At 62.4% G+C, this 57025-nt stretch carries 52 protein-coding genes (2 of these 52 running past the window's edge); 13 read left to right on the top strand and 39 right to left on the bottom strand.

What is annotated here, in order from left to right; translation table 11 throughout:
* Positions 1–1357, bottom strand: partial view of an AsmA family protein gene (locus NCR98_RS06185; protein WP_250464543.1) — the 5' portion only. 1016 nt of this gene lie to the left of the window's left edge; the window shows 1357 of its 2373 coding nt (coding positions 1–1357); it begins with the start codon at positions 1355–1357; its stop codon lies beyond the left edge, outside the window.
* A gap of 150 nt (positions 1358–1507) precedes the next feature.
* Here NCR98_RS06185 and NCR98_RS06180 point away from each other — a divergent pair, with 150 nt between their 5' ends.
* Positions 1508–2215 carry an ABC transporter ATP-binding protein gene (locus NCR98_RS06180; protein WP_250525758.1) on the top strand — a complete coding sequence of 236 codons (708 nt, stop codon included), beginning with the start codon at positions 1508–1510 and terminating at the stop codon, positions 2213–2215.
* Positions 2212–3027 carry an ABC transporter permease gene (locus NCR98_RS06175; RefSeq protein WP_244827799.1) on the top strand — a complete coding sequence of 272 codons (816 nt, stop codon included), beginning with the start codon at positions 2212–2214 and terminating at the stop codon, positions 3025–3027. The genes NCR98_RS06180 and NCR98_RS06175 overlap by 4 nt, the downstream gene beginning before the upstream one ends.
* A gap of 17 nt (positions 3028–3044) precedes the next feature.
* Here NCR98_RS06175 and NCR98_RS06170 read toward each other — a convergent pair whose 3' ends face one another.
* From NCR98_RS06170 to NCR98_RS06120, 11 genes are all read right to left on the bottom strand, one after another.
* A complete protein-coding gene (locus NCR98_RS06170; protein WP_250525757.1) occupies positions 3045–3518 on the bottom strand; it encodes a VOC family protein in 474 nt (157 codons plus the stop codon).
* 22 nt (positions 3519–3540) lie between these two features.
* A complete protein-coding gene (locus tag NCR98_RS06165; RefSeq protein ID WP_244827797.1) occupies positions 3541–4008 on the bottom strand; it encodes a VOC family protein in 468 nt (155 codons plus the stop codon).
* A gap of 119 nt (positions 4009–4127) precedes the next feature.
* Positions 4128–6065: a hybrid sensor histidine kinase/response regulator gene (locus NCR98_RS06160; protein ID WP_244827796.1), complete on the bottom strand. Its 1938-nt coding sequence runs from the start codon at positions 6063–6065 to the stop codon at positions 4128–4130.
* Positions 6066–6151: 86 nt separating this feature from the next.
* Entirely contained in the window at positions 6152–6616 is a 465-nt protein-coding gene (locus tag NCR98_RS06155) for a response regulator (protein WP_244827795.1), read from the bottom strand.
* Between the two features lie 22 nt (positions 6617–6638).
* Positions 6639–9005 carry an ATP-binding protein gene (locus NCR98_RS06150; RefSeq protein WP_250525756.1) on the bottom strand — a complete coding sequence of 789 codons (2367 nt, stop codon included), beginning with the start codon at positions 9003–9005 and terminating at the stop codon, positions 6639–6641.
* Positions 9002–9631, bottom strand: coding sequence for a biliverdin-producing heme oxygenase (locus NCR98_RS06145; RefSeq protein WP_250525755.1), 630 nt, complete (start codon positions 9629–9631; stop codon positions 9002–9004). The genes NCR98_RS06150 and NCR98_RS06145 overlap by 4 nt, the downstream gene beginning before the upstream one ends.
* 205 nt (positions 9632–9836) lie before the next feature.
* Positions 9837–10145, bottom strand: coding sequence for a hypothetical protein (locus NCR98_RS06140; protein ID WP_370652107.1), 309 nt, complete (start codon positions 10143–10145; stop codon positions 9837–9839).
* A gap of 20 nt (positions 10146–10165) precedes the next feature.
* Entirely contained in the window at positions 10166–12925 is a 2760-nt protein-coding gene (gene ligD, locus NCR98_RS06135) for a DNA ligase D (RefSeq protein ID WP_250525754.1), read from the bottom strand.
* A gap of 167 nt (positions 12926–13092) precedes the next feature.
* On the bottom strand, positions 13093–14001 hold the full coding sequence (gene ku / locus NCR98_RS06130; protein ID WP_250525753.1) for a non-homologous end joining protein Ku: 909 nt from the start codon (positions 13999–14001) through the stop codon (positions 13093–13095).
* A gap of 606 nt (positions 14002–14607) precedes the next feature.
* The gene (locus NCR98_RS06125) at positions 14608–15162 is read right to left on the bottom strand and encodes a DUF6013 family protein (protein ID WP_250525752.1); all 555 of its coding nucleotides are present in this window, start codon (positions 15160–15162) and stop codon (positions 14608–14610) included.
* Positions 15163–15318: 156 nt separating this feature from the next.
* Complete coding sequence (locus NCR98_RS06120) at positions 15319–16335, bottom strand: zinc-binding alcohol dehydrogenase family protein (protein ID WP_250525751.1); 1017 nt, start codon at positions 16333–16335, stop codon at positions 15319–15321.
* Positions 16336–16440: 105 nt separating this feature from the next.
* On the opposite strand from NCR98_RS06120, the gene NCR98_RS06115 reads away from it, so the two are divergent.
* From NCR98_RS06115 to NCR98_RS06100, 4 genes are all read left to right on the top strand, one after another.
* Complete coding sequence (locus NCR98_RS06115) at positions 16441–17406, top strand: LysR family transcriptional regulator (RefSeq protein WP_250508938.1); 966 nt, start codon at positions 16441–16443, stop codon at positions 17404–17406.
* Between the two features lie 183 nt (positions 17407–17589).
* Entirely contained in the window at positions 17590–18429 is an 840-nt protein-coding gene (gene serB, locus NCR98_RS06110) for a phosphoserine phosphatase SerB (RefSeq protein ID WP_250464522.1), read from the top strand.
* A gap of 145 nt (positions 18430–18574) precedes the next feature.
* Positions 18575–18841, top strand: coding sequence for an AbrB/MazE/SpoVT family DNA-binding domain-containing protein (locus tag NCR98_RS06105; RefSeq protein ID WP_250508936.1), 267 nt, complete (start codon positions 18575–18577; stop codon positions 18839–18841).
* A complete protein-coding gene (locus NCR98_RS06100; protein ID WP_250525750.1) occupies positions 18838–19233 on the top strand; it encodes a type II toxin-antitoxin system VapC family toxin in 396 nt (131 codons plus the stop codon). Before NCR98_RS06105 ends, NCR98_RS06100 begins: the two co-directional genes overlap by 4 nt.
* A 165-nt stretch (positions 19234–19398) precedes the next feature.
* Here the strand turns inward: NCR98_RS06100 and guaA are convergent, their stop codons facing one another.
* The 3 genes from guaA to guaB all read right to left on the bottom strand — a co-directional run bounded on the left by guaA (position 19399) and on the right by guaB (position 23418).
* A complete protein-coding gene (gene guaA, locus NCR98_RS06095) occupies positions 19399–20982 on the bottom strand; it encodes a glutamine-hydrolyzing GMP synthase (protein ID WP_250508934.1) in 1584 nt (527 codons plus the stop codon).
* 159 nt (positions 20983–21141) lie between these two features.
* Positions 21142–21930 carry a hypothetical protein gene (locus NCR98_RS06090; RefSeq protein ID WP_244827783.1) on the bottom strand — a complete coding sequence of 263 codons (789 nt, stop codon included), beginning with the start codon at positions 21928–21930 and terminating at the stop codon, positions 21142–21144.
* A 27-nt stretch (positions 21931–21957) separates the two neighbouring features.
* Positions 21958–23418, bottom strand: a complete 1461-nt coding sequence (gene guaB, locus NCR98_RS06085; RefSeq protein WP_244827782.1) for an IMP dehydrogenase — start codon at positions 23416–23418, stop codon at positions 21958–21960.
* A 210-nt stretch (positions 23419–23628) separates the two neighbouring features.
* On the opposite strand from guaB, the gene NCR98_RS06080 reads away from it, so the two are divergent.
* On the top strand, positions 23629–24603 hold the full coding sequence (locus NCR98_RS06080) for a DMT family transporter (RefSeq protein WP_250525749.1): 975 nt from the start codon (positions 23629–23631) through the stop codon (positions 24601–24603).
* Positions 24604–24613: 10 nt separating this feature from the next.
* Here the strand turns inward: NCR98_RS06080 and NCR98_RS06075 are convergent, their stop codons facing one another.
* Complete coding sequence (locus tag NCR98_RS06075) at positions 24614–24943, bottom strand: RnfH family protein (RefSeq protein WP_244827780.1); 330 nt, start codon at positions 24941–24943, stop codon at positions 24614–24616.
* Entirely contained in the window at positions 24940–25377 is a 438-nt protein-coding gene (locus NCR98_RS06070; RefSeq protein ID WP_244827779.1) for a type II toxin-antitoxin system RatA family toxin, read from the bottom strand. Before NCR98_RS06070 ends, NCR98_RS06075 begins: the two co-directional genes overlap by 4 nt.
* Before the next feature lie 115 nt (positions 25378–25492).
* Between NCR98_RS06070 and smpB the strand changes: the two genes are divergently transcribed.
* Positions 25493–25942, top strand: coding sequence for an SsrA-binding protein SmpB (gene smpB, locus NCR98_RS06065; RefSeq protein ID WP_250464509.1), 450 nt, complete (start codon positions 25493–25495; stop codon positions 25940–25942).
* Positions 25943–25984: 42 nt separating this feature from the next.
* Here smpB and NCR98_RS06060 read toward each other — a convergent pair whose 3' ends face one another.
* The 3 genes from NCR98_RS06060 to ppsA all read right to left on the bottom strand — a co-directional run bounded on the left by NCR98_RS06060 (position 25985) and on the right by ppsA (position 29905).
* Positions 25985–26914 carry an SPFH domain-containing protein gene (locus NCR98_RS06060; RefSeq protein WP_244827777.1) on the bottom strand — a complete coding sequence of 310 codons (930 nt, stop codon included), beginning with the start codon at positions 26912–26914 and terminating at the stop codon, positions 25985–25987.
* A 47-nt stretch (positions 26915–26961) separates the two neighbouring features.
* Positions 26962–27393, bottom strand: a complete 432-nt coding sequence (locus tag NCR98_RS06055; protein WP_250464507.1) for an NfeD family protein — start codon at positions 27391–27393, stop codon at positions 26962–26964.
* 94 nt (positions 27394–27487) lie between these two features.
* Complete coding sequence (gene ppsA, locus NCR98_RS06050) at positions 27488–29905, bottom strand: phosphoenolpyruvate synthase (protein ID WP_244827775.1); 2418 nt, start codon at positions 29903–29905, stop codon at positions 27488–27490.
* 431 nt (positions 29906–30336) lie between these two features.
* Between ppsA and ppsR the strand changes: the two genes are divergently transcribed.
* Complete coding sequence (ppsR, locus tag NCR98_RS06045; protein ID WP_244827774.1) at positions 30337–31155, top strand: posphoenolpyruvate synthetase regulatory kinase/phosphorylase PpsR; 819 nt, start codon at positions 30337–30339, stop codon at positions 31153–31155.
* Here ppsR and NCR98_RS06040 read toward each other — a convergent pair whose 3' ends face one another.
* The 16 genes from NCR98_RS06040 to rpsB all read right to left on the bottom strand — a co-directional run bounded on the left by NCR98_RS06040 (position 31156) and on the right by rpsB (position 47354).
* The gene (locus NCR98_RS06040) at positions 31156–31935 is read right to left on the bottom strand and encodes a TrmH family RNA methyltransferase (protein ID WP_250525748.1); all 780 of its coding nucleotides are present in this window, start codon (positions 31933–31935) and stop codon (positions 31156–31158) included.
* A 3-nt stretch (positions 31936–31938) separates the two neighbouring features.
* Positions 31939–32655 carry a ribonuclease HII gene (gene rnhB / locus NCR98_RS06035; RefSeq protein WP_244827772.1) on the bottom strand — a complete coding sequence of 239 codons (717 nt, stop codon included), beginning with the start codon at positions 32653–32655 and terminating at the stop codon, positions 31939–31941.
* A complete protein-coding gene (gene lpxB / locus NCR98_RS06030; protein ID WP_250525747.1) occupies positions 32655–33821 on the bottom strand; it encodes a lipid-A-disaccharide synthase in 1167 nt (388 codons plus the stop codon). The genes rnhB and lpxB overlap by 1 nt, the downstream gene beginning before the upstream one ends.
* Before the next feature lie 9 nt (positions 33822–33830).
* Complete coding sequence (gene lpxA, locus NCR98_RS06025) at positions 33831–34619, bottom strand: acyl-ACP--UDP-N-acetylglucosamine O-acyltransferase (protein WP_244827770.1); 789 nt, start codon at positions 34617–34619, stop codon at positions 33831–33833.
* A gap of 55 nt (positions 34620–34674) precedes the next feature.
* Complete coding sequence (gene fabZ, locus NCR98_RS06020) at positions 34675–35133, bottom strand: 3-hydroxyacyl-ACP dehydratase FabZ (protein WP_244827769.1); 459 nt, start codon at positions 35131–35133, stop codon at positions 34675–34677.
* A gap of 396 nt (positions 35134–35529) precedes the next feature.
* Complete coding sequence (gene lpxD, locus NCR98_RS06015; protein ID WP_250525814.1) at positions 35530–36621, bottom strand: UDP-3-O-(3-hydroxymyristoyl)glucosamine N-acyltransferase; 1092 nt, start codon at positions 36619–36621, stop codon at positions 35530–35532.
* Between the two features lie 30 nt (positions 36622–36651).
* Positions 36652–37191, bottom strand: coding sequence for an OmpH/Skp family outer membrane protein (locus NCR98_RS06010; protein ID WP_244827768.1), 540 nt, complete (start codon positions 37189–37191; stop codon positions 36652–36654).
* 84 nt (positions 37192–37275) lie between these two features.
* On the bottom strand, positions 37276–39588 hold the full coding sequence (gene bamA / locus NCR98_RS06005; protein WP_244827767.1) for an outer membrane protein assembly factor BamA: 2313 nt from the start codon (positions 39586–39588) through the stop codon (positions 37276–37278).
* Between the two features lie 77 nt (positions 39589–39665).
* Positions 39666–41039 (bottom strand): RIP metalloprotease RseP, encoded by a 1374-nt coding sequence (gene rseP, locus NCR98_RS06000; protein WP_250464501.1) that lies wholly within the window; start codon positions 41037–41039, stop codon positions 39666–39668.
* Positions 41040–41046: 7 nt separating this feature from the next.
* On the bottom strand, positions 41047–42264 hold the full coding sequence (locus tag NCR98_RS05995; protein ID WP_250464499.1) for a 1-deoxy-D-xylulose-5-phosphate reductoisomerase: 1218 nt from the start codon (positions 42262–42264) through the stop codon (positions 41047–41049).
* Between the two features lie 10 nt (positions 42265–42274).
* Positions 42275–43087 carry a phosphatidate cytidylyltransferase gene (locus NCR98_RS05990; RefSeq protein ID WP_244827764.1) on the bottom strand — a complete coding sequence of 271 codons (813 nt, stop codon included), beginning with the start codon at positions 43085–43087 and terminating at the stop codon, positions 42275–42277.
* Entirely contained in the window at positions 43081–43863 is a 783-nt protein-coding gene (gene uppS / locus NCR98_RS05985; RefSeq protein ID WP_244827763.1) for a polyprenyl diphosphate synthase, read from the bottom strand. The genes NCR98_RS05990 and uppS overlap by 7 nt, the downstream gene beginning before the upstream one ends.
* Before the next feature lie 82 nt (positions 43864–43945).
* Positions 43946–44506 carry a ribosome recycling factor gene (frr, locus tag NCR98_RS05980; protein WP_244827762.1) on the bottom strand — a complete coding sequence of 187 codons (561 nt, stop codon included), beginning with the start codon at positions 44504–44506 and terminating at the stop codon, positions 43946–43948.
* 135 nt (positions 44507–44641) lie between these two features.
* Positions 44642–45355 (bottom strand): UMP kinase, encoded by a 714-nt coding sequence (pyrH, locus tag NCR98_RS05975; protein ID WP_244827761.1) that lies wholly within the window; start codon positions 45353–45355, stop codon positions 44642–44644.
* A 204-nt stretch (positions 45356–45559) separates the two neighbouring features.
* Entirely contained in the window at positions 45560–46441 is an 882-nt protein-coding gene (gene tsf / locus NCR98_RS05970) for a translation elongation factor Ts (protein WP_244828013.1), read from the bottom strand.
* A 160-nt stretch (positions 46442–46601) separates the two neighbouring features.
* Positions 46602–47354, bottom strand: coding sequence for a 30S ribosomal protein S2 (gene rpsB / locus NCR98_RS05965; protein WP_244827760.1), 753 nt, complete (start codon positions 47352–47354; stop codon positions 46602–46604).
* 385 nt (positions 47355–47739) lie between these two features.
* On the opposite strand from rpsB, the gene map reads away from it, so the two are divergent.
* The 4 genes from map to NCR98_RS05945 all read left to right on the top strand — a co-directional run bounded on the left by map (position 47740) and on the right by NCR98_RS05945 (position 53782).
* Positions 47740–48552, top strand: a complete 813-nt coding sequence (gene map, locus NCR98_RS05960; RefSeq protein WP_250525746.1) for a type I methionyl aminopeptidase — start codon at positions 47740–47742, stop codon at positions 48550–48552.
* A 61-nt stretch (positions 48553–48613) separates the two neighbouring features.
* Complete coding sequence (locus NCR98_RS05955; RefSeq protein WP_244827758.1) at positions 48614–51202, top strand: [protein-PII] uridylyltransferase; 2589 nt, start codon at positions 48614–48616, stop codon at positions 51200–51202.
* A 6-nt stretch (positions 51203–51208) separates the two neighbouring features.
* Positions 51209–53272, top strand: coding sequence for a pseudouridine synthase (locus NCR98_RS05950; RefSeq protein ID WP_250525745.1), 2064 nt, complete (start codon positions 51209–51211; stop codon positions 53270–53272).
* Positions 53273–53545: 273 nt separating this feature from the next.
* Positions 53546–53782 (top strand): hypothetical protein, encoded by a 237-nt coding sequence (locus NCR98_RS05945; RefSeq protein ID WP_244827756.1) that lies wholly within the window; start codon positions 53546–53548, stop codon positions 53780–53782.
* 74 nt (positions 53783–53856) lie between these two features.
* Here NCR98_RS05945 and def read toward each other — a convergent pair whose 3' ends face one another.
* The 3 genes from def to NCR98_RS05930 form a co-directional block, all read right to left on the bottom strand.
* Positions 53857–54390, bottom strand: coding sequence for a peptide deformylase (gene def / locus NCR98_RS05940; protein WP_244827755.1), 534 nt, complete (start codon positions 54388–54390; stop codon positions 53857–53859).
* The gene (ligA, locus tag NCR98_RS05935) at positions 54387–56465 is read right to left on the bottom strand and encodes an NAD-dependent DNA ligase LigA (protein WP_250525744.1); all 2079 of its coding nucleotides are present in this window, start codon (positions 56463–56465) and stop codon (positions 54387–54389) included. Before ligA ends, def begins: the two co-directional genes overlap by 4 nt.
* 204 nt (positions 56466–56669) lie before the next feature.
* Positions 56670–57025, bottom strand: the 3' portion of a protein-coding gene (locus NCR98_RS05930; protein WP_250525743.1) for a cell division protein ZipA C-terminal FtsZ-binding domain-containing protein. 889 nt of this gene lie beyond the right edge of the window; only the last 356 of its 1245 coding nucleotides appear in the window; the start codon falls outside the window, past its right edge; it ends in the stop codon at positions 56670–56672.

The raw sequence follows: 57025 nt of genomic DNA, 5'->3' as shown, positions 1-57025 counted from the left end.
CCTTCGCCGACGGCTGCTTTTCCGTCTCGCCGCGCTTGGCTTTGCTCGCGTTCGAATCCGCACCGATGATCGGCGCGAGGTCCGCGAAACGCAGCAGATGCGACACGAGTTCGCCCTGAAGCAGCGGTCGCGGCTTCCTGCCCGCGTAGACGAGCGAGCCGTTGATGTCGCTGCCACCCACGCGGCCCGTGAAGTTCTCGTAGTGGAACACGTTGCCGTCTTCCTTGAACTGACCGGTGAGGCGCCCTTCCGTGGCAAAAGGCGGCGTTTCCGGCAATGTCACGCCCGTGAACGGATACAGATGCGCCATGCTGACCGCCTGAATCCACAGCCGCAGATCGAGCGCCGCGAGATGCGCGGGATCGGTCACGGTGCCGACGAACGCGATATGCGTGTCCCCCAGGCGCACATCGGCCTGAACGGGGAACGGGCGCGCCGCGTCCTGCACCGCGAGCACGCCGCCGAGTTTGCCGTCGCCGGAAACCTTGCCGCCGTTGTAGGTGCCCTTGACCGTCCAGCCGAAGGCATACGGCGGAATCGGCGGCTTCACGCCTTCTTTCGTCGTGATGCTCTGATTGGCCGACGTACTCGCCGGATTCGGCGCCGACGCATTCGCCGCCGCAGCCGCGGATGCAGCCGAAGCGGCGGACGCCTCCGAGGCCGCCGCTGCATCCGTCTGCTTTTCCAGTTTGGCCGCGCCGCTTTTGCCGACCATCTCCGCCGACGATTTGCTCGACGCCTCCTGTTGCTGCTTCATCACTTCGCCGATCGGCACGGCCTGGCCGAGCGTATCGATATCGACCTGCATCTCGGCCTTGGTCACTTCGTCGTGCACGCCGACCGTGCCTTTTGCAAGCGAGATATCGCCGAGCTTGAGATTCCACGTCGAAGGTTCGGTGGACTGCTTGAACTTGAACGTCCAGTTGTTGCGGTTGTCCTTGAGCCGCTCGACATCGATGGAAGGATTCACCAGATTGATCGCGGGAATGACGATGTCGTGCGCGAGCAGCGGCAGCACGGCCACCTGAAAGTCGATTTCGTCGAGCGTGGCGAAATACTGGTTGCGCGCCCAGTCCGGATTCGCGATGGTGATCTTTTCAGCCGAGAAGCGCGGCCACGGCACCCAGCGTTTCCAGCCCGTTTCGTTAGGCGGACGGCGCCAGCCCACCTTCAGGTCGCCGGTAATATGAAACTGCCGCCCAATAGCTTGCGAGACTTTGTCATCGACCCACGGCCTCAGGCGATTCCAGTCGAACGTCAGGAAAATAACCACGATCACCGCTATCAGTACCGCCAGAACGGCAAAAAACCATGCGACGATCTTTCCGATTTTTCTGCTCGTGCGGGCCTGCGCCATGACCTCTCCATCCATTTTTTCTGATTGTGTGTGGCGCAGCACAGAGTGTGCCCGCGTGACGGTCGACGTGTGTCATGCGCGTCGCATGTCATGGGCAACGCCCGGCCTTTTCCGTAAGATGACGGCTCGATAAACGCCCCACGAGGCCCGATGCCTTCTTCTTCACTCGTCGCAACCGTTGGCGTCGCACGGCGCGATACCGCGCGCGGCACCGTCCTTTTGCATCCCACGGATTTCGTGCTGAGCGAAGGCGAGCGCGCCGCGATCACGGGACCGTCGGGATCGGGCAAGAGCGTCTTCTTGCGTACCCTCGCGCTGCTCGATGCCTGCGACGAGGGTTACGTGACGTGGCGCGGCGAGCGTATCGCGCGCGCGGGCATTCCGGCTTATCGACGACGCGTGGCCTACATCGCTCAACGGCCCGCGATGCTGGACGGAAGTGTCGAGGACAACCTGCATTATCCGTACACACTCAAGGCTTATCGCGATGCCCGTTTCGATCGCGCGATGGCCACGCAACTCGCGGAAGCGGCGGGACGCGGCGCGGACTTTCTCGACAAGGCCGCAAGCGAGTTGTCCGGCGGTGAGGCGCAGATCGCCGCGCTCGTGCGTGTACTGCAACTCGCGCCCGACGTGCTGCTGCTCGACGAGCCCACGGCATCGCTCGATCCGGCTTCGGCGCGCTCGATCGAAGCGCTGGTCAGCGCGTGGTTCGAATCGGCGGACAAAGCGGATGACAAACCGGGCAACAAGCGCGGGAGCATCTGGGTATCGCACGACCCCGAACAGGCTGCGCGCGTGGCCACGCGTCATTTGTCGATGAACGCGGGCGTCCTCACCGAAGCGAGCGCGCCATGAACGGTTATCAAAACCTCAGTCTCCTCGATATCGCGCTTGCGGCGGCGCTGATCGTGGTGAACGGCGCGTTGTCGATCGCGCTCAATCTCGGGCTCGAACGCAAGCTCGCGATCGCGGCCATACGCACCGTCGTTCAATTGCTGCTGATAGGCTATGTGCTCGGCTGGGTGTTTGCCTTCAGCCGGTGGTATGTCGTGCTGCCGCTCATGGCGTTGATGACCATCATCGCGGGACTGTCCGCTTCGAATCGCGGACGGCGCACCTACGCCGGACAACGCGCCGACAGCATCGTGTCGATCTGGGCGAGTTCGTGGCTGATCGGCGCATTCGGGCTGTTCGTCGTGATCCGCATTCATCCGTGGTACGAGCCGCAATACGCCATACCCATTCTCGGCATGATTCTCGGCAATACGCTCACAGGCGTGTCGCTCGGCATCGAACGCATGACGGAGGAACTGACCGCCGGACGCGCGGCCGTGGAGATGTCGCTCGCATTAGGCGCGACGCGCTGGGAAGCCGCGCAAGGGCCCGCGCGGCAGGCCGTGCGCGCGGGCATGATTCCGACGCTCAACCAGATGACCGTCGTGGGCCTCGTCAGTCTGCCGGGGATGATGACCGGTCAGGTGCTGGCGGGACAATCGCCATTGCAGGCGGTGCGCTATCAGATCGTCATCATGTTTCTGATCGCGGCGGCTTCGGCGCTCGGCGTGGTCGGCGCAGTCGTGCTGACGTATCGGCGGCTGTTCTCGCCGGATCACCGCTTCATGGCCGCGAAGCTCGTGGAGAGGAAGGCGAAGAAGCGCTCTGCCTGAAGCGCTTCCTTTTCGCGTCACGCTCCGCGGTATGCCCGCTCCAGTTCGTCGAGGTCGAGCTTCACCATCGTTCTCATCGAGGTCATCGTGCGATTGGCCTTGTCCGGGTCGGGGTCCTGCAGCATCTTGAGCAGCTTTCTCGGCGCGATCTGCCACGTCACGCCGAAACGGTCCGTGAGCCAGCCGCAGGCCATCGCCTGGCCGCCTTCGAGAAGCTTGTCCCAGTAGCGGTCGATCTCGGCTTGACTGTCGCATTTGACGAACAACGACATGGCGGGCGTGAACTTGAATTCTGGGCCGCCGTTGAGCGCCATGATGTCTTCGCCTTCCAACTGGAACAGAACGGCGAGAACGCTGCCCGGCGTGCCCGGACTGGCCTCGTTATGCAGCATGGTTTCAACCATGCGTGCGTCCTTGAACACGCTCAGATAGAAATCGACGGCCTCCTGCGCGTTGCCGTCGAACCATAGGCATGGCGATATCTTGTTCATGAGTCTCTCCTTGAAAGGCGCGTTATTCGCGCGGCGCGGTCATCGCCTTTTGCATGTCCTCGGGGCTCACGTCGCGTACGTGCGATGCCAACGACCACTGATGCCCGAACGGGTCGACAAGCCGGCCGTAACGGTCGCCCCAGAACATCTCGGCAACCGGCATGGTGACTTCGGCGCCGGCATCGATGGCCTGCGTGAATGTGGCATCGACATCTTCGACATAAAGGTGGATGGTCACCGGCGACCCTTTGATCGCCTTCGGGCCGAGCATGCCGAAGGTCGGGTTCTCGTCGACGAGCATCAGCACCGAATCGCCGATCTTGACCATGGCATGCATGAGCTTGCCGTCCGGTCCGGGCAGACGGCCCAGTTCGACGGCGTTGAAGGCGCGCACGTAGAAGTCGATCGCCTCCGCCGCGCCCGCGCACGTGAGGTGCGGGGTCAGCGAACGCATGCCGGGCGGAATGGGGTTGACGGCGGGTGTGGACATGGCTGGCTCCGTAGAAGTGACGAGACGCGCCGGGAATCGGCGCCGCTCTCCTACCCTACAACGTGCAAGCCAGGCGTCAATCGACATCGATCCGGACTTCGGCCGGATTTTTTTGCAGCTCAGGCGTCCGGCGTTTCGGCCAGCGTCTGAATGAGCCCTTCGAGCCGCGAAAAGTTGACGGGCTTCGTCAGATGATCCCGAAAACCTGCTTCCCGGCAACGTCGAATGTCTTCGTCCATGCCGTAGCCCGTGATGGCCACGGCGGGCTTGTCGGGCTGTAGCTCGCGCCACGCGCGCGCGATGTCGAGACCCGTGCCATCCGGCAAGCCGATGTCGCTCACGAGAAGATCGAACGACGCCTCTTTCGCGCGTTCGAGCGCAACTGCCACCGTGCTGGCGACAGTAACGACGTGACCGAGCATCTCCAGCACTTCCGCCATCGCCGATGAAGTCTGCTCGTTGTCCTCGACGAGCAATACGCGCAGCGAACGGCCGTGTTCGTGCCGCTTTGCCTCGACGAGCGGCTCGGCCTCGTGCTGCGGCTCCATTTTCGCGAGCGGCAACGTGAGCGTGAAACGCGCGCCCGCATCGCGGCCTTCGCTGTAGGCCGAGAGCGTGCCGCCATGCTTCTGCGCGAGCGTGCTGGCGATAGCCAGGCCCAAGCCCAGCCCGCCGAAGGAACGCGTGATGGAATCGTCGGCCTGTTCGAACGCGGAAAAAATGCGCGGCAATGCTTCGGCGCTGATGCCGATGCCGCTATCCGTCACCGATACCGCGATGGTCGCGCGATCCGGATTCCACGTCCGTACTTCGAGCCGCCCGCCCGCCGGGGTGAACTTCACCGCGTTCTTCATCAGGTTCCAGACGATCTGCTGAAGGCGCGCGGCATCGCCGAAAACGACGAACTGGTGCGCGTCGAAGCGCGTGTCGAGCGTGAGATTCTTCGCGCGCATGTCGGCTTCCGACATGTCGAGTGCGCTCGTGAGCAAGGTATCGAGCGCGACGCTCGCGAAATTCAGACTCAGCTTGCCGCGCGCGATGCTCGTCAGATCGAGCAGATCGTCGATCAGACGCGCCTCCAGTTCCACATTGCGGCGAATCAGTTCGAGCGTGGGATGCGCCTCGTGCGACAGCGAATGCTTCATTTCGAGCAGACGCACGGCAGCGAGAATCGGCGTGAGCGGCGTGCGCAATTCATGCGACAGCACCGCCAGGAAATGGTCCTTCGCGCGATTCGCGGATTCCGCCTGATCCTTGGCGAGCCGCAAGGCATCGGCGGCCATGTGAGCGTCGGTGGCGTCGCGCACGATCTTCGAGAAGCCGATCAGTTCGTCGTTTTCCGTGCGGATGGCCGTGGTCACGCCCGAGGCGAAGAACGAGTGGCCGTCCTTGCGCCACAGCCAGCGGTCGTCGCTGGCGCTGCCCTCGCGCCGCGCGATGTCGAGTTCGTCCTCGAATACGCCGGTTTCGCGGTCTTCCTGGTTATAGAAGATGCTCGCGCTCTGGCCGAGCACGTCTTGCGCCGGAAAGCCGAGAATGCGCTCCGACGCCGCGTTCCACGTGCGAATGCGCCCTTCCGGGTCGAGCGTGATGACGGCGTAGTCCTTCAGCGCGTCGATCAGCATGCGAAAGTGCGTCTCCGTCTCGCGCAGCGCGCGCTCCACCGCAATGCGTTGCGCACGCTCGTCGCTCTCGCGCATGGCGCGGCGCACCACCGCGGGCAGCCGTTGCAGACGCTGCTTCAGCACATAGTCGGTCGCGCCGCGCTTGAGCATGTCGACGGCGTGTTCTTCGCCAAGCAGCCCGGACACGAAGATGAACGGGGTATCCGGCGCGCGCTCGCTTGCGATGCTCAGCGCCTCGATGCCGGAGAACGTGGGCATGACGAAGTCCGCGAGGATCACGTCGAAGCGCTTGGCGGCGAGCTCCGCGATGAAGTTCGCCGAGTCGTAGACGATGGACGCATCCACCGCGTAATCGGCGCGCTCGAGCTGAGCGATGGTCAGCTCCGCATCGAGTGCGTTGTCTTCCACGAGAAGCAGATGCAGGGGCTGCATGGTCTAGGCGGCCTCGCGAGAAAACGCGCGGCGGCGCACGATGCGGTCGATATTGGCAGTCACGAAGTTCACGAGGTTCACGTCGGTCATTGCGCGGACGGCGGTCGGCGAAAGCGCGTGGAACCCGGCGGCGGCTCGTTGAGCACGGCCCAGAACACGCCGAGATCGCTGATCGCCTCGACGAATTCCGCGAACTCCACGGGCTTGACTACATAAGCATTGACGCCGAGTTCATAGCTGCGCACGAGGTCCTGCTCTTCGCGCGAGGACGTGAGCATGACGACCGGCACGCTTTTCAGAACCGGGGTCGAGCGGATCGTGTCGAGCACTTCGAGCCCGTCGATCTTCGGCAGTTTCAAGTCGAGCAAAATGACGGCGGGATTGCCCGGCGTGCGCTCCTTCCAGTCGCCTTCGCAAGTGAGATAGTCGATAGCTTCCTGACCGTCGCGCGCGATGATCACTTCGTTCGCAAGCTGGCTTTTGTCCAGCGCCACGAGCGTGAGTTCGAGGTCGTTCGGATTGTCTTCGACAAGCAAAATCGGTTTAAGCATGGTCTGGTATTGACGCTGATATTCAGGTTCCCGACGGCGCGCCGGAACCCAGGCGGACGCCTTCGCGGCCCGTGACATGTCGAAACACGACCGGCAGGGAGAAATAGAATACCGCGCCTTCTCCGAGCCGCCCTTCCGCCCATGTGCGTCCCTCGTGCCGTTCGATGATCCGCCGCACGTTGGCGAGGCCGATACCGGTGCCCTCGAACTCCTCCGCGCGGTGCAGCCGCTGGAACACGCCGAACAGCTTGGCTCCATATTTCATGTCGAAGCCGACGCCATTGTCCCGTACGCCGACGATGTACTCGTCGCCGCTTTTCTGGGCGAATATCTCGATTTTCGCCGATTCTCGCGTTCTCGTATATTTCACCGCGTTCGAAATGAGGTTGCGCAGCGCCAGTTGCAGGAAGGCGGCGTCGCCCGTGATGCGCGGCAGATCGCCGATAACCCACTCGATCCGGCGCTCGGAGGCATCCATTTCGAACTCCCGCACGATCACGCCGACGAGCTGGTTCAGGTCGACCGGAGCGGGTCTGAGCGCCGCGCGGCCCATCTGCGAGAAGGTCAGAAGATCGTCGACGAGCGTGCCCGCGAAGCGCGCCGAATCCAGCATGTTGTTCAAAAACCGCCGGCTCTTTTCCGACATGCGCTCGCCTTCCAGTTCGCGCAGCAGGTCGCCGTAACCCGCGATATGGCGCAGCGGCGCGCGCAAGTCGTGCGATACCGAATACGAAAACGCTTCGAGTTCCTTGTTCGCGCGTGCGAGTTCGGTCGCGAGTTCCGCGCGTTCCTCGGCACGGCGCAGCACGATATTCAGAAGCGCGCCGCGCAATTCGTTGGCGATTTCGATCTCGCCCTGACGCCACATGGCGGAATGCCCGCGCACCGTTTCGAGCCAGGGACTGAAGCTCGTGCGCGGGGCGCTGGCGCCTTCCGCGTCGCGAATCTTGACCGGCTCGCCCGCCCACTTGATGGTCTGCATCACCTCGGGGCGAAACCACAGCAAATAATTGCGAAAAATCTGCGATACCGGCACGGCGAGCACGCCGCACGCCTTGTCCTCGTGCGCCTTAGCGGGCGGCCATTCGCGCGCGAGCGAGTCGCTTGCCCACACGCCCGTGGTGTTTTCCGCGAGCCAGTGCGTGAGCGCGCGCACCGTGTCTTCATCGGGCGTCGCGCCCATGAGCGTGACGTTTTCATCGAAGACGATAGCCGCGCCCGCCGAACGCGCGAAGCCCAGCACGTCGTTCGGCGCCGCCTGCAAGCCGGCCACGAAATTGGTGTGCTCGCCCATCGCGCTGACGAGACGGCCCATCGTGCGACGCAGCCCGGCGAGATATTCGCCCTCGGCGCGCTCTTCCTTTGCCTCGATCTGCAGCGACAGCATGTGCCCCAGATGTTCGACCGCCAGCCGTGTATTGAACGACACGATGCGCGGATCGTGATCGTGACAGGAAATGAGGCCCCACAAGCGCCCGCGCACGACGATCGACACCGACATCGACGCATGCGTGTTCATGTTGCGCATGTATTCCAGATGCACGGGCGAGAAGCTGCGCAGCGTGGCGTAAGTGAGGTCAGTCGGGCGGCCGGTCAGCGGATTGAGCGCCGGCACGAGGCGCGCGGGGCGATAGTTCACATCGGCGACGAGGCGAATCCGGTGCCGCATATACAGGGCGCGCGCCTGACGCGGAATGTCGGAAGCCGGAAAGAACTGATGCAGAAAGGACGCGTAGCTTTCGTCGCGATTTTCCGCGAGAACATGACTGCGGCCTTCCTCGTCGAAGCTGTAAAGCATGACGCGACCGAAGCCGGTGATCGCGCGGACTTCTTGCACGGCGAGTTCCGCGAGTTCCTGCACGGTGCCGGCATCCTGCAAACCGCGCGCGAACGTGCGCACGAGCGGATACATGGACGCGAAAGCGGCGTCGCCGATTGCGGCCGTTTCCATCTCGACGATGAGCGCGCCTTCATGGCGATGCACCGTCACATCCAGGCGCACGGAGGCATGGTCCGCTTTGGCGGCATCCACCGGGCCGACGTAAAGCGGCGCGTCGTCGATCTCCGCCGTCGCGGCGGCTTTCGCGATGCGCTTGGCGCCCACATCGCCCAGCACTGTTTCGAGCGATTCGCCAGGCAGCGTCTCGATGTCGCGGCCCGTGAGCGCAGCCAGATTCTCGCTTGCCTGCAGAATGCGCAGAGCGTCGTCCAGCACGAGCAGATAGCCATGCGGCTGGATGCCACCGGGTGCATGGATGGGCTCGGCGTCGCAGTCCTTGCTCGCAACGCCGGAGTCGAGCGTCAGGCGGCGCGCGACGGCATCCGGCGGACCTTGCGAGTCGCCGTGAAAGGACGCAGAACCGGCTGGTCCGCTTGCCGCCTCGCTCATGTGGCCACTCCGCTCACGGCCTGCAGGTCTTGGACCTCCGCGGATTCCGGGCACAGCCACGCCTGCATGCTCTCGAAGGTCGCGATGGCGGCATGCACGGCTTCGTCGTATTGCGCCTCGGGCACCGTCGCCGCGGCGGTCGTGCGGAAGGCGTTCCACATGCTGCCGGTGTGCGAACCGTAACCTTCGAAATAGGCGTTGCCGAAACCGGGTTCGAGATCGAGCAGCTTGGCAACATGCGGCGCGATGAAACGCCCGCCCAGGGTCGAACCTTCCATCACGTACATGGAGCCGATCGCGCTCGCGACGCTCTTGATTTGCGGCAGATCGTAAAGCGCGTGAGCGCGCGGGACCGAACCCACGGGCACGCGCTCGCCCGTGAGCACGGCGAGATCGGCGGCGATGAGCGGCGCCTTGCGGCGCTCATCGAAAAATACTTGCAGCGACTCGGGCATCTGCGCTCCCGCGACGTCTTCCCACGGCGCGATATAGCCGTAGAAGCGTTCGAGCAGCGCAATGTATTCAGCGCGTTGCAGGCTGTCCTGCATGAGGTCGAGCGCGTTCTCGAGCCGCGTATGGCATACGGCGGTTTCCTTCTTGAGCCGGGACAATAGATCTTGGGGCATGTTCCGTCGGGTTGGCTGAGGACGCTATGGATGTTCAAGCAAGCAAACGAGGCTTGCATCGGAAGCGCTTACCGGATGAAACGCGCGGCACTGAATGATCCGGTAGAAAACGCATGATCGACGTGTTCTGCTTTCGAAACAAAAATCATTTTACGCAACCGTCTCACGCAATGTCAGTGCAAGACTCGTGGTTTCACCATCTGGTTCAATTCGCGCCTCGGCCGCCGCTGCCGCCGCCGCTATTCTCGTTCGCGTGATCGTCGCGCTGCGTGGCTTCCTGATACGCGCCGCCGCCGCGCCGGTCGGTATCGACGAGACCGCGCTTTACATCGTCATGCGCCTGCTTGCCGACTTCGCGCGGCTCGTGCTCATCCTGCGAGTCGACACTTTGATCCGCCTCGTGCGGCAGCGCCGCGTTCGATGAATCGTCGTCCACTTGCGTCTGTTCGTCCTTGCTCGACATTTCGCGGCCGCGTTCGGGCGCGCTTTCGGGTGCTGTCTTGACTGGCTTCATGGTCCCTCTCCTTGATGCGTTCACTTGGTCTTGCTTTTAGCGTCGATGCCAAGCTGTTTTTTCATTGCCGCTGTAAGACGCTGGCGGCCCTTCGCGTAGTCGGCCCACGGGTCGGCGCGCAATGAATTCATGCGCTCGGCCACGTTGCCGATGTTCCATTGATCGCCGCTCGTGACCTCGTCGATTTCGTCCCAGGCAATAGGCATCGAAGCGCCCAGTCCCGGCCGCGAGCGCAACGAGAACGCCGCCACCGTGCTCGATCCGCGGTTGTTGCGCAGATAGTCGATGAATATCTTGTCCTTGCGATTCTGCATGCCCATCTTCGCGGAAAAGAACTTGGGCAAGGTACTCGCCATATGCTGCGCGACGGCTTGCGAGAAGCCCTTCATTTCGTCCCATCCCGACTGTTTGGCGAGCGGCACGACCACATGAAAGCCCTTGCCGCCGCTCGTCTTGCAAAACGAAGTCAGTCCGAGTTCGGCCAGCAGTTCCTTCGTGAGCTTCGCGGCTTCGACCATGCGCTTCCAGCCGACGCCTTCGCCGGGGTCGAGGTCGAACACCATGCGATCCGGTTTCTCGATGTTCGACGCCAGCGCGTTCCACGTATGCAGTTCGATCGTCCCCATCTGCGCCGTGCCGACGAGCGCTTGCGCCGATTCGATGGTGAGCAGCGGCGGATGTCCCGGATCGATATCCGCATGCTGCGTGATGTGCGGAATCGCGAGCCTTGCGCTGTGCTTTTGAAAGAACAATTCGCCGCCGATATCTTCCGGGGCGCGCACGAGGGACACGGGCCGGTCGTGCAGATGCGGCAGCATCCATTGAGCGACGGACGCGTAATACTCGACGACATCGATTTTCCGAAGCCCCGTGGACTTGTCGATGACGCGATCCGGATGGCTGATCTTGACGCCTTCGACCTCGGCGGCCGATTTGCTTTTGGCCGCGGTTTTCGTGGGCGCTTTCTTCGCGGCGGTTTTCCTGGCAGCCGTCTTCTTCGGCGCGCCCTCGTCTTCCACCTTTTGCGCCGATACCGCTTCTTCCTTGACGATCTGCCTGGCCGGCTTGTCGTCGCGCAGACTGACGAACGATGCTTGTCGCACAATGCGCTCCTTGGTCCATTCCGCGAAATTGCATTCCGCCACGAGTTCGGGCTTGACCCAATGCACCGGCGTGCGGCTGCGCTCCTGCGGCTCGCTCGCAAACGGCATGCTTTTGGTTTCGCGCTTGTCTAGTTCCTTCTTTACGGCGGTGAGCGTGGCGTGATCGAAGCCGCTGCCGACGCGACCCGCGTATTGCAGCTTGCCCTTGGCGTCGTACACGCCGAGCAGCAACGCGCCGAACTCGCCGCGCGTGCCCGCCGGTTCCGAATAGCCGCCGATCACGAACTCCTGCCGGCGCCGGCACTTGAGCTTGATCCACGACGCGCTGCGCCCGGAGACATAAGTCGAGTCGATCCGCTTGCCGATGATCCCTTCCAGCGCCATGTCGCAGGCGCTTTTAAGGAGATCGTCGGCGTGAAAAGCGAAGTCTTCCGAGTAGCGCAGCACGGGATCGGCGAGCGGTTCGACGATCGCCTTCAGAATGGCGCGGCGCTGCACGACAGGCACCTCGCGCAAGTCGTACCCGTTCAGATAAGGCAGATCGAAGAAGTACACGACGATATCTTGCGGACGTCCCACATCGAACGCGTTTTGCAGCCCCTGAAAGTCCGGCAGGCCGCGATCGTCGAGCACGACGGCTTCGCCATCGAGCCAGCCGTCTTCTATGTCGAGTGCTTCGAGCGCCTTCACCTGCTTGCTGAACTTCGCCGTCCAGTCGTTGCCGTTGCGCGTGAAAATGCGGATATCGCGTTTGCCCTTGATCGTCTCGATCCGCACGAGCACGCGATAGCCATCGAATTTGATCTCATAGGCCCAGTCTTCGCCGGGCGGCGCGGTATCGACGAGTGTGGCCAGTTGCGGCTTGAAGGTCGCGGGCAGCTTGGCCTTGACCGCGCCTTCTATCGCCGGGTCATGCGAGAGCGTGCGCAACGACTCCGCGTTTCGGTTCGCGACGATATCCGGATGCTCGCGCCCATTCGCTGTCTTGCTGACGGTTTTTCTGGTGGCCGCTTTCTTGGCGGCAGGCTTGGTCTTGCGCTCGATGCGCTCGACGACCGCGCCATTCTTCCCCCGCGCGCCGAGCGATTCCGACAAGACGCTGCCGGGCCGCTTCAGAAGGATGTCGTATTCGCTTTCGGGACGCGCTTCGTCGTCGCGTTCCTTGATGAGTAGCCACTGTTCCTTGTCGCCGCTACCGCGCATGTGGCTGCGCACGAGCGTGAAGCCGCCTTGCAGCTTTTCGCCATCGAGCACGAACTTGAGCTTGCCTTTTTCATATTCGGCCAGGGCTTCGTCGAAGCTGCCGGCTTGCGGCGCCCAGCGACCGCGATCCCAGACGATCACGCTGCCCGCGCCGTAATTTCCTTCGGGGATATCGCCTTCGAACGAACCGTAATCGATCGGATGATCTTCGACATGAACCGCAAGGCGCTTGACCGTGGGATCGAGACTCGGGCCTTTCGGCACGGCCCACGACTTGAGCGTGCCGTCGAGCTCCAGGCGAAAGTCGTAGTGCAGGCGGCGCGCATCGTGTTCCTGGATCACGAATGAGAGCGTCTCGACCGCGGCGGCTTTTTTGGCTGCGCGTTTCTTCGCGGCAGCCTTCTGCGTCCCGGACGGCTCCGGCGTCTCGTTGAAACGCCGCATGCGCTGATAGGTTTCGAGTTTGCCGGCCATCGTGTTCGTGGCTCCGTTTATGGGAGGCTTGGTAGTCGTGGTGCTGTGTGTGATTGCGTCAAACGTCGCCGATGTTGCGGGGTTAGTCGCCACGCTCTGTCTGCTTCATCAGACCGCGTAACGGGCCGCCGCGCAGCGTCATCGGCGCGGCCGGCACGCTCCACGCTTCAGGCACGTTTGCGCCGCGTAGCCTTGCGCGCGGGCTTCGCGGCGGATTCCTCACCCGAATCGTCGTCTTTCGATGCAGCCGCGCCGCGCTTGGCCGGCGCCGCGCCGCCCTTCTTCAGGCTGCGCTTGAGCAGTTCGGAAAGGTCGAGAATATCGGCGGATGCCTTGCCTTCGCCGCCGCTACCCTCGTCGATCTTCATGACTTCCGCGACCTTGCCTTCCTTCACCTTGCGGTCGACGAGCGCCATGATGTCGTCCTTGAAGGTGTCGTGATACTTTGTCGGGTCCCACGAGTCGCTCATGTCGTCGATCAGGCGCTTGGCCATGTCGAGTTCTTTCGGCGATACGCCCGCTTTCTTCGTGTCTTCATCGGGGAACTTGAAGTCGGTGAAATCGCGTACTTCGTCGCCCCAGCGCAAGGTGTTGAGCGCAAGCGCGGGACCGACGGGAATCAATGCGGCCAGATGCTGCTTGTTGTGCAGCACGACGCTTGCGATGCCGACCTTGCCTGTGTCTTTCAAGGCGTCGCGCAGGAGCGCATAGACCTTTTCGCCTTTGCGATCGGGCGCGAGATAGTACGGCGTGTCGAGCGAGAGGAACGAGATTTCGGGGGCATCGACGAAAGCGAGGATATCGACCGTTTGAGTCGACTCGGGATTGGCCGCGCGGATTTCGGCATCGGTCATCACGACGTATTTGCCCTTCTCGTACTCGAAGCCGCGCACGATGTTGTCGCGTGTCACGTCCTTGCCGGTGTTCTTGTTGATCTGCTTGTAGCCGATGGGGTCCATCGAGCGTTTGTCGAGCAGATTGAAGCCGACCTTGTCCGACTGCGTGGCGGGATACAGTTGCACGGGCACGTGGACCAGCCCGAAGCTGATCGCACCCTTCCAGATCATGTGCGGCATCGCGAAACCTCGCTGGCGGAACGGTCGATGGGACGCGCTTCACGCGCGGTTGAAAGCTGCGTTTGAAGCGGGCATCGGGGTGTACCGCAGGAAGCGTGCCAAATCAGGTAGGTTGGCGGCGGGCTTTGATTGCGTTGTTGGATCTGATCCGCGGATGGCGCTGCTGCTGTAAGCTTTACGGAGATGTATCGGTGACAGCGGTGTACGTCGAAGTAGTTAGATGGCGAGGAAATGGACGGTTAGTTGCTTCGCTTGAGTGCGCTTGAGTGCGCTTGAGTGCGCTTGAGTGCGCTTGAGTGCGCTTGAGTGCGCTTGAGTGCGCTTGAGTGCGCTTGAGTGCGCTTGAGTGCGCTTGAATGCGCTTGAGTGCGCTTGAATGCGCTTGAATGCGCTTGAGTGCGCTTGAGTCCGCTTGAGTGCGCTTGTGCATTGCGGTCGCGACGTCGCCTCTGGCAAAAGACTCGTTGACCTCGCCTGAGACGCACGCGGACCGATTGCACTGAGATCATCGTCGGGGCCGATGCCTAAGCCACCGCCCCGCCGTCTGCATGCCGATCAAAGCAGCAAGTCACGATCAGCGCGAAACAAGCCCGCGCCATCAGTGCCCTACCTCCGACTCGCCGTGATCGTCAGTTGCGTTCCATCATCGAGTGTAACGGTCTTCTTGGAGCCGGTCGAAGTCGACATGGAAAAGCGCACGACCTGGCTGAAGCGATTATCGACGGGACACTGCAAGCTCTTGCCGCCGACCGTGACCTTATTCACACCCTTCGGCGCATAAGCTCGAAAGCTGATCTGCACATTGGCCGCGCCGTTATCCGCGATGACCGGCGCAAAGCGAATTTGCACCTGGCGCACGGCCGCGCCGTCCGCGCTATGCGGCACCGATGCCGCCTGCGGACAGCCATCCGGCACTGGCTGCGCGCCAGCGGGCGCCGCGCCCTGCCAGGTAAAGTCGTCGCTCTGCCCCGAGCGGATGGTGCGCGTTTCCTGTTCGTTGCCGAAGCTCTTCGACACCATCTTCACGCTGTATTTGATCGGCCCGTCATTGGGCGCTTCGGAGAGAACCTTGATGCCTGGCGTCGCATGCGCGCTCGCCATCACGCCCAACGCGAGCGCGAACGCTGAAACGATGCGACTGAAATTCGGGCGACGATTCATGCCGGCACCTCCGTTTAAACGCTTGGGGAATTCCGGCGCGCCGCGAACGACGCGCCGGATGACTGAAGGCGAATTCAGTCTAGCGCCGAGCATGCCCGGGTCTCCTAATGGAAAACCCGTGTGCACTTGAACGATGGCCCGCTTCGTTGAAGTTCGTCAAAAACCGGTCAGCACGAGCTTGCCGATCGCGCGCCCTTCTTCCAGCAGGCGATGCGCCTCACGCAGATTCGTCGCATTGATCTTGCCGAGGTCGCGGCCAAGCGTCGTGCGGATCGCGCCTGCGTCGATCAGCCGCGCCACTTCCGTGAGCAGCTTGTGTTGTTCGATCATGTCGGGCGTATGGAACATCGCGCGCGTGAACATGAACTCCCAGTGAAACGCCGCGCTTTTCGCCTTCAGCAATTCGACCGCGATCGGCTTCGCATTCTCGACAATCGTACAGATGCCGCCTTGCGGCTTGATCACTTCCGCCGCTGCCGGAAAATGCTTGTCGGTGTCGTTGAAGATCAGCACGAAATCGACTTGCGGGAAGCCCGCGTCCTTCAGCTGCTTAGGGATGTCCTCGAAGTGATTGACGATGTGATCCGCGCCCAGCTCCTTCGCCCATTGCGCGGATTCCGGCCGCGATGCGGTGGCGATCACGTTCAGCTTCGCAACCTGCTTGGCCAACTGAATGCCGATGGACCCCACTCCGCCCGCCCCGCCAATGATCAGCACCGTCTTGCCCGCGTCCTTGCCTTCGGCGGACACGTTCAGGCGGTCGAAGAGCGCTTCCCATGCGGTGATGGTCGTGAGCGGCAACGCCGCCGCGCACGTGAAATCAAGCGACTTCGGCTTCGCGCCGACGATGCGTTCGTCGATCAGATGAAATTCGCTGTTCGCGCCTTGCCGCGTGATGTCGCCTGCGTAATAGACGGCATCGCCCGGCTTGAAGAGTGTGACCTCGGGGCCGACCGCTTCGACGACGCCCGCCGCGTCCCAACCGAGCACGCGCGGCGTGGCCTCGGTCTTGTCCTTTGGCGCGCGCACTTTCGTGTCGACGGGGTTGACGGCGATCGCCTCAATTTTCACGAGCAGGTCGCGCCCGTAAGGTGCAGGTTTGTCGAGCTCGATATCGACGAGCGATTCGGGATTCGAAATCGGCAGATAGCGAGTCAGTCCAATGGCTTTCATGTTCGAGCTCCGTGTTTGATTGCATGAGGTGTAGTCATCTTAGCCGCCGCCGGCGTTCCGTAAAACCGTCATAATCGTTGAAACATTTTTTGGGAAATCCATCGAATGAGTAGCGAACCGCTTGCCAGCCATGCCGATTCCGACGCGCGCGAACGTCTCGATCTGCTCGACGTCGGCTTGTTCGTGCGCGCGGCGGCGCTTGCCAGTTTGTCGGCGGCGGCGCGTGAATTCGGCCTCTCGCCGGCGGTGGCGAGCGCGCGCATCGCGGGGCTGGAGCGCATGCTCGGCGCGCGGCTTTTGCATCGGACGACGCGGCGCGTGAGCGTCACGCAGGAGGGGGAGATTTTCGCGGCCCACGCGCGTGAACTGCTCGATGCCGCCGAGGCCGCGCGTGCATCGGTGGGCCGCGCACGCGAACGGCCTCACGGACGGCTGCGGGTGACCATGCCGTCGTCGCTTGGGCGTCAGCATGTTTCGCCGCTGATTCCGGCGTTTTTGCGGCTGTATCCGGGCGTGAGCATCGAGTTGCGCATGACGGATCAGATCATCGATCTCGTCGATGAGGGCATCGATCTCGCCATTCGTATCGGCGCGCTGAAGGACTCGACGCTCGTCGCGCGCAAGCTGGCGAGCAACCGGCGCGTGCTGTGCGCGTCGCCTGCGTATATCGAGGCGCATGGCCGGCCGCGGCACCCGGCCGAGCTTGCGGAGCACGAGTGCGTGATCCTATCCGACCAGCGCGACTGGAGCTTTCATACGCCGACGGGCGTGATCGATGTACGCGTGTCGGGGCGCATCGTGACCGATAACGGCGAAGTGATCCGGGACGCGATCGCGGCGGGCGTCGGTATCGCGTTGAAGTCGACGTGGAGCGTGGCGCCGCTGCTCGCGAGCGGCGAACTCGTGACGCTGCTCGATGATTATCCGTGCGCGCAGACGGTCGCGATTTGGGCGGTGTATCCGAGTCGCGCGTTCGTGCCGCCGAAGACGCTGGCTTTCATCGATTTTCTGGCCGAGCGCTTCGGCGAACCGCCGTATTGGGACGTCGATCCGGCAAGCGTGCAGCGGTAGGCTTGGGCTTGGGCTTGGGCTTGGGCTTTGGCTTTGGCTTTGGCTTTGGCTTTGGCTTTGGCTTTGGCTTTGGCTTTGGCTTTGGCTTTGGCTTTGGCTTTGGCTTTGGAACAGGCTAGCCGGTCTTCACTCGCGTGTGGCCCGTACAATGTCGGTTTTTGCGCCTATCACAATCCGCCTGCGATGAACCTCGTCATTCAAAGCCCCAGTCTTATCTCCGATGCGCATCTGAAGCCGCTCGCCGCCCTCGCCCGTTCGCGCGAAACGCAGCGTATCGACGACACGCTCTTGCGCCTGACCGATGCCGATCCGCTGCAACGCGCCGACATCGACGCTTATTGCGGCACGCACGCGCTCGACTACGCGTTCATCGACGCAAACGCTAAGTTGACCGACTTCGGCCTCGTCGCGATGGATATGGATTCGACGCTCATCACGATCGAATGTATCGATGAGATCGCGGATTTCTGCGGGCTGAAGGCGGAAGTCGCGGCGATCACGGAAGCCTCGATGCGCGGCGAGATCAAGGACTTCAACGAGAGTCTCACGCGCCGCGTCGCACTGTTGAAGGGACTGGAGGCGACCGCATTGCAACGCGTGTTCGACGAGCGTCTGCAGTTGTCGCCGGGCGCGGAACGCATGCTCGCCGGCGCGCGGGCAGCGGGCTTGAAAACGCTGCTGGTGTCGGGCGGATTCACGTTCTTCACCGAGCGGCTGAAAGCGCGGCTCGGCCTCGACTACACGCGCGCGAATACGCTCGAAATCGTCGATGGCAAATTGACGGGCAAGGTGCTAGGCGAGATCGTCAACGCGGATGTGAAGGCGCGCACGCTGCGCGAGACGTGCTTGGAGATCGGCATCGATCCGAAACGCGCGATCGCCATGGGCGATGGGTCCAACGATTTGAAGATGATGGCGGAAGCGGGTCTGTCGGTGGCGTTTCGCGCAAAGCCGGTGGTGAGGGAGGCGGCTAGTCTCGCGTTTAACTTTGTTGGGCTGGATGGGTTGTTGAGGTTGTTTTGAAAGCAAAGTCCGTAAAGCCGAGAAACGGCACCTCGGAGTGCCGGTTTTGTTTGTGCCAGTGGAAGTGGCAGCGCTGACGCTGTCTCAAACTCGATTGTAATGCAGTTTTGCATTACAATCGATCATCAACTGATGGAGGTATCTCATGAGCACACTGACGGTCACCGCGCGGGGCCAGGTCACGTTTCGGAAAGAGGTACTGCAGCACTTGGGTATCAAGCCCGGCGAGAGAATCGAGTTGAACCTGCTGCCGGACGGCCGGGCCGAATTGACGGCCGCTCAAACAAAGGGTTCATTTCGGGAACTGCGGGGCATTCTTAAGGGCAAGACGAACGGCGCTCGATTAACTGTCGAGGAAATTAACGACGCGATTGCCGCTTGTGGCGCGGCCCGAGGGGCTGGCAAGGCATGAAGGTGACAGCTGACACGAACGTCCTGCTTCGCACCATTGTGGACGATGACACAATTCAAACAACGCGCGCTGTCGCACTTTTGGATACGGCCGACATGGTGGCGGTTAGCCTGCAAACGCTATGCGAGGTTGTTTGGGTGCTGCGCGGCCAATACGGCGTTACTCGTGCGGATATCGCTTTCGCAATTCGCACGCTGTTGAGCACAAGCAATGTCGTGGTTAATCGTCCGGGCGCCGAGGCAGGACTTGCGTTACTGGATGCGGGCGGAGATTTTGCTGATGGGGTCATCGCCTACGATGGTAGCTGGCTTGGGGCGGAGACCTTCGTTTCTTTCGACAAAAAAGCGGTATCACTGCTGACGAAGCAAGGGCAAGCTGCACGCCTGCTCTAGCGGTGGCACTCCAGCATAGAGCTCAAGGCAGCGACGGGCTTGTCAACCCGTCCCCTCCCAAAAGCTTTGATCCCGCGCCACCCAAGATTGTTCAGCTGTCAGGGCATCGTCCGCCGGTTCGTAAAGGGTTAATTACCCGGCGATGGCCCATAAAGACACGTCGATTCACTCCCACTCGATCGTCGCTGGCGGCTTCCCCGAGATGTCATAAACCACCCGGTTAATCCCCCGCACTTCGTTAATGATCCGATTGGACACATGCCCAAGCAACTCATGCGGCAGATGCGCCCAATGCGCAGTCATGAAGTCCAGCGTTTGCACGGCGCGCAGGGCAACGACATACTCATAAGTCCGCCCGTCGCCCATGACACCAACGCTCTTCACCGGCAAGAACACCGCGAACGCCTGGCTCGTGAGGTCATACCACGACTTGCCCGTTTCCTTGTCGATGGTATTGCGCAACGTTTCGATAAAGATCGCGTCCGCCTGACGCAAAAGGTCAGCGAACTCGCGCTTTACTTCGCCGAGAATACGCACGCCAAGTCCCGGTCCCGGGAACGGATGGCGGTACACCATCGCGTGCGGCAAACCAAGCTTCACGCCCAACTCGCGCACTTCGTCCTTGAACAGCTCGCGCAACGGTTCGAGCAGCTTCAGGTTCAGCGTCTCCGGCAAGCCGCCGACGTTGTGATGGCTCTTGATCGTATGCGCGCCCTTCTTGCCCTTGCCCGCCGATTCGATCACGTCCGGATAAATGGTGCCCTGCGCGAGCCACTTGGCATCCGTGAGCTTCTGGGATTCCGCATCGAACACTTCGACGAACTCGGCGCCGATGATCTTGCGCTTCGCCTCCGGGTCCGTCACGCCCGCGAGCTTCGCGAGAAACTCCGCGCTCGCATCGACGTGGATGACCTTCACGCCTAGGTGATCGGCGAACGTGGACATCACCTGCTCGGCTTCGTTCTGACGCAAGAGGCCGTGATCGACAAACACGCAAGTCAGCTGATCGCCGATCGCGCGATGCAACAGCGCCGCCGCCACCGACGAATCCACGCCGCCCGACAAGCCCAGAATGACATGCTCGCTGCCAACCTGCTCGCGAATTTTCGCGACCGCTTCGTCGATGTAATGGCCCATCTCCCAGTCCGCTTTCGCGCCGCACAGTCCAAGCACGAAGCGATCGAGCATCGCGCGGCCTTGCACGGTGTGCGTGACTTCAGGATGCCATTGCACGCCGTAGAAGCGGCGGTCGTCGTCGGCCATCGCGGCGATCGGACACGCAGGCGTCGAGGCCATGAGTTTGAAGCCGGCTGGCAAGTCGGCGACCTTGTCGCCGTGACTCATCCACACCTTCAGCATCGCCTCGCCCTCGGCGCTCTTGAAGTCTTCGATGCCTTCAAGAAAGCCCGTGTGGTTGAGCGCAGCCACTTCCGCATAGCCGAATTCGCGCACGCTGCCGAGTTCGACCTTGCCGCCAAGCTGATCGGCCATCGTCTGCATGCCGTAGCAGATGCCGAGCACCGGCACGCCGAGATCGAACACAACCTGCGGCGCGCGCGGCGAGCCCGCCTCGGTGACCGAGTTCGGGCCGCCCGACAGGATGATGCCCTTCGGCGCGAACTCGCGGATGAAGGTTTCATCGACGTCGTACGGATGGATTTCCGAGTAGACGTGCGATTCGCGGATGCGCCGCGCGATCAGTTGCGTGACTTGGGAGCCGAAATCGAGGATCAGGATTTTGTCGTGCATGGCTGCGGCCAAAGGCTAAGTGAACGAATGGGTCTTGTGCCGGCTGCGCGCGAATCTCGCGCGAAGTCCGGCTGCCAATAAATCGACGGTCGGCGCAAAGGCCGACCGTGCTTGTCTTACTGCGGTACTGCCCGACGATGATCTGCCGTCTGCACGCCATCAGAGCGGCGTCTGGCGCACATCTGCACCGGTCAGCGGATCGACGCGTCTGCCCGTGACCGGATCGATATCGCCGCTGATTACAGGCTCGATGCGCTTGCCCGTCACCGGATCGATTTCGCGGCCACCGACGGGGTCGAACGTGCGGCCCGTGACCGGATCGACCGCGCCGCCGTCCATACGCGTGCGAGACAGCGGCGTCGCGGTATCAAGCGGACGCCCGGACGAATCGACCGTGCGGCCTGAAACTGGATCGATGGCCGTAGCTTCCGGCGCGCGCGCCAACGGACGTGTTGCGGTGTCCAACGGTATGCCTTGCTCGCGCTTGTCCGCCGCCTTCTGTTCTGCCCGCGTGGCCGAAGCCTTGCCTGCCGCCGCCAGACGCTCACGCCGCCGCACGGCCGACGACAAACGCACGCTGCCAAGACCTAGCACCATGAGCACGATGCCAACGAGCGTTGCGCTCACCTGCCCGAAGCCGGCCACTTCCGGCGTGCGCAACCCAAGCAGCCAGACCAGCACGATCACGCCGGAAAGCCACTCCACATGGCCCGAAACTCTTGCGGCCCGCGCCGTCAACGCGCCGTCGATAGCCGCGTGCAGTGAAAGCCACGCCAGTCCGAGCAACGCCACGCCGAGCAATTGCCCGGCGAAGGCGGGCTGAACGAGGATGGGGTCGAGTTGCAGCGCGGCGTACAGGCCGGTCCACGGCGTCAGCAGGAACAATACGCCGAACGCCAGAAAGATCAGCGCATTGACGATCAGCACGGCCCGCAGCAACGGTTTCATGATCGATCCCCGGGTTAGTCAATATGTTCAGTCGACGTGGTAATTCGGCGCTTCCTTCGTGATCTGCACGTCGTGCACGTGCGACTCGCGCATGCCGGCCGCCGTGATCTGCACGAACTCAGCCTTGTCGTGCAACTCGGCAATGGTGCTGCAGCCGCAATAACCCATGCTCGCGCGCACGCCGCCGATGACCTGGAACAGGATGGCGTTGACCGAGCCCTTGTAGGCCACGCGGCCTTCGATGCCTTCCGGCACGAGCTTGTCGATGTTCGCCGAGTTGTCCTGGAAGTAGCGGTCCGCCGCGCCGTCCTTCATCGCGCCGACTGAACCCATGCCGCGATACGCCTTGTACTGGCGGCCCTGGAACAGGAACACGTCGCCGGGCGACTCTTCCGTGCCCGCGAGCATGCTGCCCATCATGACGACGTTCGCGCCGGCCGCAAGCGCCTTGGCGACATCGCCCGAGAAGCGCGCGCCGCCGTCCGCGATCACCGGCACGCCGCTGCCGCGCAATCCTTCCGAGACGTTCGCGATTGCCGTGATCTGCGGCACGCCCACGCCCGCGACGATCCGCGTCGTGCAGATGGAGCCCGGACCGATACCGACCTTCACCGCGTCCGCGCCGTATTCGACGAGCGCCTTGGCGGCAGCCGCCGTAGCGATGTTGCCGCCGATCACCTGCACCTTCGGGTAGTTCTGTTTCACCCAGCGCACGCGTTCGAGCACGCCCTGGCTGTGGCCGTGCGCGGTATCGACGACGATCACGTCCACGCCCGCCGCCGCGAGCAGCTCGACGCGCTCCTCGTTGTCCGCGCCCACGCCCACTGCCGCGCCCACCCGCAGCTTGCCGTCTTCGTCTTTACAAGCGTCCGGATTCTCGGTCTGCTTCGTGATGTCTTTCACGGTCATCAGGCCGCGCAGTTCGAACGCGTCATTGACCACGAGCACGCGTTCCAGGCGATGGCTATGCATCAGCGCCTTGGCTTGCGCGAGCGGCGTGCCTTCCTTGACCGTCACGAGGCGCTCGCGCGGCGTCATGATGTTGCGCACGGGCTCTTCCATGCGCTCTTCGAAGCGCAGGTCGCGGTTGGTGACGATGCCGATGAGCTTCGCGCCTTCCACGACAGGAAAGCCCGAAATGCCATGCTGCTGCGTGAGCGCGATGACGTCGCGTACGCGCATTTCCGGCGGCACGGTGATCGGGTCGCGCACCACACCCGACTCGAAGCGCTTGACCTTGGCGACTTCGCGCGCTTGCTCTTTGGCAGTGAGATTCTTGTGAACGATGCCGATGCCGCCCATCTGCGCCATGGCGATGGCAAGCCGGCCTTCGGTGACCGTGTCCATGGCGGCGGACACGAGGGGCATATTCAGGGAGATGTTGCGAGTCAGCTGGGATTTCAGACTGGTATCGCGCGGAAGTACGCTGGAGAACGCAGGCACGAGGAGCACGTCATCGAACGTGAGTGCTTTCTGGATCAGACGCATGGCAAATCCTATGGGCGCAAAAGCAGATTATACCGATAGTTCCTCGGGCTTTCACTGCCCGAACAGCGGCTTAGCCCGAACGCACGCAAGTTATGGGCCGGGCGTGCGGGCGTTCCGACCGCTCCTGGCATATGCAGAATTAGACAAGACGTGGCTGGCGCGCGCCTTTACCCTCGCCTACATCGAATGGACTCGGGTCAGGGAGTCGGGATGCAGCGCGGTGTGATGTACGGAATGTCGGCCGGAGCAATCTGGGGTTTCATTTTTCTGGCGCCGCGGCTGTTGCCCGATTTCTCGCCGCTTGCTTTGAGCGTCGGCCGGTATCTGATGTATGGCGCCGTGTCGCTCGCGGTGGCGCTGCCTATCGCGCGGCGGTTGATGACCAAGCTCACGCGCGCCGATCTCCTCGCGCTCGTAAAACTGGCGCTCGTCGGCAACCTTCTTTACTACATGCTGCTTGCAAGCGCGGTGCAACTGGTCGGCGTCGCGCCGACATCGCTGATCGTCGGCATTCTGCCCGTCACCGTCACGCTCGCGGGGCGGCGCGATCATGGCGCGGTGGAATTGCGGCACCTCGCCGGGCCGTTGTCGATGATCCTGGCGGGCATCGCGTGCATCAATCTGGATGTGTTTCGCGACGTGTTTTTGCAGCATGGCAGCGTCGAGACGAGCAGCGTGCCGACACGGCTTGCCGGCCTCGCATGCGCGCTCGGGGCGCTCGCCGCGTGGACCTGGTATGCGGTCGTCAACGCGCGCTACGTGCAGGCGAACCATCGTTTCGATGGCAACGAATGGTCGGTGCTGTGGGGAATCGTGACGGGCGTGCTGGGCGCAATCCTCGGCGCGATCATGTGGATGTTGCCCGCAGGCAGCGTGCAGGCCGCCGTGTCGCCCGAACGCTGGCAGTTGTTCTGGCTCGTGAGTTTTGCCCTGGCGGCGGGCGGTTCGTGGGTCGGCAACATCTTGTGGAACGCGGCGTCCAAGCGCTTGCCGCTGACGCTGTCCGGTCAGCTGATTGCGTTCGAAACGCTCTTCGCGCTGCTCTATGCCTTTGTCTACGACGGCCGCTGGCCGCGCGTGCCGGAACTCTGCGCCATCGCTTTGCTGACTGCGGGCGTGAGTTGGTCGGTGCGTCAGCACAGCGTCGTGACGCCTCGCGTTAGCAAGGAAGCGCCTGCGCATTGAAAGGCGCCGGCTAACGCGAATCCTTCGACTGCCACTTGCGGCCTTCGATCGAACCGGCCTTGCGTGTCTTCGCCACCCGTCGCAAACGCGCGGTTTTTGGGTCGACCTTGAGCGGCCGATAAATCTCCACGCGATCGAAGTCCGACAACGCCGTATCGAGCGGCTGGGCCTTGCCGAACACGCCGACCTTTTGTGTCGACAAATCGATTTCCGGATGCTGCTTCAAGACCCCGCTCACTTCAATGGCCTCTCGCACCGTCGCACCTTCGCGCAGATCGAGGTGCGCGAGAAAGCTCGCGCCATCGGCAAGACCGTAGCAAACGTCGATACGAAGGCTCATTTCTTGCCGTACCGTTGATCCGCGCGCTTCACGAAGGAATCGACGAAGGTGTTGGCAATATGGCTGAACACCGGCCCGATCAGCTTCTCCAGAATGAGGTTCGAGAACTCGTAGTGGAGCGCGAACTCGATCTTGCAGGCGTCCGCGCGCAGGGGCGTGAAGCGCCAGTAACCCGTGAACTTCTTGAAAGGGCCGCTTAAGAACACCATATCGATACTGGTCGGACGTTTTTGCACGTTGCGCGTGGCAAAGTGCTGCTTGATGCCCTTGAAGCTGATGTCGATCTTCGCTTCCATGCCGTTCTCGTCCTGCCGCCCGATCTCCACGCCGCCGCACCACGGCAGAAAATTGGGGTAGTCGGCGACATCGGTGACGAGGTCGAACATTTCTTCCGCTGAATGGCGGATCAATACTGTTTTTTGGACGTCTGCCATAAAGGGCGCGGCGGGTGGCTTGATTGGGCGGCAACTGCGCTGGACGCATGGGATCGTCCCACAGACGGCGCGCTGCTAAAATTGTGATTTTAAACGAGTTGGGCACTTTCCATTCATGAGCATCATCGACAACAGAAAAGCCTTCTTCGATTACTTCATCGAGGAACGCTTCGAGGCGGGTCTCGTGCTCGAAGGCTGGGAAGTCAAGGCGCTGCGCGCGGGCCGCGGGCAGATCAAGGAAGGCTACGTCGTCATCAAGCAAGGCGAGCTGTACCTGATTGGCACGCATATCAGCCCGCTGCCCGAAGCCTCGACGCATATCAACCCGGACCCGGTGCGCACGCGCAAGCTGCTTTTGCATCGCGATCAGATCGACAAGCTCATCGGCAAGGTCGAGCAGCGTGGGCATACGCTCGTGCCGCTCAACTTCCACTACAAGGAAGGCCGCGTGAAATGCGAGATCGGGCTTGCTAAGGGCAAGAAGCTGCATGACAAGCGCGAGACGGAGAAGAAGCGCGACTGGGACCGCGAACGCGCGCGTCTCATGCGAACGGCCGCGCGTTGATTCCGCATGCAAAAAGGGGCGCCCCAAAGCGCCCCTTCTGCTTTAGCTCTTCCTGATGATGCCGCCCCCGCCCTCGCCTTTCACGATAGCGAGCGCCGATGCGATCATCGAGCCCATGTCGGACATGTTGCCCGGCACGATGAGCGTGTTGCCCGCCTTCGCGATATTGCCGAACGCGCCGACATACTGCTCGGCGACCTTGAGGTTCACCGCTTCCATGCCGCCTGCCGTCTGAATCGCCGCGCCGATCTTCTCGATGGCTTGCGCGTTCGCCTCGGCCACCGCGAGAATGGCCGCTGCCTCGCCCTGCGCCTGATTGATCGCCGCCTGACGCTCGCCCTCGGACTTCTGAATCGCCGCCTCGCGCGCGCCGGAAGCGATGTTGATCTGCTCCTGCTTGCGCCCTTCGGATGCCGCGATCAACGCCCGCTTCTCGCGCTCGGCGGTGATCTGCGCCTGCATCGCGTGAAGGATGTCCTTCGGCGGCGTCAGGTCCTTGATCTCGTAGCGCAGCACCTTCACGCCCCAGTTCGACGCGGCTTCGTCCAGCGAAGCGACGATGTTCTGGTTGATGTAATCGCGCTCCTCGAAGGTCTTGTCGAGTTCCAGCTTGCCGATGACCGAACGCAACGTCGTCTGCGATAGCTGCGTGATGGCAAAAACGAAGTTGCTCGATCCATACGACGCCTTCATGGCATCCGTGACCTGAAAGTACAGCACGCCATCCACCTGCAATTGCGTGTTGTCGCGCGTAATGCAGACCTGGCTCGGCACTTCGAGCGGAATCTCCTTGAGCACGTGCTTGTACGCAATGCGGTCGATGAACGGCAGCACGATGTTCAGGCCCGGCGTCAACGTCGCGTGATAGCGGCCGAGACGTTCCAGCACCCATGCGTGCTGCTGCGGAACGATCTTGACCGTGTTCACCACAATCACGATTGCGATGACGAGCAAGACTAGCGCGAAAATCATTTTCTACTCCTTGGGTTCTTGTTGATCGAGTTTCGACCGGTTTGCGCTCAGGAGCCTTTTGCGGCAACGACGAGCCGGCTGCCGTCGAGCGCGGTGATGCGATACCAGCGCGCCGTTTCCGACTCGCCCGGCGCCAGCACGATGTCCCACTGCGCGCCGCGATACATCGCCCGCGCGCGGCCATCGCGCCATTCGTCGACCTCGAGCGTCGCGCCGATGTCGAGATTCACCGCCGCATCGCGCGTGGCGTCGCGCCGCTTCCAGTTGCCGAAGCGCGAACGCCGCAACACGGCGACCGCGACCAGCGCGACGACCGCCGCCACGCCGAACTGCACGTGCGGCAACGCGCCCATTGCATGCGCAAGACCGCCCGCGATCAACCCGAGCGCGATCATCAGCAGATAGAACGTGCCGGTAAACAACTCCGTTACGATCAACGCACCGGCTGCGATCCACCAGATCAGTCCATTCGTCGCCATGCTCGTCTCCAAACGAAAACACCCCGGAAAGGTCCGGGGTGTTTTTTATAGCATGATGCGCCTCTCCGTCAGCACACGGAAAGGCACTGCCCACTTATTTTGACAAAGTAGTCGCCAATTGCTGCCAGGTGTCAATGATGGTGTCCGGGTTCAGCGACATGGATTCGATGCCCTGCTTTGCCAGCCATTCGGCGAGGTCCGGATGATCCGACGGGCCCTGACCGCAAATGCCGACGTACTTGTTGAGCCTCAGACACGTCTCGATTGCGCGCTTCAGCATGAACTTCACGGCTTCGTCGCGTTCGTCGAAGTCGGCGGCGAGCAGTTCCATGCCGGAGTCGCGGTCGAGGCCGAGCGTAAGCTGCGTCAAGTCGTTCGAACCGATGGAGAAGCCGTCGAAGAACTGCAGGAATTCTTCGGCGAGAATCGCGTTGGACGGCACTTCGCACATCATCACGAGCTTGAGGCCGTTCACGCCGCGCTTGAGCCCGAACTTGTCGAGCAGACCGACCACACGCTCCGCCTGCTTCAGCGTGCGCACGAACGGCACCATGATCTCGACGTTGTCGAGTCCCATGTCTTCACGCACCTTCTTCAGCGCGATGCATTCCATATGGAACGCTTCGGCGAAGTCGTCCGAGATATAGCGCGATGCGCCGCGGAAACCGAGCATCGGATTTTCTTCGTCCGGCTCGTAGCGCGAACCGCCGATCAGCTTCTTGTACTCGTTCGACTTGAAGTCGGACAGACGCACGATGACGGGCTTCGGATAGAACGCCGCCGCGATCGTGGCGATGCCTTCGGTCAGCTTGTCGACGTAGAACGCACGCGGCGACGCATGACCGCGCGCAACGCTTTCGACGGCCTTCTTCAAATCGGCGTCGATATTCGGGTACTCGAGAATAGCCCGCGGATGCACGCCGATATTGTTGTTGATGATGAATTCGAGCCGCGCCAGGCCCACACCCGCGTTCGGCAACTGTGAGAAGTCGAACGCAAGTTGCGGATTGCCGACGTTCATCATGATCTTGACCGGAATCTTCGGCAGTTCACCGCGCTGCACTTCGGTCACTTCGGTTTCGAGCAGGCCGTCGTAGATCTTGCCTTCGTCGCCTTCCGCGCACGATACCGTGACGAGCGCGCCGTCCTTCAGCAAGTCCGTTGCGTCGCCGCAGCCAACCACTGCCGGCACGCCCAATTCACGCGCGATGATTGCCGCGTGGCACGTGCGCCCGCCGCGATTCGTCACGATGGCCGATGCGCGCTTCATCACCGGTTCCCAGTTCGGGTCGGTCATGTCGGCGACGAGCACGTCGCCCGGTTGCACACGTTCCATTTCCGAAGGGTCGTGAATCACGCGCACCGGACCCGCGCCGATCTTCTGGCCGATTGCGCGGCCCGTGGTCAGCACGTTCGACTGGCCCTTCAGCTTGAAACGCATCTCGGCCTTGCCCGCGGCCTGGCTCTTCACCGTTTCCGGACGCGCCTGAAGAATGAAAATCTTGCCGTCGCGACCGTCGCGGCCCCACTCGATGTCCATCGGACGCTGATAGTGCTTCTCGATAATCACCGCGTACTTCGCGAGCTCGATCACGTCTTCATCAGAAATGGAGAAGCGGTTGCGCTGCTCGTGCGGTACGTCCACCGTCTTCACGCGGCCCGCTTCGCCGGCCTTCGTGAACTCCATCTTGATGAGCTTCGAGCCGATGGAACGGCGGATGATCGGATACTTGTTCTGCGCGAGCGTGGTCTTGAAGACGTGGAACTCGTCCGGATTCACCGCGCCCTGCACCACCGTTTCGCCGAGACCGTAGCTCGACGTGATGAACACGGTTTCCTTGAAGCCCGATTCCGTGTCGATGGTGAACATGACGCCCGCTGCGCCCACGTCCGAACGGACCATGCGCTGCACGCCCGCCGACAACGCGACTTCGGCGTGGGTGAAGCCCTTGTGGACGCGATAAGAAATGGCGCGGTCGTTGTACAGCGACGCGAACACGTGCTTCATGCGGTCGAGCACGTCTTCGATGCCGACGACGTTCAGATAGCTCTCCTGCTGACCCGCGAACGATGCGTCGGGCAAATCCTCAGCGGTCGCCGAGGAACGCACGGCGAACGAAAGCTCTTCGGGCGAGCTGTTCTGAAGGACGTCGAACCCACGACGGATTTCGTCTTCGAGACGCGGCTGCATGGGCGCGTCGACGATCCATTGGCGGATTTCCTTACCGGCTTCGGCGAGCGACTTCACGTCGTCGACGTCGAGCGTCTCCAGACGCTTCGCAATGCGTTCGGTCAGATTGTTGTGATGCAGGAAATCGCGAAACGCGAGTGCAGTTGTGGCAAAGCCCGTGGGCACGCGAACGCCGGCTTCGGAAAGCTGGCTGATCATCTCGCCGAGCGACGCATTCTTGCCACCGACGATTTCCACGTCGGTCATTCGCAACTGCTCGAATGGAACTACATACGCCTGATCCTTTGCGACATCGTTCGCAACATTAACTGCGTTAGTCATACAAGCCCCTAAGGTGGATGAAATTCACGATCGCACGAGTGGGCTCATATGCGGCGGCGCTCATTGGAAGCGCGAGACGCATCTCGTACAACCTGTTTGATAAGCCATCGCGGTATGGATAGGGACGTCTGAAACTGCTCGGATTCATGCTTCTTTGAAGCAAAAATAAGCGAAGCAACCTCGTTTTGACGAAAATCCTAATCAATCCATACGCAATTGCTTATCGAACAGGTTGCCGCTATTCTACCGTGCCATTTCTCAATTTTGTCCCGGCATAATCAGCAAATAGACGGCAAAATCGAGGTCTTTGACGCTCGATGGTTCGGCGGCGCACACCCCGAATCCAGTTACCTTAACACAGGCCTTTTCCGCTCCCGTGCTCGCGCGTTACCTTCGAGCACGTGCCTTCCAACTCGTTCCCCATATCGCCGATGCCGCCATCCGTATTCATCGTTTCCGACGGTACAGGAATTACCGCCGAGACGTTCGCGCATTCGATCCTCGCCCAGTTCGACCAGAAATTCCGGCTGGTGCGCGTGCCGTTCGTCGACTCGATCGACAAGGCGCATGCGACCGTCGAGAAGATCAACGAAGTGGTGTCACTGGACGGACGGCGGCCCATCGTCTTCACGACGCTCGTCGACAGCGCGTCGAACGAGATCGTCAAGGGCTGCAATGCGCTCGTGCTCGACATGTTCCAGACCTTCATCGAGCCGCTCGAACACGAACTGGAAATAAAGTCGACGCATGCCATGGGCCGCGTCCACCAGAACGCGGACACCGAGGAATACAAGAACCGCATCGAGGCCATCAACTTCTCGCTCGCGCACGACGACGGTCAATCCAACCGCAATCTCACGGAAGCGGACGTGATTCTCGTAGGCGTCTCGCGCAGTGGCAAGACGCCCACGAGCCTCTATCTGGCAATGCAATACGGGGTGAAGGCGGCGAACTACCCGCTGATTCCGGAAGATTTCGAGCGCGGCAAACTGCCGACGCCCTTGCTGGAACATCGCGAGAAGATGTTCGGTCTTTCCATCGACCCGCAGCGGCTCTCGGAGATTCGCAACGAGCGCCGGCCGGGCAGCAAGTACGCGGCGCTCGAAAACTGCCGTTACGAGATCAACGAAGCCGAATCGATGATGAAGCGCGAAGGCGTGAAATGGCTTTCGTCGACACACAAGTCGATCGAGGAAATCGCCACCACGATTCTGCAGGAGATCAAGCCGGAGCGGCCGTCGTACTACTGATCAGCGCCGCTGCTGGCGGCATTGTTCGAAAAGACAAATTGCCGCCGCAGCCGCCACGTTCAGCGATTCCATGCCGCCCGGCTGTGGAATCGTCACGCGATGCGTGACTGCATCGCGCCAGACCTGCGACACGCCCGCGCCTTCGTTGCCGAAGACCCATGCGAGCGGACCCACGAGATCGCAATCGTAAAGCGCGACCGCGCCATGTGAGTCGGTGATGGTCACGGGCGCATCCAGGCGCGCAATCAGGTTTGCCGGTTCGACATCCTCGAAGATATCGAGCAGAAAGTGTGCGCCCATGCCCGAGCGCAAGACCTTCGACGACCACGCGTAAGCCGTTCCCGGCGCGCAGAAAACGCGCGTGATACCCGCCGCCGCCGCGCTGCGCAAAATGGAACCGACGTTGCCCGCGTCCTGAATGCCGTCGAGAATCACGCAGGTTGCCTCGACGCGGTCGGGCAGCGCGGCATCGATCTTCTCAACGAGCAACAACATGCCAACGCCGCGCACGACGCTCGACAATTGGCCGAAGAGCGCATCCGGCAGCACGATCACACGTTTTTCCTCGATGCGCGCGACGATCTCCCGCGCTTCGGCATGGGAGAGCGCGCCTTCGGTCACGACGCAGGTTTCCGGCTGGCCGGCGGCGTCGAGAAAGGCTGAAGCGAGGTGGAGCCCTTCGAGGAGCGCGTGAGCGCTGCGGCGCTGCTGCGCGGTCGAACCGGCGAGCGCCTTTAGACGCTTGTAGAGCGGGTTGTCCCGCGAGGTGATCGATTTCAAGATTCAGAACGCGCGTGCATCGGGGTCGTCGTTGATGGTCGCGGCGGCTTGCAACACCTCGGGCGCGATGGCCGGCAGCATCGAGCCGAAACGGATATGCGCCTCGCGCACCGGCGCGAACGAACGCCGATGATGCTCGCACGGCCCATGCTCATGAAGCGCTTTCAGATGTTGCGGCGTGCCGTAGCCCGCGTGTGCATTGAATCCGTAGACAGGATGAACGTCGTGCAATTCCAGCAGCATGCGGTCGCGCGTGACCTTGGCCAGAATCGATGCCGCCGAAATCTGCTTGATGAGCGCGTCGCCGCCAATCACGGCTTCCGAGCGGATCGACAGCGTCGGGCAGCGGTTGCCATCCACTTTCACGAGCGTCGGCGCAACCGCAAGCCCTTCGACCGCGCGCTTCATGGCGAGCATGGAAGCATGCAGGATGTTGATGGTGTCGATTTCCTCGACGCTTGCCGACGCGATGCAAAAAGCAAGCGCGCGATCGACGATCTTCTCGTAAAGCTCTTCGCGGCGTTTCGCGCTCAAGGCCTTCGAATCGTCGAGACCGTTGATGCGTGGCTTCGCGGGATCGAAGATCACCGCGGCGGCCACGACCGGCCCCGCCAGTGGACCGCGCCCCGCTTCATCCACGCCACAGACGATGTCGAAAGGCGAACTGAAGTCCAGCCCGCTTTGGAGTGTCGCCCGCACCGCTTTTGTCTCACGCGCCATTATCCGGCTCTCCGCGTTTGCAGCACTCGCGCGACCGCGTCGGCCGCCTTCTGCGACGTGTTCTGACGCAGCGCGATATGCATGTCCGTGAAAATCTCCGTCAGGGTACGGCGGTTCGCTTCGTCGTTCAACTGTTTGAGCGTGGCGTCGGCGAGCGCTTCGGGCGTGGCGAAGTGCTGCAGGATCTCCGGCACCACGAAGCGCCCCGCGAGAATGTTCGGCAAGCCGACATAGGGCAGATAGCCCTGACGCTTCATGATCTGACCCGTGAGCCAGGGCACCTTGTAGGAAATGACCATCGGCTTCTTGAGCAGCGCGGCTTCGAGCGTGACCGTGCCGCTTTTCACGAGGATGGCGTCCGCGGCGGTCATGGCGGTTTGCGCACGGCCGTCGGTAATCGTCAGCGAGAGACTCGGATGCGCATCGACGAGCGGCTGCAGAAGCTCGCGCAGCGCGGGGTTCGCGGCCGGCATCAGAAAGCGCACGCCGGGCTCGCGCAACTGCATGAGTTCCATGGCGTCGAAAAAGGTCGGGCCGATCAGCGCGATCTCCGAGCGGCGGCTGCCCGGCAGCACGGCAATCACCGGACCGCCTTGTGCGATACCGAGTTCGCGTCGCGCGCCGGCGACATCCGGTTCGAGCGGGATTTCGTCGGCAAGCGGATGGCCGACATAGCTCGCCGCCACGCCCGCCTTTTCCATCAACGCGATTTCGAACGGAAACACGCACAGCATGTGATCGACCGCTTTCACGATCTTCTTGATGCGGCCACCGCGCCACGCCCAGATCGACGGGCAGACGAAGTGCACCGTCGAAATGCCCGCTGCGCGCAATGGCTCTTCGAGACCGAAATTGAAATCGGGCGCGTCGACGCCGATGAACACCGACGGCGGCTCCGCGAGCAGTTGCCGCTTCAGTTCGTTGCGAATGCCGAGAATTTCGGGAATATGGCGCAGCGCTTCGACATAGCCGCGCACGGACAGCTTGTCCATGGGCCAGTGGGCTTCGAAGCCCGCCGCAGTCATGCGCGGACCGCCGATGCCGCTGTAACGCGTATCGGCAGGCAACCTTTCTTGCAAACCTTGAAGCAGCGACGCCGCGAGCAGGTCGCCGGAAGGCTCGCCCGCGACCATCGCAATGCGTGGCGAGTGGGTGATTGGCGTCATCGGGCGCGCTTAGCGGATGATGCCGCGCTGCGACGTCGCGATGAAATCGGAGAACGCCTTGACCGGAGCATCGCCCTCGCCGCCTGCCTTGCCCAGATCCTTCAGTTGCAATTTCGCTTCTTCGAGTGACAAACCGCTCTTGTAGACGATGCGATACGCCTGGCGCAACGCCGAAATGGCGTCGGGCGTGAAGCCGCGCCGGCGCAACCCTTCGACATTAATACCGTGCGGCTCGGCCTTGTTGCCCGCCGCGATGACGAACGGCGGCACGTCCTGCACGAGCGCGGAAGCCCCGCCCAGCATGGAATGCGCGCCGATACGCACGAACTGATGCACGCCCGACATGCCGCCGACGATAGCGTGATCGCCGACCGTCACATGGCCCGCCAGTTGCGCGTTGCTCGACATGATGATGTTGTTGCCGAGCCGGCAATCATGGCCGACGTGCACGTAAGCCATGATCCAGCAATCGTCGCCGATGGACGTCTCGCCTTGATCCTGCGCGGTGCCGGTATGCAGCGTGGTGAATTCGCGGATGGTATTGCGGTCGCCGATCACGAGACGCGTGGGCTCGTCGCGGTATTTCATGTCCTGCGGGCGCCCGCCGATCGACGCGTAGTGGCCGATGCGGTTGTCGCGTCCGATGCTCGTGTGCCCTTCGAGCACGCTGTGCGAACCGACCGTCGTGCCCGCGCCGATCACGACGTGGGGGCCGACGATCGCGTACGGTCCGATTTCGACGGTATCGTCGAGTCGAGCGCCCGGCTCGATGATCGCGGTAGGGTGAATCTTGCTCATGCGCTTATCGCCTCAAGCTGTTCGTGCTGCCTGTGTCTTGACGGTGAACGCGGCCTCAGGCGGCCGTGTTCTTCACGGTACACATGAGCTCGGCCTCGGCAGCGGTCACGCCGTCAACTTCGGCGCGCGCCTTGAACTTCCAGATGCCTCGCATGTACCGCTCGAAGTTGACGTTGAGGATCAGTTGATCGCCCGGTTCCACCACGCGCTTGAAGCGCGCGCCGTCGATACCCACGAAGTAATACAGCGTGGTCGACGGATCGTGCGGTTCCTCGGCGAAAGTCAGGAGCGCCGCGGTCTGCGCGAGCGCTTCGAGAATCAGCACGCCGGGCATGACGGGCCGCGTCGGGAAGTGACCCTGAAAATACGGCTCGTTGATCGTCACGTTCTTCAGCGCTTTGATGCTCTTGTGCGGCTCGAGTTCGAGTACGCGATCCACGAGCAGGATCGGATACCGATGCGGCAGCAGCGTGAGGATCTTGTGAATATCGAGGTTGATTTTTTCTGTGCTCATGGTCGTTCTGCTCGCGCGCGTGTTGTGCGCGGAAATTGACTGCGGACGCGTTGAACGAATCTTGCGCCCGCCGGAAATGCCTTTGTGTTTATCTTCGATGCGGCTTGCTGCGTGTTTTGTTGCTGCCTCGATGATGGGATGGACCGTCGACGCCTTTTGAAACCGTTGAACCCGGCTCGCTTACTGCGCGTTTCGTTTATGCGCCGGCGATGATACGAACCCTCGACGCTTTTACACTGCTTTTACACTGCTTGACTCGGCCTGCTCACGGCACGTTTCGACGCTGCCTCGGTGAGAATACCAACCTCTTGCGCTGCTGAAATTGCTGACGTCGCCGGCTTACTGCCCGTATCAAGGTTGCCGGCCAGTGCTTTGAACCAGCGGATCTTGGCTTGCTTACTCCGCGCCGCCCGCGTCGCCCTTACCTGCTTTCTCGCCCAACGCCGTTTCGAGCGCCTTGATGCGATCACGCAGCTTGTCCAGATTGCGCACCAGCGCCGCGCTCTTGTTCCAGTCGGCATGATTCACCGCCGGGAAAGCGCTCGTGTACATGCCAGGCTTCGTCAGCGACTTGGAGACGCCCGACTGCGCCGTGACGATCACGTAGTCCGCCAATGTGACGTGGCCTGCGATGCCCACTGCGCCGCCGATCATGCAATGCCGCCCGATATTCGTGCTGCCCGCGATACCCGCGCAACCGGCGATAACCGTGTACGCGCCGATGCGGCAGTTGTGCCCGATCTGCACGAGATTGTCGATCTTCACGCTTTCTTCGATGACGGTATCCGCCATGGCGCCGCGATCGATCGTGGTGTTCGCGCCAATTTCCACGTCCTCGCCGATGTCCACCGCGCCCACCTGCGGAATCTTCACCCAGGTGCCGGTGCGAGCATCGCCTTCGCCCACGAAATCCGGCGCGAAGCCGAAGCCATCCGCGCCAATGACCGTGCCGGCGTGCACGATCACGCGCGCACCTAGTTTGCAGCCGTGATACACGGTGACGTTCGGATACAGATGCACGTCGTCGCCCAACTTCACGCCACGTCCGATGACCACGCCGGCATCCAGTTTCACGCGCTCACCGACGACCGCGCCCGCTTCCACCGTCACATGAGGCCCGATCACTGCGCTCGCCGCGACGTGCGCAGCCGGATCGACATACGCGCTCGGATGCACGCCGGGCTTCGAGACGGGCGTTGCAAGATCGATAAACGCCTGTGCGACGCGAGCGAAATAAGCGTAAGGGTTCGCCGTGACGATGAAATTCGTGCCCGCGCGATTGCCCACCTTCTCCAGATCGGCGGGCGAGATCAACACCGCGCCGGCGCGCGTCGTCTCGACTTGCGCCAGATACTTCTGGTTGGCGAGAAACGCGAGTTGCGCGGGGCCGGCTTTGTCGAGCGGCGCAAGCGCCTCGACCTTTTGCGTGCCCGCGCCGACTATCTCGCCGCCAAAGCGGCTGACCAATTCGTCGAGCGTGATCGCCATGCCTGATGCCATGCGTTCAATTACTCCGTGTCAGTTCGAGCTTGCGCCACTCGCGCCGCTCGCACCATTTTGCGTGCTCGCAGCCAGCGCCTTCAGCACTTGATCCGTGATATCGATGCGCGGGCTCACATACACCGCTTCCTGCACGATCAGATCGTAATGCTGCTGTTCCGCGATCTGCTTGATGACCTTGTTCGCGCGATCCAGCACCGCCGCGAGTTCTTCGTTACGACGCTGATTCAGGTCTTCGCGAAACTCGCGCTGCTTGCGCTGGAAGTCGGCGTCGAGCTGCGCTAGATCGCGTTGGCGCGCGGCGCGGTCGGTTGGCGCGAGCGAGGCGCCATTCTTGTCCATGTTGTCGGACATGGCCTTCATGCGCTGCGCCATGTCCTGCAGCGCCTTGTCGCGCTTGGAGAACTCCTGCTCGAGTTTCGACTGCGCAGCCTTCGCCGCCGCCGACTCGCGCAGGATGCGGTCGGAGTTGACCGCGGCGATGCGCGCTTCCTGAGCGCTCGCGCTCGCAGCCGCACCCAGGCCGAGAACCATCGACAACGCAAGCGCCAGCGCCATATGTTTCGAAAGCTTACCGGTTCGCAAAGTGTTCCTCACGTTACGTCGAAATGAATGAAGCCTCTGTTCTCGTCGCGACGCAGCTTAGAACGCCGTGCCGATCTGGAACTGGAACTTCTGATACTGGTCGCCTTCATGTTTCTGCAGCGGGAAGCCCAGGCTCAGCTTGAGCGGGCCGATTGGCGAGATCCATGCAAGACCGACACCATAGCCATACCGCAAGCCGTTCGCGCCGGCGCTCGTGCCGCCCTGATTCGGGTCGCCCCAGACGTTGCCGGCGTCGAGGAAGGTGAAGACGCGCAGCGTGCGGTCATAACCCGTTCCCGGCAGCGGGAACGTGAGTTCGATATTACCCACCGCCATGCGCGAACCGCCGATCGGGTCGCCCGTTTTCGCGTCACGCGGACCCAGCGAACTCGGCGAGTAACCGCGCACCGAGCCGATACCGCCCGCGTAGTAGTTCTTGAAGATCGGGTACGTCTGGCCGTCGAGGCCCTTGCCGTAACCGCCTTGCAGGTTGAAGCCGAGCACGAAGCCGCGCGCGAACGAGTAGTAATACTGGAACTGCGCGTCGAATTTAGCGTAGGTCGTGTTGCCGATAGGCGTGCCGTACTCCGCGTTCGATTGCAGGTAGTAACCGCGGCTCGGCACGAGCGCGCTGTCGCGATTGTCGCGCGACCAGCCAACCGTCAGCGGATAGTTGTTCACCACGCGACCGAATTCGTTCACGTAGTTGATGTACGACTGCGGCGTGGCCGAGTCGACGTCCATGGTGTTCTGCTCGGCGCCGACGCCGAAGAAGACCGTGTCCTGCTCGGAGAACGGAATACCGAACTTCGTGTCCGCGCCCATCGTCACGATCTTGAAGCTCGAATCGGTCGAGTAGTAGAGCGGCTGATACGTGCGGTAGTAGGCGTCCGTGATCCGCTTGATACCGTCGATGGTGAAGTACGGATCGACCTGCGTGACCGTCAAGGTACGGTAGGTCTTCGCGGTGTTCACGTTCACCGAGAGACTCGTGCCGGAGCCGAACACGTTGTCCTGCGAGACGCCCGCCGAGAGCACCACCTTGTCCGTCGACGAGAAACCCGCACCCAGCGTGATGGCGCCGGTCGGCTTTTCCGCGACCTTCACGTCCACGTCCACCTGGTCGTTAGTGCCTTCCACCGGCGTGGTGGTGACATCGACATCCGTGAAGTAACCGAGACGGTTGATGCGGTCTTTCGAGAGCGCGAGGCGGCTCGAATCGAACCACGAGCTTTCCAGCTGACGCATTTCGCGACGCACGACTTCGTCCCGCGTACGCGTGTTGCCGTCGATATTCACGCGGCGCACATACACGCGGCGGCTCGGATCGACTTGCAGCGTGAGCGCCACCGTGTGATGCGCCTGATCGATTTCCGGCTGCGCGTTGACCTGTGCGAACGCGTAGCCGTATTCACCGAGCTTGTCGACGACGGCCTTGGTCGAGGACTGCAGCTTCTCGGCCGAAAAGAGTTCGCCCGGTTTGATCTTGATGAGCTTGCTCAACTCGGCGTCGCGACTCAGCAGATTGCCCGACAGCTTGACGCTGCTGACCTTGTACGGCTCGCCTTCATGCAAGGCGACGGTCAGGTACATGTCCTTCTTGTCCGGCGAGATCGACACCTGCGTGGAGTCGATGCTGAACTCGAGGTAACCGTGATTCAGATAGTACGAGCGGACATTTTCGAGGTCACCCGTGAGCTTTTCTTTCGCGTAGAGATCGCTCTTGGTGTACCAGGAGAACCAGTTCGGCGTGGAGAGCTGCATTTCGCCGAGCAGCGTGCTCGAACTCACGGCCTTGTTGCCGACGAAGTTGATCTGGCGAATCTTCGCGCTCGGACCTTCGGCCACCGAGAACAGAATGGTGACGCGATTACGGTCGACCGGCGTGACGGTGGTGGTGACTTCGGCCGCGTAGTAGCCGCGCGTCAGGTACTGACGTTTCAGTTCCTGTTCGGCCTTGTCGAGCAGCGCCTTGTCGTAGGAGCGGCCTTGCGACAGGCCGACCGAGCGCAGCGCCTTGGTGATGGTGTCCTTGTCGAACTCGTGCAGACCCGCGAAATCGATGCTCGAAATGGCCGGCCGTTCTTGCACCTGCACGACCACGACATTGCCTTCGGTTGCGATTTGAACGTCGTTGAAGAAGCCCGTTGCATAGAGGGCGCGAATCGCTTCGGAGGCCTTGTCGTCGGTGAACGTGTCGCCTTGCTTGATCGGCAGATAGGCGAACACGGAACCCGGTTCGATGCGCTGAAGACCTTCGATCCGAATATCCTGCACGACGAACGGCGTAACGGCGTGTGCCGTGATACCCGTTGCGGCAAGCGCCGCGGCTACAGCCGTCTTAGGAACAAAGCGATGAGGTTTGAACAACGTGCTTCCCCAGTATTTAAAGCTGCATTCATTCCGGCGGTCGCTCGAACAACGCCGCCAGAGATTGTCAAAGTGGATCAGAAACGGATCAGGCGAGCCAGGTCATTGAACAGCGCGATCATCGACAAAGCGACGATGCACACCAGCCCCGCCCGTTGCAGAACCAGCTGCCAGCGATCGGACACCGCCTTGCCGGTAACGGCTTCAACCAAATAATATAACAGATGCCCACCGTCCAAAACCGGAATCGGTAACAAGTTCAACACACCGAGGCTGATACTCACGAGCGCGAGAAAGGAAACGAAAGCCGCCAGACCCAAACGCGCGCTCTTTCCTGCATAGTCCGCAATGGTGACCGGTCCTGAAAGGTTCTTGAGCGATGCCTCGCCTGTGATCATCCGCCCGAACATGCGCAGCGAATACATGCTGATGTCCCACGTGCGATTCACGCCGAGACGCAGACTTTCCACCGGTCCGTAACGCACGTCGACGCTAGGCAACTGATTGGCGAGCGCAGCACCTATACGGCCGATATCCTTGCCGCTCGCCGCATCGTGCTTGACGTCGGGCGTCACCTGCACCGTCTGCTGCTTGCCCGCACGCTCGATCGTGAGCGTGACCGCTTTCGCGCCGTGCGCCTTCACGTAGTCGATGAAGCTCGTCGCGTTATCGACGTTATGGCCGTCTATTGCGCGCAGCTTGTCGCCCGCCTGCAGACCGCTCTTTTGCGCGGCGCTGCCCGCCTCCACACCCGCGACCGTGAGCGTGCCACCGCCCGGCGTGAAGCCGAGCTTGTCCATGAAGTCCTGCTCGGCGTCCGCATCCGAAATGGTGCCGACACTCAGCGGAAAGTCGTACGTGCCTTCGTGCGTCTTCGCCGAAAGCACGATGCGGCGATGATCGAACGATGCATCGAGAATCTTCCAGCGCAGATCCGACCACGAGCGAATAGCGTGCGTTTCCCCGCCGTTGTCCGCGTCGCGCATCGAAACGATCTTTTCGCCGCCTTCGAAACCCGCGCGCGCGGCTGCCGTGTTCGCCACGGGCGTCGCGACGATTGCTTCGGGCTCCGACACGCCGCCCGCGAATACCGCCGCGAACAGCACGATGGCAAGAATGAAGTTCGCGACAGGCCCCGCCGCGACGATCGCAATGCGCTTCACGACCGGCTGCCGGTTGAAGGCGCGTGGCAGGTCCTCGGGCGCGATGCTCTCTTCGCTTTCGCGCTCGTCGAGCATCTTCACGTAACCGCCGAGCGGCAACGCGGCAATGGTCCACTCGACGCCGGTCTTCTTGCTGACCCAGCTCACGAGCGGCTTGCCGAAGCCCACGGAAAAACGCAGCACCTTGACGCCGCACATGCGCGCGACGCTGTAGTGACCGAATTCGTGGACGACGACAAGTACGCCAATCGCAACGACGAAGGCGACGATTTCGGTCAGAAAGTTCATGACGGCCTCAATGGGCGATGGACTCGGCGCCTGGCGCGCTGGCGGTGAGTTCCGCGACAAACCGATGCGCCAGACGGCGCGCGTTCGCATCGGCGGCGAGGACGTCGTCGAGCGATGCAGCGCTGCCGTTTGGCAAGGAGTTCAGCACGCGATCGACGACATCGCCGATCGCCATGAAACCGATGCGGCGCGCGAGGAACGCTTCCACCGCGATCTCGTTTGCGGCATTCAGCGCCGCGCTTGCCAGACCGCCCGCTTCCAGCGCGCCGATTGCGAGCGCGAGACACGGAAAGCGCGTGAAGTCCGGCTTCTCGAAACTGAGCGTGGCGATCTGTGCGAGATCGAGCGGCGCGACGCCCGAATCGACGCGATCCGGAAACGCCAGCGCATGTGCGATCGGCGTGCGCATGTCCGGGTTGCCGAGTTGCGCGAGCACGGAGCCGTCCGCATACGAGACCATGGAATGGATCACGCTTTGCGGATGAATCAGCACCTCGATGCGCGAACCGGGCAAATTGAAGAGCCAGTGAGCCTCGATGACTTCGAGGCCCTTGTTCATCATGGTCGCGGAATCGACGGAAATCTTGCGGCCCATGGCCCAGTTCGGGTGCTTGCAGGCTTCGTCCGGCGTGACGTCGATGAGCGTTGCCGGCTCGCGCGTGCGAAACGGGCCGCCCGATGCGGTCAGGATGATCTTCGATACGCCGCCGTGCAGCTTTGCCTCGCTGTCCGCGCAGGGCGGCAGGCACTGAAATACGGCGTTATGTTCGCTGTCCACCGGCAGCAGGATGGCGCCGTTGTCACGCACCGCATCCATGAAAATCTGGCCGGACATGACGAGCGCTTCCTTGTTGGCAAGCAGGATGCGCTTGCCCGCGCGCGCCGCCGCGAGCGTAGGCGCAAGGCCCGCCGCGCCGACGATGGCCGCGACCACGGTGTCGCATTGCGACGCCCGCGCCACCTCGACCAGCGCGGCTTCGCCGTGCGTCACCTCGGTTTTGCAGCCCGCGGCGTTCAGGGCGCCCGCCACGTGCGCGGCCGTTTCCGCGTCGCCGACCACGGCCACTTCGGGCGTGAAGCGCAGACACTGTTCGACGAGCTTGTCGCCGTTGCGATGCGCGGTGAGCGCGTAGACCGAGAAACGGTCCGGGTGCCGTGCCACGACGTCGAGCGTGCTATCGCCGATCGAGCCCGTGGAGCCGAGCAATGTAAGACGTTTTTGCATGAATTCTTCTCTAGCCGAGCATCAGCAATGCAATCGGCAGTACGGGCAGCAACGCGTCGATCCGGTCGAGTACGCCGCCGTGACCCGGCAGCAAACCGCTCGAATCCTTGACGCCCGCCTGGCGCTTAAGGAGCGATTCGAACAAGTCGCCGACCACGCTGAACGCAACCAGCACGGTCAGCGCGAGGAGCGCGCGCGCCCAGCCTAGATGTTCGACGAACGCGCTGAATACGGTCGGCGCCTCGAACGCGGTGGCGGCGGCAATCGTGCCGATGACCATCACCGCGACCCAGCCGCCGATCGCGCCTTCCCAGGTCTTGCCCGGACTGATGGACGGGGCCAGCTTGTGGCGGCCAAGGGCTTTGCCGGCGAAGTATGCGCCCACATCGGCCAGCCAGACTACTAGAAGAAGCGATAGCACGAAAGCCACGCCCACGGTGCGGGCCGCGACCACCGCGTGCCAGCAGGCCACGAACACGACGATTCCGGCAAAAAGGAGGAAGCCGCGCCACGCACCCGCCGAAAGCACGGGCTTGCGCAAAAGCGCATACGGCCCGGCCAACACCCAGAAAATAGCGGCCATTTCGAAGAGCGCCTTGGGCGCGACGCCGAGAAACGTGCTGAAAATGAGCGCGAGTCCCGCAATGAGCGCGTAGGCCACCGGACCCGCGCCGTTGAGCTTGAGGAGCCGTCCCCATTCCCATGCGGCGAAGACGACGACAAAACCGATCAACGCCCCGAATACGCCGATCGGCGCGAACAACGTGACCGGCACGAGGACCGCAAGCAGGACGATTGCCGTGATGACACGGGTTCTTAGCATGAAAGGGTGTCGGCCTTCTGCGATTGGTTTTCGACTTGCGCGCTGGTGCGCCCGAAGCGGCGTTCACGCTCGCCATACGACGCGATGGCGCGATCCAGCGCTTCGGCGTCGAAATCGGGCCAGTAGGTATCGGTGAAATAGAACTCGGTGTAGGCGAGTTGCCACAGCAGAAAATTGCTGATGCGCTGCTCGCCGCCCGTACGGATGAAGAGATCCGGCTCCGGCGCGTAAGCCATGGCGAGATGCTCGGCGAAGGATTCGTCGTCCACGCGCGCCGGCACGCCCTGTTCGAGCGATTGCGCGATGAGCTTCTTCGTCGCCTGCATGATGTCCCAGCGCCCGCCGTAATTGGCGGCAATGGTGAGCGTCAAACGCGTATTGCGCGCCGTCTTGGTCTCGGCACGCTGAATGAGCGCGCGGATGCGGTCGTCGAACATGGCGGTGTCGCCGACCACGCGCAGACGAATGCCGTTGGCGTGCAGCTTGCCGATCTCGCGCTCGAGCGCGGTCACGAACAGGCGCATGAGAAACGACACTTCCTCGGTCGGACGGCGCCAGTTTTCGGAACTGAACGCGAACAGCGTGACGAATTCGACGCCGCGCCGCGCGCAGCTTTCGACGGTGGCGCGCACCGCATCGACGCCGCGGGTGTGACCGGCGACGCGCGGCAGGCGCCGCTCGGTCGCCCAACGGCCGTTGCCGTCCATGATGATCGCGACGTGGCGCGGGACAGCCGCGACATCGGGCACGCGAACGGTAGAGCTGGTATAGGTCATGGCCGTTGAATCTTGAAATCGACAGAAGTGAGAGCCAGCCTCAATCTAAATGGTCGAGGCTGGCAAGACCGTATCTACGGCCTCACACCGTCATGATTTCGGCTTCTTTGGTCTGGACGAGCTTGTCGATTTCGGCGACGAACTTGTCGGTGAATTTCTGCACGTCGTCGCTTGCGCGGCGCTCGTCGTCTTCCGAAATCTCTTTGTCCTTCACGAGCTTCTTCAGTTGCTCGTTCGCGTCGCGGCGCAGGTTACGAACGGCGATCTTCGCCGATTCGCCTTCGCTCTTCACGACCTTGGTCAGCTCGCGGCGGCGCTCCTCGGTGAGCGCGGGCATTGGCACGCGGATCAAATCGCCCTGCGTTGCCGGGTTCAGACCGAGGTCCGACTCACGGATCGCCTTTTCGACGACGCCGACCATCTTCTTTTCCCACGGCTGCACGCCGATCGTGCGGGCGTCGACGAGCGTCATGTTCGCCACTTGGGAGATGGGCACATTCGAGCCGTAGTAGTCGACCTGGATGTGATCGAGCAGACCCGTGTGGGCGCGGCCCGTGCGGATCTTCGCGAGATCGGCCTTGAACGCTTCGATCGACCGCGTCATCTTCTGGTCGACGCCTTTTTTAATGTCAGCCACACTCATTTGAACCTCCGAAACCTTGGGTTACTGGCAATCTAGGCGCCTTCGCGCGATCTTCCGGCGTGCTCCACACCGGCCGCGGCGCGGCGCCCTTTCAACGTCGCTGAACTTCTCGTTGACCACTCTCAACGCGAGAGTTTACACGTGGACGAGCGTACCTTCGTCGTCGCCTTGCACGATGCGCTTGAGCGCGCCCGGCTTCGTGATCGAGAACACGCGGATCGGCAGCTTCTGGTCGCGGCACAGCGCAAAAGCCGTGGCGTCCATGACTTGCAGATTGCGGCCGATCGCTTCGTCGAAGCTGATCGTGCTGTAGCGCGTCGCGCTCGGATCTTTCTTCGGGTCGGCGGAGTATACGCCATCGACCTTGGTTGCTTTCAACACCACTTCGGCGCCCACTTCCGCGCCACGCAAGGCGGCAGCGGTGTCGGTCGTGAAGAACGGGTTGCCCGTGCCGGCCGCGAAGATCACGACCTTGCCTTCTTCGAGCTGGCGAATCGCGCGGGGGCGGATGTACGGCTCGACCACCTGGTCCATGCGCAGCGCGGACTGAACGCGCGCTTCGATGCCGGCGTGACGCATGGCGTCTTGCAGCGCCAGCGCGTTCATCATGGTCGCGAGCATGCCCATGTAGTCGGCCGTCGCCCGGTCCATGCCGGCCGCGCCGCCCGCCACGCCACGGAAGATGTTGCCGCCGCCGATCACGACGGCCATTTGCGTGCCCATCCGCACTACTTCAGCGACATCCGCCACCATCCTTTCGATTGTTGCGCGATTGATGCCGAAGGCATCGTCGCCCATGAGGGCTTCGCCGGAGAGTTTGAGGAGTACGCGTTTGTAGGCTGTGGGCATATGAGTTTCCGATCGCGCCGAGGAGGGTTGCAACAACGTAGAACTGTAGGGGTGAAACAATATTTACCGCAAGCGGCCGGATCGGGCGACGGGCGCGACGCATACGGGTTTTCCCGAATTCGCCGCGCCCGCGCGATGCCTTGCCGCCTTACTGCCTTTCGATGCCCGGCGCCGCCATACCGCCGAGCGCCTTCACTTTAAAACTCAGCCTTGCTTGGCGGCAGCAACTTGCGCAGCCACTTCCGCCGCGAAGTCGTCCTGACGCTTCTCGATGCCCTCGCCCACCACGAACAGCGCGAACTTCTGCACCGACGCGTTTGCGGCCTTCAACATCTGTTCGATCGTCTGCTTGTCGTTCTTCACGAACGGCTGGTTCAGGAGCGACACTTCCTTCAGGTACTTCTGGACGCTGCCTTCGACCATCTTGGCGACGATTTCAGCCGGCTTGCCCGATTCAGCGGCCTTTTGCTCGGCGATGCTGCGTTCCTTCGCGATCAGGTCGGCCGGCACTTCGTCCGACGACAGCGAGACCGGCTTCATGGCCGCGACGTGCATGGCGACGTCCTTGCCGACTTGCTCGTCCGCGCCCGTGAACTCGACCAGAACACCGATACGCGCTCCGTGCAGATACGAGGCCAGCTTGTTCGCGGATTCAAAGCGCACGAAACGGCGAATCGACAGGTTTTCACCGATCTTGCCGACGAGCGCGAGGCGCACGGCGTCGACCGTCGAGCTTTCGAGCGGCAGCGCGGAGAGCGCGGCCACGTCAGCCGGATTGTTCTTGGCCACGAGTTCGGCGATCGTCTTGGCGAAGGCCAGGAAGTCGTCGTTCTTGGCAACGAAGTCGGTTTCGCAGTTCAGTTCGACGAGCGCGCCCACGCCGCCGTCGATATACGACGTGACGATGCCTTCAGCCGTCACGCGCGATGCCGCCTTGCTCGCCTTGTTGCCGAGCTTCACGCGCAGCAGCTCTTCGGCGCGCGCCATGTCGCCGTCGGCTTCCGTCAGCGCCTTCTTGCATTCCATCATCGGCGCGTCGGTCTTCGCGCGCAGTTCTGCCACCATGCTTGCGGTAATTGCCGCCATCATTCGCTCCTTGAGTCTGTTTGATACGTCCCGCCGCTTGAATCCGCCACGGGAAAGGGTACTAGACGTGCGAGAACGCAATGCCGCGCTCCCGAGTGCCGCGGCTTAAAAAAAAGGGGCCTTTCGCAAAGCCCCCTTTTATGTCGGCCGCAGGGCTCGATTACGCCTCTGCGTTGACCTCGACGAACTCGTCGCCGTCGCCTTCGCGGACAGCCTGGACCACGTCGTTCACCGCGTTCGCACGGCCTTCGAGGATCGCGTCGGCCACGCCTTCGGCGTACAGCGCGACGGCCTTGCTGGCGTCGTCGTTACCCGGAATGACGTAGTCGATGCCTTCCGGCGAGTGGTTCGTGTCGACCACGGCGATGACCGGAATACCAAGCTTCTTGGCTTCGGTCACGGCAATCTTGTGGTAGCCGACGTCGATCACGAAGATCGCGTCCGGAATGCCGCCCATGTCCTTCACGCCGCCGATCGACTTCTGCAACTTCTGCATTTCGCGTTCGAACAGAAGCGCTTCCTTCTTGCTCATGCGCTCGGTTTCACCCGATTCGACGGATGCTTCCATGTCCTTCAGGCGCTTGATCGAAACCTTCAAGGTCTTGAAGTTGGTCAGCATGCCGCCGAGCCAGCGGGCGTTGACGAAAGGCATACCCGAGCGGGCGGCTTCCTGAGCGATGGTGTCGCGAGATTGACGCTTCGTGCCCACGAACAGGATCGTGCCGCGGTTCGCTGCCAACTGGCGCACGTACTTCAGCGCGTCGTTGTAGAGCGGCAGCGTCTTTTCGAGGTTGATGATGTGAATCTTGTTGCGATGACCGAAGATGAACGGGGCCATCTTGGGGTTCCAGAAGCGCGTTTGGTGACCGAAGTGGACACCGGCTTCCAGCATTTGACGCATCGTGACTGCCATGAAATTCTCCGCGAGGGTTGGGTCTTAAGCCGGCTGCCGCATCCCGCGCCCGGCGCTTCTAGCTAACCGGACGCCGGACACCCTGGGTGCGCCGGCTTGCGAATCGAACGATTGTCTGTAAGAGAAGCGAGACGTCCCGCCACCCTAACTTTCAACCTACTTCCAAGCCCTACTACACCTAGATAAAAGTGTGGATAGGACTTAGCCCGTAACTATAGCATGTGAGGATTGACTAGCTCAAGCCGCTTGCAGGTGCCCGAAAGCGCTTGGGGAAGCCCGATCCATGCCCCGCATGCCTTTGATTCGGGCTGCGGCGCCCTCTCTAAGGTGCGATAATGCCGATTTCGCGGCTCACGGCCGCATACACGCATTTCTGAGCCTAGTCATGTCCATTACGCTGAAAAACGATCACGATATCGCGCAAATGCGCGTCGCCTGCCGGCTCGCCAGCGAAGTGCTCGATTTCATCACGCCGCATATCGTTGCTGGCGTGACCACCGAAGAACTCGACCGCCTTTGCCACGAACTCATGGTGAAGGAACAGGGCACGGTGCCCGCACCGCTCAACTATCAGCCGCCGGGTTATCCGCCTTACCCGAAAGCCACCTGCATTTCCGTCAACGACGTAATCTGCCACGGCATTCCCGGCAAAAAAGTGCTCAAGAACGGCGACGCGCTCAATATCGACGTCACCGTCATCAAGAACGGCTATTTCGGCGACACGAGCCGCATGTTCATCGTCGGCGAAGGGTCCATTCTGGCGAAGCGTCTAGTGCAAACCACCTTCGATTGCATGTGGCTCGGCATCGATCAGGTGCGTCCGGGCGCGCATCTCGGCGACATCGGCGCGGCTATCCAGAAGCATGCCGAGGCGCAAGGTTACAGCGTGGTGCGCGAATATTGCGGTCACGGCATCGGCCAGGTCTTCCATGAAGAGCCGCAGGTGCTGCATTACGGGCGCGCCGGCACGGGCATCGAACTGGAAGCGGGCATGATCTTCACCGTCGAGCCGATGATCAACGCCGGTCGCCGCGAAATCCGCACGATGCCGGATCAATGGACCGTCAAGACGCGTGATCGCAGCCTTTCCGCGCAGTGGGAACATACCGTTCTCGTCACGCCGACCGGTTACGAAGTCCTGACCGTGTCCGCGGGCACGCAGGCGCCCTCGCATTTGATCGCGGCCACGGCTTCCTGAGCTCCGCCGCTCCCCGGCCGCGCTTGCGTGCGCGGCCTTCTTCCTTCCTGAATCCGAGCCCATGAGCGTCACAGTCCCTGTCGCCACGCCGTGTGAAACGCTGCGCGCTGCCTACAAGGCGGCGAAGTCGGCGCTCATCGAACGCTTTCAGACGGCTTCGAACGTCGAACCGTTGATGCACGCGCTCGGGCGCGCCACCGACGACGCGCTCAAGGGCGCCTGGGCCGCCTGCGAGATGCCGGCGGACGCGGCGCTGGTCGCGGTCGGCGGCTATGGGCGCGGCGAACTCGCACCGTATTCGGACGTCGATATCCTCGTGCTTCTGCCCGATGCCGGCGGCGATCAGGAAGACGTGGGCCCGCTCAACGCGCGCGTCGAGCGGTTTATCGGCATGGCGTGGGATCTCGGGCTCGATATCGGCAGCAGCGTGCGTTCGGTCGAGCAATGCATCGCGGAAGCGAGCGGCGATGTCACCGTCCTCACGTCGCTGCTGGAGGCGCGGCGCATCTTCGGCAGCGCGGAACTGTTCGAACGCTTTTCCGCGCGCTACAAGGAGACGCTCGATCCGCGCGGCTTCTTCCAGGCGAAGGTGCTGGAAATGCGTCAGCGCCACGCGAAGTTTCAGGACACGCCGTACAGCCTCGAGCCGAACATCAAGGAAAGTCCGGGCGGTCTGCGCGATCTTCAGCTCATTCTCTGGATTTCGCGCGCGGCCGGTTTCGGCAGCAGCTGGCGCGAACTCGACCTGCGCGGTCTCATTACCGACCGCGAAGCGCGCGAACTGCGCCGCAACGAAGCGTTTCTCAAGACCTTGCGTGCGCGGTTGCACGTGATTGCGAAACGTCGCCAGGACATTCTCGTCTTCGATTTGCAGACGCCGCTCGCCGAGAGTTTCGGCTTCAAACCGACGACCGCCAAGCGCGCGAGCGAGCAGTTGATGCGCCGCTACTACTGGGCGGCAAAGGCCGTCACGCAGCTCGCGACCATTCTGATTCAGAACGTCGAGGCGCAGTTGTTCCCGTCGACGAGCGGTATCACGCGCGTCATTTCGGGGCGCTTCGTCGAGAAACAGGGCATGCTGGAAATTGCCCGCGACGACGTCTTCGAGCGCGAACCGCACGCCATTCTCGAAGCGTTCCTGCTCTACGAGCAGACCCGCGGCATCAAGGGACTCTCGGCGCGCACGCTGCGCGCGATCTACAACGCGCGCGAACTCATGGACCGCGACTGGCGGCGCGATCCGGAGAACCGGCGTCTCTTCATGGAGATTCTCAAGCAGCCCGAGGGCATCACGCACGCGCTGCGTCTCATGAACCAGACGAGCGTGCTCGGGCGTTATCTGCTGAACTTCCGGCGCATCGTCGGACAGATGCAGCATGACCTTTACCATGTCTATACGGTCGATCAGCACATCCTGATGGTGCTGCGCAACCTGCGCCGCTTTGCGATAGCGGAGCATGCGCACGAGTATCCGTTTTGCAGTCAGTTGATGGGCAATTTCGAGCGCCCGTGGGTGCTCTACGTCGCGGCGCTCTTCCACGACATCGCGAAAGGTCGCGGCGGCGATCATTCGACCCTCGGCATGGCCGATGCCCGTCGCTTCTGCCGCGAACACGACATGTGTCAGGAAGACACCGACCTCGTCGTATGGCTCGTGCAGCAGCATCTGACGATGAGCCATGTCGCGCAGAAGCAGGACACGAGCGACCCTGAAGTCATCAAGCAGTTCGCCTCCGTGGTAAAGACCGAGCGGCGGCTGACCGCGCTTTATCTTCTGACCGTGGCGGACATTCGCGGCACGTCGCCCAAGGTCTGGAACAACTGGAAGGGCAAGCTGCTCGAAGACCTGTTTCGCGCGACGCTCGCCGTGCTCGGCGGCGCACAGCCGGATGCGCACTCGGAACTCAAGTCGCGTCAGGAGGCGGCGCTCGCGCTCCTGCGTCTGGAAACCGTGCCGGAGAATGCGCAGCGCGAGCTGTGGGACAAACTGGATGTCGGCTACTTCTTGCGTCACGATGCCGCGGATATTGCGTGGCAAACGCGTGTGCTGTACCGGCATGTCGAAAGCGACGCGCCGATCGTGCGCGCGCGCCCGTCGCCCATCGGCGCGGCGCTGCAGGTACTGGTGTACGTGAAGGACCGGCCGGATCTGTTCGCCGGCATCTGCGCGTACTTCGACCGCAATGGCCTTTCCGTGCTGGATGCCCGCGTGACGACGACGCGACATGGCTACGCGCTCGATAACTTTCTCGTGGCGCATCCCGATCACGACGGGAGTTATCGCGACATCGCGAATCTCGTCGAACAACAATTGAGCACGCTTTTGGCGGACGAGCGCATTTTGCCCGAGCCGTCGAAGGGCCGCGTATCGCGGCTCGTGCGCACCTTTCCTGTCACGCCGCGTGTGGATTTGCGCCCGGACGAGCGTGGCCAGTACTACATCCTTTCCGTGTCGGCCAACGACCGGCAGGGCCTTCTTTATTCGATCGCGCGCGTTCTGGCGCAACACCGGATCGGCGTGCAGGCAGCGCGAATCAACACGCTTGGCGAACGCGTCGAGGACGTGTTTTTGCTCGACGGCAAGAGCTTGTCGAACAATCGCACCCAGATCCAGATCGAGACCGAACTGCTGCGCGCGATCGCAGCCTGAAACTTTATGCGCGTCAAACTGACAGCCAAACATCCGCGTCCGACATCGTCGACGCGGTCGCCGGTTCGCACCGGTAGTTCCACCGCCCGCAAGACCACGCGGCCTGAAACGCCGCACGAGCGGCCGTCGACACCCCGCGGTGCGGGGGGCGATTCGCGCGCGGGATTCGATAAGCGTGGCGCGGGGGATCGGTCGGAGCGTCGGCCCGGTTCTTCGGGCGGCGATGAGCGGCGCGCGTTTAAACCGCGTGGTGATGATTCGCGGCCGAGCTTTGATAAGCGTGGCGCGGGGGATCGGGCGGAACGTCGGCCCGGTTCTTCGGGCGGCGACGAGCGACGCGCGTTTAAACCGCGTGGTGATGATTCGCGTCCGAGCTTCGATAAGCGTGGCGCGGGCGATCGGTCGGAGCGCCGGCCGTTTGCGCGCGATGAGCGCACGCCCGGCAGCGATGAACGACGCCCTTTCAAACCGCGCGATGATTCGCGTCCGAGCTTCGATAAACGCGGCCCGAGCGATCGGTCGGAGCGCCGGCCGTTTGCGCGCGACGACCGCACGCCCGGTGGCGATGAACGACGCCCTTTCAAACCGCGCGATGATTCGCGTCCGAGCTTTGATAAGCGTGGCGCGGGGGATCGCTCCGAACGCCGTCCGTTTGCGCGCGACGACCGCACGCCCGGTGGCGATGAACGACGCCCTTTCAAACCGCGCGATGATTCGCGTCCAAGCTTCGATAAACGCGGCGCGAGCGATTGCTCCGAACGCCGTCCGTTTGCGCGCGACGACCGCACGCCCGGCAGCGATGAACGACGCCCTTTCAAACCGCGCGATGATTCGCGTCCGAGCTTCGATAAACGCGGCGCGAGCGATCGCTCCGAACGCCGTCCGTTTGCGCGCGACGACCGCACGCCCGGCAGCGATGAACGACGCCCTTTCAAGCCGCGCGACGATTCGCGTCCGAGCTTCGATAAACGCGGCGCGGGCGATCGCTCCGAACGGCGGCCGTTTGCGCGCGATGAGCGCCCAACCGGTGGCGATGAACGACGCCCTTTCAAGCCGCGCGACGATTCGCGTCCGAGCTTCGACAAGCGCGGCGCGAGCGATCGGTCGGAGCGTCGGCCGTTTGCCCGCGACGACCGCACGCCCGGCAGCGATGAACGACGCACGTTCAAACCGCGTGGCGACGATTCACGCCCAAGCGTCGACAAGCGCGGCGCGGGCGACCGTCGTCCCGCATCACGCGACGACCGCCCACCGCACGCCGAAGTCATCCCGGCATCCACCGAACCCGCCCACAAGCCCCGCGCTCACGACGACGGCCTCGTCCGCCTGTCGAAGGTGATGTCCGAACTCGGCCTCTGCTCGCGCCGCGAAGCGGACGAGTGGATCGAAAAAGGCTGGGTGCTCGTCGATGGCGAAGTCACCGATACGCTCGGCACGCGTATCCGCCCGGATCAGGAAATCGATGTCCTGCCCGCCGCGCGTTCCGCACAGTCGCTGCTCGTCACGATCTTGCTGCACAAGCCGGTCGGCTACGTATCGGGTCAGGCAGAAGACGGCTACGAGCCCGCCGTCACGCTCGTCAATCCGACCAATCACTGGCAAGACGACCGCAGCGGCATTCGTTTCGCACCGGGTCATCTGCGCACGCTCGCGCCGGCCGGCCGACTCGATATCGATTCGACCGGGCTGCTCGTACTCACGCAGGATGGCCGCATCGCGAAGCAATTGATCGGCAACCATTCCGAAGTCGACAAGGAGTACCTCGTGCGCGTGCGCTACGGCGAACACGAAGTCGATGTGGATCAGCACTTCCCGGAAGAACAACTCGCGCTGCTGCGTCACGGCCTGTCGCTCGACGACGTCCCGCTCAAGACCGCACAAGTCAGTTGGCAGAACGGCGAGCAGTTGCGCTTCGTGCTGCACGAAGGCAAAAAACGCCAGATTCGCCGGATGTGCGAACTGGTCGGACTGGAAGTCGTCGGTCTGAAACGCATCCGCATGGGCCGCGTCACGCTGGGCGCGCTGCCACCGGGTCACTGGCGCTATCTCGGCGCCGACGAGAGCTTCTGATCGCGCGTTTCGCTCCGGACGATCTTCGTTCGGAGCGAACCACGAATGACCGTTCTCGCACTCCTCTCCACTTCCCGGCTGCGTCGCAAAAAAGCGACGTCTCGACTTGCATCCCCTGATGGCGCCACATCGATCGCCAGTTTTATTTTTTTGCTGATTACCGCCTAAAGAAAATAAGTCATTATTCCGTTAGGCAAGTGTGACGCAGAGACTTTTTTACCGTCCTGCAGCGCACCAAGGATTCAGCATTTAACTGATCGAAGGAGAATCGCCATGTCAGTCGAGATCATTGTCCGAGAAACGAAAAGCGGCCTCGAAATCGTCAGCGGCCGTCGACGGCTCGACGCCTTGCTCGCCCTGCGAGATGAAGTGGTCGTCATGAGCCCCGGCATCGGCGAAATCGTGGTTGCGCGCCTGCCGGACGGACGTCTGCAAGCGTCCGCGAACCCTGAACATGTCGCGCTGTTCCGCCAGCCTGCCGTTAGCGGAACGCCCAAATCCTTCGCCTGAACAAAAGCCGCTCGCAAGGAGCGGCTTTTTAATGTGTGCAAATGCGGAACGCGCCCTCGCGCGTCCGCACGTTCTCAGTCGTCGCCAACCGGATCGAGCCCAGGAAACAGCACGTCCGTGAAGCCGAACTTCGAGAAGTCGGTAATACGCATCGGATAAAGCTTGCCGATCAGATGGTCGCACTCGTGCTGCACGACGCGCGCGTGAAAACCTTCCGCCAGCCGCTCGATGGCGTTGCCGTACTGATCGAAGCCCTGGTAGCGGATCATCGAAAAGCGCTGTACCGCGCCGCGCAGGCCGGGGACGGACAGGCAGCCTTCCCAGCCCTCCTCCATGTCGTGACCGTTCGGCGTGATGATCGGGTTGATGAGCACCGTCTCCGGCACCGACGGCGCGTCGGGATAGCGCGGATTCTGTCCGAAGCCGAAGATCACCACCTGCAGATCGACGCCGATCTGCGGAGCGGCGAGGCCCGCGCCATTGGCGTCGCGCATCGTATCGAACATGTCCTGCACCAGCGTGTGCAGTTCCGGCGTGTCGAAATGCTCGACCGGCTCGGCGATACGCAACAGCCGCGGATCGCCCATCTTCAGGATTTCTCGGATCATGGGGTGACTCCTTCCAAAAGCTTCTTCATGCCGTCTTCGTCGAGAACGGGAACCCCGAGTTCCTCCGCTTTCGCAAGCTTGCTGCCTGCTTCCGCGCCCGCCACCACGTAGTCGGTCTTTTTCGATACCGAACCGGCCACTTTCGCTCCGGCCGCCTCCAGCATCTCCTTTGCATCTTCGCGCGTGAGCGTGGGCAAGGTGCCCGTCAGCACCACGGTCTTGCCCGCCAGCACGCCCAGCGGCGCTTTCGGTGCGGGCGGACCTTCCGGCCACGACACCTTGACGCGCAATTGTTCGATGACGTGCTGGTTGTGCTCTTCGCTGAAGAAATTATGGATGGCTTCGGCGACGACCGGCCCGACATCGTTCACTTCCAGCAATTCCTCGACCGAAGCGGCGATGATTGGGTCGAGCGAGCCGAAATGCTTCGCGAGATCTTTTGCCGTCGACTCGCCCACGTGGCGGATGCCGAGCGCGTAAATGAAACGCGCGAGCGTCGTGTGGCGCGCCTTGTCGAGCGAATCGAGCAGGTTTTGCGCGGATTTGTCGGCGAACCGGTCGAGCGCGGCGAGCGTCGAGAAACCGAGGCTGAAGAGATCGGCGGGTGTGCGCACGAGATTCTCTTCGACCAGTTGATCGATGATCTTCTCGCCGAGGCCGTCGATATCGAGCGCCCGCCGCTGGGCGAAATGCCACAGCGCCTGCTTGCGCTGCGCCGGACAAAAAAGGCCGCCCGTGCAACGCGCAATGGCTTCGTCGGGCAGACGTTCGATCCTCGAGCCGCACACCGGGCACTCGGTCGGCATGACGAACTCGCGCGCGTCGTCCGGACGGCGGTCGAGAATCGCGCCCACCACTTCGGGAATGACGTCGCCCGCACGGCGCACGGTCACTGTGTCGCCGATACGGATGTCCTTGCGGCGCACTTCGTCTTCGTTATGCAGCGTCGCATTCGTGACGGTCGCGCCACCGACGAAGACCGGCGCCAGGCGCGCAACCGGCGTGATGGCGCCCGTGCGGCCCACCTGTACATCGATGGCTAGCAGCTGCGTGAGCGCTTCCTGCGCCGGAAACTTGTGCGCGAGCGCAAAGCGCGGCGCGCGCGAAACGAAGCCGAGCTTGTCCTGTTCGTCGCGCCGGTTGACCTTGTAGACCACGCCGTCGATGTCGTACGGCAGCTGCTCGCGCTTTTCGCCCGTCTTGCGGAAAAAGTCGAGCAGACCCTCGGCGCCATCGACCACGCCGCGTTCCGCGTTCACCGGCAAGCCCATTTCCTTAAACCAGTCGAGCAGACCGGCGTGCGTATCCGGCATCTCCGCGCCTTCGAGCACGCCGATTCCATATGCGAAAAAGGATAGCGGCCGTTGCGCGGTCATCTTCGGATCGAGTTGACGCAAACTGCCCGCCGCGGCGTTACGCGGATTGGCGAACTCGCGCTGCTCGGCATCGCGCTGACGTGCGTTGAGCCGTTCGAAGTCGCGCTTGAACATCAGTGCTTCGCCGCGCACGTCGAGCCGCTTCGGCACGTGCTTGCCCTTGAGCGTGAGCGGAATGGAGCGAATGGTGCGCACGTTGGCCGTCACATCTTCGCCGGTCGCGCCGTCGCCGCGCGTGGACGCCTGCACGAAGCGGCCGTCCTCGTAACGCAGGGAAATGGCCAGGCCGTCGAATTTCAGTTCGCACGCATATTGCACCGGCGCGTGCGCGAGCGCGTCCGACACACGCTTGTCGAACGCGGCGATGTCTTCGTCGGCGAAACCGTTGTTGAGCGAAAGCATCGGCACGTCGTGCACCACGGGCTCGAAACCTTCCGCCGCCTTGCCGCCCACGCGTTGCGTCGGCGAATCGGGCGTGACGAGATCGGGACGGTCCGTCTCGATTCCCTGCAATTCCTTGAAGAGCGTGTCGTATTCGGCGTCGGGCAGATCCGGCTGGTCGAGCACGTAGTAGGCGTAATTCGCGCGTTCGAGTTCCGAGCGCAACCACGCCGCGCGCTCGGCCGGACGATCGGCACTGGGGACGGCTGCGCCCGACTTTCTGGCAGCGGCGGATTCGGCTTTCGTTTTAGCGGACATGCGACAAATACTTGGGAAAGTGAATTAAGTCTGCCAACGACCGTTCGATTGTCTCAGAAGATCGGTAAATCGTGGCATCGGCCAAACGGCCAGGATGTGACGAAACGTGCGATGCCGCGCGCGCAAAAGAAAGCGCCCCGGTCGGGGGCGCAATTACGAAGCCCGCTGCACGCTAAAAGACGAGCGCGCCGTGAGACCTCGCGCTTATTGGCTGAAGAGCCGCCGCGTGGCGGGCGAGCCTGCTGGCATGCCCGCCTGCTCAAGCTTGGCGTACAGCGTCATCAACTGCTTTTCGATGTTGAGCAACGCGGATTCCGGCAACGGCCGGCGCTGATCGTCCACGACCCGCGCGCCGATACGCTCTGACAGCGACTTGGCGTAATCGCACATGAGCCTGAACGGAAGGATGTCTTCGTCCGCCACCGGCACGTCGAGCACCAGCGTGATCATCTGGCCGCCCTTGTACGTGAGGTCGTCACGCAGGAAGTTGGTATCGCCGAAAAGGAGCATGAAAACCGGGTTCTGCTTCGCATCCAGTTTCACGAAACGCGTGCCGTCGC

The organism is Caballeronia sp. GAWG2-1, assembly GCF_023631405.1.
GTDB lineage: Bacteria > Pseudomonadota > Gammaproteobacteria > Burkholderiales > Burkholderiaceae > Caballeronia.
The sequence above is the reverse complement of the archived record's forward strand: the minus strand, read 5'-3'. Positions and strand labels throughout refer to the sequence as shown.

Excerpts from the sequence above, each read along its gene's own strand:
- NCR98_RS06180 (WP_250525758.1), top strand. The coding sequence starts at position 1,508 with ATGCCTTCTTCTTCACTCGTCGCAACCGTTGGCGTCGCACGGCGCGAT.
- NCR98_RS06175 (WP_244827799.1), top strand. The coding sequence starts at position 2,212 with ATGAACGGTTATCAAAACCTCAGTCTCCTCGATATCGCGCTTGCGGCG.
- NCR98_RS06170 (WP_250525757.1), bottom strand. The coding sequence starts at position 3,518 with ATGAACAAGATATCGCCATGCCTATGGTTCGACGGCAACGCGCAGGAG.
- NCR98_RS06165 (WP_244827797.1), bottom strand. The coding sequence starts at position 4,008 with ATGTCCACACCCGCCGTCAACCCCATTCCGCCCGGCATGCGTTCGCTG.
- NCR98_RS06160 (WP_244827796.1), bottom strand. The coding sequence starts at position 6,065 with ATGCAGCCCCTGCATCTGCTTCTCGTGGAAGACAACGCACTCGATGCG.
- NCR98_RS06155 (WP_244827795.1), bottom strand. The coding sequence starts at position 6,616 with ATGCTTAAACCGATTTTGCTTGTCGAAGACAATCCGAACGACCTCGAA.
- NCR98_RS06150 (WP_250525756.1), bottom strand. The coding sequence starts at position 9,005 with ATGAGCGAGGCGGCAAGCGGACCAGCCGGTTCTGCGTCCTTTCACGGC.
- NCR98_RS06145 (WP_250525755.1), bottom strand. The coding sequence starts at position 9,631 with ATGCCCCAAGATCTATTGTCCCGGCTCAAGAAGGAAACCGCCGTATGC.
- NCR98_RS06140 (WP_370652107.1), bottom strand. The coding sequence starts at position 10,145 with ATGAAGCCAGTCAAGACAGCACCCGAAAGCGCGCCCGAACGCGGCCGC.
- ligD (WP_250525754.1), bottom strand. The coding sequence starts at position 12,925 with ATGGCCGGCAAACTCGAAACCTATCAGCGCATGCGGCGTTTCAACGAG.
- ku (WP_250525753.1), bottom strand. The coding sequence starts at position 14,001 with ATGCCGCACATGATCTGGAAGGGTGCGATCAGCTTCGGGCTGGTCCAC.
- NCR98_RS06125 (WP_250525752.1), bottom strand. The coding sequence starts at position 15,162 with ATGAATCGTCGCCCGAATTTCAGTCGCATCGTTTCAGCGTTCGCGCTC.
- NCR98_RS06120 (WP_250525751.1), bottom strand. The coding sequence starts at position 16,335 with ATGAAAGCCATTGGACTGACTCGCTATCTGCCGATTTCGAATCCCGAA.
- NCR98_RS06115 (WP_250508938.1), top strand. The coding sequence starts at position 16,441 with ATGAGTAGCGAACCGCTTGCCAGCCATGCCGATTCCGACGCGCGCGAA.
- serB (WP_250464522.1), top strand. The coding sequence starts at position 17,590 with ATGAACCTCGTCATTCAAAGCCCCAGTCTTATCTCCGATGCGCATCTG.
- NCR98_RS06105 (WP_250508936.1), top strand. The coding sequence starts at position 18,575 with ATGAGCACACTGACGGTCACCGCGCGGGGCCAGGTCACGTTTCGGAAA.
- NCR98_RS06100 (WP_250525750.1), top strand. The coding sequence starts at position 18,838 with ATGAAGGTGACAGCTGACACGAACGTCCTGCTTCGCACCATTGTGGAC.
- guaA (WP_250508934.1), bottom strand. The coding sequence starts at position 20,982 with ATGCACGACAAAATCCTGATCCTCGATTTCGGCTCCCAAGTCACGCAA.
- NCR98_RS06090 (WP_244827783.1), bottom strand. The coding sequence starts at position 21,930 with ATGAAACCGTTGCTGCGGGCCGTGCTGATCGTCAATGCGCTGATCTTT.
- guaB (WP_244827782.1), bottom strand. The coding sequence starts at position 23,418 with ATGCGTCTGATCCAGAAAGCACTCACGTTCGATGACGTGCTCCTCGTG.
- NCR98_RS06080 (WP_250525749.1), top strand. The coding sequence starts at position 23,629 with ATGCAGCGCGGTGTGATGTACGGAATGTCGGCCGGAGCAATCTGGGGT.
- NCR98_RS06075 (WP_244827780.1), bottom strand. The coding sequence starts at position 24,943 with ATGAGCCTTCGTATCGACGTTTGCTACGGTCTTGCCGATGGCGCGAGC.
- NCR98_RS06070 (WP_244827779.1), bottom strand. The coding sequence starts at position 25,377 with ATGGCAGACGTCCAAAAAACAGTATTGATCCGCCATTCAGCGGAAGAA.
- smpB (WP_250464509.1), top strand. The coding sequence starts at position 25,493 with ATGAGCATCATCGACAACAGAAAAGCCTTCTTCGATTACTTCATCGAG.
- NCR98_RS06060 (WP_244827777.1), bottom strand. The coding sequence starts at position 26,914 with ATGATTTTCGCGCTAGTCTTGCTCGTCATCGCAATCGTGATTGTGGTG.
- NCR98_RS06055 (WP_250464507.1), bottom strand. The coding sequence starts at position 27,393 with ATGGCGACGAATGGACTGATCTGGTGGATCGCAGCCGGTGCGTTGATC.
- ppsA (WP_244827775.1), bottom strand. The coding sequence starts at position 29,905 with ATGACTAACGCAGTTAATGTTGCGAACGATGTCGCAAAGGATCAGGCG.
- ppsR (WP_244827774.1), top strand. The coding sequence starts at position 30,337 with ATGCCGCCATCCGTATTCATCGTTTCCGACGGTACAGGAATTACCGCC.
- rnhB (WP_244827772.1), bottom strand. The coding sequence starts at position 32,655 with ATGGCGCGTGAGACAAAAGCGGTGCGGGCGACACTCCAAAGCGGGCTG.
- lpxB (WP_250525747.1), bottom strand. The coding sequence starts at position 33,821 with ATGACGCCAATCACCCACTCGCCACGCATTGCGATGGTCGCGGGCGAG.
- lpxA (WP_244827770.1), bottom strand. The coding sequence starts at position 34,619 with ATGAGCAAGATTCACCCTACCGCGATCATCGAGCCGGGCGCTCGACTC.
- fabZ (WP_244827769.1), bottom strand. The coding sequence starts at position 35,133 with ATGAGCACAGAAAAAATCAACCTCGATATTCACAAGATCCTCACGCTG.
- lpxD (WP_250525814.1), bottom strand. The coding sequence starts at position 36,621 with ATGGCGATCACGCTCGACGAATTGGTCAGCCGCTTTGGCGGCGAGATA.
- NCR98_RS06010 (WP_244827768.1), bottom strand. The coding sequence starts at position 37,191 with ATGGCGCTGGCGCTTGCGTTGTCGATGGTTCTCGGCCTGGGTGCGGCT.
- rseP (WP_250464501.1), bottom strand. The coding sequence starts at position 41,039 with ATGAACTTTCTGACCGAAATCGTCGCCTTCGTCGTTGCGATTGGCGTA.
- NCR98_RS05995 (WP_250464499.1), bottom strand. The coding sequence starts at position 42,264 with ATGCAAAAACGTCTTACATTGCTCGGCTCCACGGGCTCGATCGGCGAT.
- NCR98_RS05990 (WP_244827764.1), bottom strand. The coding sequence starts at position 43,087 with ATGCTAAGAACCCGTGTCATCACGGCAATCGTCCTGCTTGCGGTCCTC.
- uppS (WP_244827763.1), bottom strand. The coding sequence starts at position 43,863 with ATGACCTATACCAGCTCTACCGTTCGCGTGCCCGATGTCGCGGCTGTC.
- frr (WP_244827762.1), bottom strand. The coding sequence starts at position 44,506 with ATGAGTGTGGCTGACATTAAAAAAGGCGTCGACCAGAAGATGACGCGG.
- pyrH (WP_244827761.1), bottom strand. The coding sequence starts at position 45,355 with ATGCCCACAGCCTACAAACGCGTACTCCTCAAACTCTCCGGCGAAGCC.
- tsf (WP_244828013.1), bottom strand. The coding sequence starts at position 46,441 with ATGGCGGCAATTACCGCAAGCATGGTGGCAGAACTGCGCGCGAAGACC.
- rpsB (WP_244827760.1), bottom strand. The coding sequence starts at position 47,354 with ATGGCAGTCACGATGCGTCAAATGCTGGAAGCCGGTGTCCACTTCGGT.
- map (WP_250525746.1), top strand. The coding sequence starts at position 47,740 with ATGTCCATTACGCTGAAAAACGATCACGATATCGCGCAAATGCGCGTC.
- NCR98_RS05955 (WP_244827758.1), top strand. The coding sequence starts at position 48,614 with ATGAGCGTCACAGTCCCTGTCGCCACGCCGTGTGAAACGCTGCGCGCT.
- NCR98_RS05950 (WP_250525745.1), top strand. The coding sequence starts at position 51,209 with ATGCGCGTCAAACTGACAGCCAAACATCCGCGTCCGACATCGTCGACG.
- NCR98_RS05945 (WP_244827756.1), top strand. The coding sequence starts at position 53,546 with ATGTCAGTCGAGATCATTGTCCGAGAAACGAAAAGCGGCCTCGAAATC.
- def (WP_244827755.1), bottom strand. The coding sequence starts at position 54,390 with ATGATCCGAGAAATCCTGAAGATGGGCGATCCGCGGCTGTTGCGTATC.
- ligA (WP_250525744.1), bottom strand. The coding sequence starts at position 56,465 with ATGTCCGCTAAAACGAAAGCCGAATCCGCCGCTGCCAGAAAGTCGGGC.